Source organism: Brevibacillus sp. WF146 (assembly GCF_001673705.2).
Classification (GTDB): Bacteria; Bacillota; Bacilli; order Brevibacillales; family Brevibacillaceae; genus Brevibacillus; species Brevibacillus thermoruber.
Genome location: NZ_CP109943.1, coordinates 302672 through 360342, shown reverse-complemented (window position 1 = coordinate 360342; position 57671 = coordinate 302672). Strand labels below are relative to the sequence as shown.

Below are 57671 nucleotides of genomic sequence, written 5' to 3'. Positions count from 1 at the left end.
GCGATCAGGCCGATCCAATACCCGAACGCGGCCAGGGAGGTGTAGTTGGCCAAGAGATAGCCGAGCGGCAGGCCAATCACCCAGTAGGAGACAAGCGCGGCGACGAACGGGACCGTCACGTCCTTGTACCCGCGCAAAATGCCCTGGATCGGGGCAGCCACCGCGTCCGACAGGAGAAACAGAATCGAGTACATCAGGAACTGCTGCGTAAGCTGAAGCACGTCCGGGTCGGTCGTGTAAAAGCCGGCCACCTGTTCGCTAAACAGGAACAGCCCGACGGCGAACAAGCTCGCCATCACCAGGGCGATCCCGATTCCCAGGTAGCTGTACTGGCGCGCGTCCCGGAACCGTTCCGCCCCCACTTCAAACCCGACCACGATGGTGAGCGCCATGGAGATGCTCAGCGGCACCATGTAAATAAACGAAGCGAAATTCATCGCCGCCTGGTGAGCCGCGATCGTGACCGTGTTGAACTGGCTCATCAGCAGCGTGACGGCGGCAAAAATGCTCACCTCGAAAAAGATCGAGAAGCCGATCGGCACGCCCAGCCGGAGCAGCTCTTTCCACGCGGGCAAGGACACGCGGAACAGCCGCGAAAACATCCTGTATTCGGTAAACGGCTCGACGCGATGCACCACGTACAAGCTGATCAGGGCAATGCACCAATAGGTGATGGCCGATGCCACCCCCGCACCGACGCCCCCGAGCCGGGGAAACCCGAAATTCCCGAAAATGAGCACGTAGTTCAGCGCGACGTTGATCGGCAGGGAAATCAGCGTAATGACCATCGTCACCCGCGTCATGCCGAGCGCGTCGATAAAACAGCGCAGCACGGTGTAGACAAACATGGGCACGATGCCAAACGACAGCGCGATCAGGAATCGCCGGGCAATGTCGCGAACGTCCGTCTCCAGATTCATGCTGTTCAAAATCGGCTGGAGAACCAGCGCGCCGCACAGGATGACGGCGACGGCGATCACGACGGACAAATAGAGCGCCTGCATGACCGTAAACGGCACCTGATCCTTCCGCATGGCGCCGACCAGTTGGGCCACCATCGGCGTCACCGCCAGCAGGATACCGGTCAGCCCCGACTGAATCGGGACCCAGATGCTCGACCCGATCGCCACGCCCGCCAGATCGACGGGACTGGCGTGGCCCGACATGATGGTGTCAAAGAAGGTCATGGCAAACAGGGCCAACTGCGAGACCAGAATCGGCAGCAGAACGGACAGGAACTGACGCAGTTTTTCTTGGAGCGTGTGCGTTTGATGCATGGTTTGTTCATCCTCCGAAAACGGCAGACGCGGCGAAATCGATCCGCCCCGCTCTCATCCAAAAGATGGCTCCGCTCTATTCTACCATGCGATCCCGTCCGCGTCCGCATATGAATAACGCCGGGGGCACACAATATCACTGGCAACAACGACAAGGAGGGCAGGACGATGAATAAACAACGGGCAAAAGAAATTGCCGCTTCCCCCGTCATGGCAAACGTGACCTGCGACGGCACTCCCGTCTACATCCAGCATGTCGATGAACAGAACGAAACGGCCCGCATCTATCCCCTGGGTGAGCCGGAAAAGGAACAGACGGTGCCGTTGAATCGTTTGATTGAGCATTAAGATAGGCAAAGAACGAAGAAACCTCCGGATAAGGAGGTTTCTTCGTTGCAGATTGCAGACAAACTCCCTCGTTGCCATTGCAGTCGAGGGAGTTTTTGTCCTGTATGTATTCGAAAATGAAGCGAAAATGAAAGGCATTGTGCCTCCCTTTGCCTGACTTCCATAGCCAATTGGCCAGTTTTTTTAAATTCATACAAGCAAAGACAAGCATCGCCTGCATTGTCACTTTTTTCAGTCCTCGTAAAGTGGTCCAACGCAAACCATGCTTCTCCTTTAAATCCGCAAATACGCGCTCAATGGTTTCTTTTCTGCGTGCGTAAAGGCGTTTATTCACTTCGGTATGTCGCAGATGCTCCACTTCGTCTAGGTAATCCGCCCAAATATGACGACTGACTCGCTTCACAGCCTCCCGGCTCTCTGTACACTGGGGGCGGAATGCGCAATGGTTGCATTCGCCTGGGTCGGAACGGTACATACGGTAGCCGTCACGAGTGGTGGTTTCGTAGGTAAGAACCTGTCCGGCAGGACAGATGTAGCAATCAAAGTATTCATCATACACGTATTCATGCTTTCGAAATAACCCTTCCTTCGTGTGAGGACGGGTGTAAGGCATCACGGGGCGAATTCCTTCATCCAACAGGCACTTGCTAATGTAAGGCGTTTTATATCCGGCATCTACTGCCACGGCATCCGGTTTTCCTACGCGTTCCACGGCTTGTTCGAAAACATCCGAAAAGGCCTGACTGTCATGAACGTTAGCCGCCGTTACCACGGCACTAACGACAAAACCATGTTGGTCGCTTGCTGCATGAAACGAATACGCAAACGTCTGCTCTTTTTCGTTTTTGACAAACCAACCGCTGTCGGGGTCAGTACTGCTTTGTTTCACCTCCTTCCAGGCTGTTTCAGTCTTTTTTGGCAATGGCTTCTTTCCATGCTCCACGCGATCCTGGTTCAATTCTTCTTCAAGGAGTTCCTGATACTTCTTCCGCTCTTCTTGGACAAGTTGTTTGATGTATTTGTTCTTGTTCGCACTGGCTTTTACATGGGTGGAATCAATGTACAGGACCGAGGAATCTACAAATCCATGATGGCAAGCCTCCTCGAGAATACGAGTAAAAATCTTTTGAAACAGATCGGTTCCTTGAAATCGCCGTACGTAGTTTTTCCCGAACGTAGTGAAGTGGGGAATCGGTTGTGTAAAGTCGTAACCCAGAAACCACCGATAGGCGATGTTTGTTTCGATCTCTTTGATGGTTTGTCGCATGGAACGGATTCCAAACAGGTACTGGATGAGCACCATTTTGATGAGGACGACGGGGTCAATGCTGGGTCTTCCGTTGTCGAGAGAGTACCGGTCTTTCACCAAGTCGTAGATGAATGAAAAGTCAATGGCATTTTCGATTTTGCGAACGAGATGATCTTGTGGAACCAATTCATCTAACGAGACTACGGATATCTGATAACGACCTTCGGCCTGTTGTTTGTTCAGCATGCTTCCACCTCTACAAAGCGTTGAATGTCATGTTTATTCGACAAAAAAGCGTGTAGACCTTGTACCTTCGGTACTTTGTCTACACGCTGGAACGAAGAAACCTCCGGATAAGGAGGTTTCTTCGTTGTTCGCGGTGAAACGCCAACGGTCATTTGTCTCACCGATGGCAAACAAGTGATCGGCGTAGGGCGTGGGGAGATCACACGGATGCGGCACGATGGATATCAGTGATGATTGATGTATAATCAAAACAAGGATGCTGATGAACGGAACCCATGATGGAAGCGGAGGATCAGAGAAATGCGTGCTGATGAAACCGTGTACTATCGCGAAGTTCAGCGTTTTCGGCAGATATGGCTGTGGGTGATTGTGATTGCCATCGATATCTTGATGGTGTCCACCTTTTCGTACGATTTCTACCAGCGGATTTTTTTGGGAAGAACGGTTGATGAGCCAATGTCCGCGGCGGAAGCGTGGATCACCTGGATGTTGTTGGGTATTGTGCTTCCGTTCCTGATCACCGCGCTGTTCTTGTCCAAACTGGTGGTGGAGGTAACGGAACAGGGGGTGTCAATCCGCTATTTCCCCTTCGTCCGCCGCCGCATCCCCTACGCGGACATTGCGTCGCGTGACGTGTGCCAATTCAGCCCGTTCTGGGATTTTGGCGGATGGGGTATCAGATGGTTTCCCGGCGGATGGGCCTACATCGTCAGCGGAAATCGCGGGGTCAAACTGCGGTTGAACGACAACAAACTGCTGATTATCGGCTCCCACCATCCCGAAAAGCTGGCGGAAGCCATCGCCGAGGCGATGGGAGACAGGCGGGACGGGTGAAAACGGTTCCCGTCCGATCCGGCACGTCCTTCCCCCATGCGCGCGCATGAACGTGATCCCCTCTTGCTTGCAGGCAAACTCCCTCTGCCGGCTGCGGCTGCGAGGGAGTTTGTTCTTGCGCGGTTTACACCATGCCCGGAGACAGTGTCCCCGTCGTCTCGCTGAATGACACCCGCTCTCCCTGCTGAAGCTGATACATGTGATAATAGCGGCCGCCCAGCTTCATCAGCGTCTCGTGGTCTCCCCGCTCCACGATTTCGCCCCGGTCCAGGACGAGAATCAGATCGGCGTGTTTGATCGTCGACAGCCGATGCGCGATGATAAACGTCGTCCGCCCCTTTTTCACCACGTCCAACGCCTCTTGGATGATCGCTTCCGTTTCCGTGTCGATGTTGGAGGTGGCTTCGTCCAGGATCAGGATGGCGGGATCAAATGCAAGCGCGCGGGCAAACGAAATGAGCTGCCGCTGGCCCGCCGACAGGGTGCTGCCTTTTTCCACCACGGGCTCGTCGATGCCGTTGGGCAAATGCTTGAGCAGGCGATCCGCTCCAATCTCGCTCAGCACCTTTTCCACGCGCTCCCGGGAGATGGCAGGATCACCCAGCGACACGTTGGACGCGATCGTTCCCGTAAACAGGAACGGGTCCTGCAGCACGATGCCCATGTGCTCCCGCACGGTCTGCCGGGGCATCTCGCGAATGTCCCGATCGTCGATGGCAATGCGTCCGCGGCTTGCGTCATAAAAACGGAAGAGCAGATTCAGGATGGAGCTTTTCCCGGACCCCGTATGTCCGACCAGCGCCACCGTCTGTCCCGGCATCGCCTCAAACGAAATGCCTTTGAGCACATACTCGTCATCCTTGTAGGCGAACCATACGTCTTCGAAGGTCACTTTCCCCCGGTACCGCTCCATCTTCTGGTCCGAGACGTCTTCGCCCTCCTCGTCGAGCAGGACGAATACCCGCTCTGCGGAGACAAGCGCGGTCTCCAGGTTGGGCAGTTGATTCACAATACCGACAATCGGCTGGAACAGCCGGTTCAGATAATCGACAAACGCATACAGCACGCCGAGCGAGATCGCTCCCTCCGCTCCGGCGATGGAGACGCCGCCAAAATACCAGATCAGCGCCACAAAGGCGATCGTCCGAATTACCCCGACCAGATTGTGGCCGGTCAGGGCGTTCAAGCTGAGCAGCTTGCTCCGGTACGTGAAGTGGCGGGTATTGTACTCCTCGAACTCCCGCTCCGTTTGTTTCTCCCGGCGAAACGCCTTAATCACCGCAATCCCCTGGATCGATTCGTTGATCATGGCGTTGATTTCGCTGACGGTGGAGCGAATGACGCGGTTGTACCGCTTGGCGAACAGCCGGTAGGCGTACATCCACACCGCCAGCACGGGCACGATGAACAGGCAGATCGCCGCCAGCCGGACATCCAGCACGAAAAGCGCGGCAAACACCCCGATCATGTAAATCGAACCGGTAAAAAAGTTGGCCAACACCGATACGTACAGCTCTCGTATCGATTCCGTGTCGTTGGTGATCCGCGACACGACCTTTCCCGCCGGCAGGTTGTCAAAATAGCGGATCGGCAGCCGGTGAATGTGAGCGAACACGTCCGTCCGCATTTTTCGGATGATTCGGTTGGCCGTAGCCTGCAGCAGGTACCGCTGACCGAAACTGAACAGCGCCGAGATGACGAGCAGCCCGAAATAGACCCGGCAGAGGTCAAGCAGCCCGTTCATCTCCGGGCGGAAAAACATGAACATCTCCCCGGCAGTCAGCCTGCGCGCTTCATAGGTCTTCATCTGCTCCCCTTTTGTGATCATCAAGCGCCCGTTTTCCGTGATGGATCGATCGCCGTCAAAAGCAAGCGGGCTTTCGACAAAATAGTAATCCCGGTTCACCTGCAGCACCCTGACCTCCGCACCGCGCGGCTCGTCGGCGGCAAAGCGGTCGGCCCGTTTGTACAGCGTTTCGCCGTACGCGACCGCATACGGCCCTTCCGCCTTCGTCTCGTACCAGGGCTGCTCGATGCCGGAAATGTGCACATCGATCATCCGCTTGGCGATGAGCGGCCCGGCCAGGTCCGTGCCCACGGCGACGGCCAGCATGAGCAGCGCCAGGATCAGCGAGGTTTTGAAATGCAGCGCGTAACGCATCAGCCGCCTGCCTGTCTTGGCCAGGCTGCCGGCGGTCCGGTCCATCTCCAAATCGTACTGTTCCTTCTCCATACTCACGTTTTGTTTCACCCGCTCCCGGTCAGTTTTGCTTCCACTTGCTGGCGTTCAAACTGCTCCTTGTACCAGCCGCCTTGTTCCATAAGCTGATCGTGCGTGCCCCGCTCCACAATCCGTCCCTCGTCGAGCACCAGGATGAGATCGGCGTGTTGAACGGCGGAGAGCCGGTGCGCCGTGATGATCGTCGTTTTGCCGGCACGCGCCCGGCGGATGTTGGCGATGATCTCCGCTTCCGTCCGTGCGTCCACCGCCGACATCGCATCGTCCAGGATGAGAATGGGCGGATCGGCAATCAGCGCCCGCGCGATGGAGACCCGCTGTTTCTGTCCGCCCGAGAGCGCGACGCCTTTTTCCCCGACAAGCGTTTCCAACCCGTGCGGCAGGTAAGCCAAATCCTTTTGGAAGGCCGATGCCGCGATCGCGTCGTCCAACTGCTCCGCTGTCGCGCCGCCATTGCCAAATACAATATTGTTCCTCACCGTTCTTGAGAACAGAAACTGCTCCTGCGGCACATACCCGTACCACGATTTCAGCCGGTCCATGTCGATCCGGTCGATCGGGATGCCGGAGATGGTGACGGACCCTTCTCCCGGCGGATATTCCCGCAGCAATTGCTTGACGAGCGTCGTTTTGCCGCTGCCGGTGCGTCCCACCAGCCCCAGCGTCTGACCTTTTTCCAGGGTAAAGGTCACGTCCTCCAAATTGTTGACGGCAGACGTCGGATAGCGAAACGTCACGTGTTTGAATGCGATCCGTTCGGGACGTTCCACCGCGATCGTCTCCTCCGGTTCGGGAACGTCAGGCGGACAGCCGAGCGTTTCATTGACCCGGTCCAGAGAGGCATTGCCCCGCTGCATCACGTTGATCATCTCGCCGATCGCGAACATCGGCCAAATCAGCATGCCCAGGTACACGTTGAAGGACACCAGCCCGCCGATCGTCAATTCGTTGTGAAAGACCAGGGAGGCCCCGTACCCAAGCCCGATCAGGTAACTGGCCCCGACAAACATCTTGATCGTGGGCTCGAACAGGGAGTCGATCCTGGCGACGGCCAGATTTTTCTCCAGCACGTCCCGGGTCACGTCGGCAAAATGCTTCTCCGCCGCCCGCTCCTGCACGTAGGCCCGGATCACGCGAATGCCCGAGATCGTCTCCAGCACTCCGTCATTCATCTCCCCGAACGCGTCCTGCGCCGCCGTAAACCGCGCATGCATCCATTTCCCGTAAAAACGGATCAGGACCGCCATGATCGGCAGCGGCAAAATGGCCGCCAGCGTCAGCTTCCAGGAGACAAACGCAATCATCGTCACCAGGAGCGTCGCCATCCAAACCGTGGAGTCAATGAACGTCAAAATCCCAAAGCCGGCCGTTTGCGAAATCGCCTGCAGGTCGTTCGTCGCCCGCGCCATCAGGTCACCCGTGCGGTTCCGTTCAAAAAAGGGCGGGCTCATCCTGAGAAAATGGCGCATCAGCCGGGACCGCATCAGCCGCTCCACCACGAACGCCCCTCCAAACAACTGATACATCCACACGTAGGTGATGAGGTACACGACCACCGCGATGCCGACCAGCAAGAGCAGCGTCTGCGTCATCCCTGCCCACGTCAGCGTACCGTGCTGAATGGCGTCAATCGAGCGGCCCACCATCATCGGCGGCATCACCTCCAGGATGCCGACAAAAATGAGCAGCGACACGGCCAGCGTATACCGTTTCCACTCCTGCCTGAAAAACCATCCGAGCTTTCGTATGACCGACAGCATGTTGTTCCCCTCCTCATTCATTTCCAGACAAAAAAGCACACCACTCGGAAGCGGTGTGCTTTGTCACAGCGAGTCAACGATAGGAAAAGCGCATGCCACGAGGGTGCGTGACCTGCGCCTGCTTACGCTTACGCAGCGAAAAGGGCTCGTGTGCACCGTACTGCTCTTCGCGTCAGGAGGGAGGTCACGTCATGAGATATGGAGTTGCGACCGGCATCAAACGGAATCCAAATCCTGATCATGACAGACAGCCTCCTTTCCAGAAAATTTCATCCTTTGCGTATACTGGTACGGTATCACGAATGGATGAATCTGTAAATTGATTTTCCCGTGTTCCCGTGACCGGACATCGCCACTGTTCACTGCCCCGGCAGTTGAGGCGAATGCGAGAACCCCTATCATTTCTTGCTTGTTTCTTGGCATGAACCCCATTATAATGGATTAGTAATAATGATTTTCATTATCAGCGAAAGGTGGCGGCTGAATGGTGAAGCACGTGCGAGCGGAAGAACCAACTTCCATAGCCAAAATCATTCGTGAAAGACGAACGATACGTTCCTTTACGAATGAGCCTGTTACCAAGGAACTGATCATCGATCTTCTCAATGACGCCGTCTGGGCCCCCACTCACGGGTTGAGGCAGCCTTGGCGCTTTCTGTTCGTGTCCACAGACGAAAAGGAACGCTTCATCGAGTATCTTCTTCAGGCCTTTCCGAACGATCAGCAGGACAAGATGCGCACCTATTTTCACGCGCAGGCTTCCGCCTTTTTGATTGTCATCATGTCGGAAGACCCTCGACCGAAACAATGGGAAGAAGACTTTGCGGCATCAGCCGCCATGATCCAGAACTTTCAGCTGCTGGCATGGGAACGGAAACTTGGCGTCGTGTGGAAAACCAACAACCACAACTGGGACCCCAAGGTTCGCCAACTGCTGGGGGTAAAACCCGGAGAGAAAATCGTCGGGTTTCTGCATCTGGGATTTTTCGACAGCGAACAGATTCCGGAACCAAAACCGCGTACGCCCGCTGAAGAGAAACTCACCCTGTTTGAAAATCTGAAGCCATAACACGGAGGAACCTGATGTTGCTTTATTCACGTCAACCATGGATTGGCCTGCTTCTTTGCGCGCTTATCATTGCCCGACTTGATCGTGGCAAGCGATGCTTTTGCCAAAGTCTACGAACAGTTGTCCAAAATTGCGCCAACCGTCATCATCAAGCCCGCTGAAACCAAAGACGGCGTGAAGGATTGGCGGCAAACGTTCATCAAGACGGCTGAAATCGTAGGAAAAGAAGACGAGGCCAAACAAGTCATTGCAGCCTATGAGCAGAAAGCCAAAGACGCACGGGAAAAAATCGCCAAAGCGATCGGCAATGAAACCGTTATGTTCTTGCGTGTAACGGCCAAGGAACTTCGTTATTACGGCGCGAAAAACTTCGATGTGCTGTACAATGACCTGGGGTTACATAAACCTGCGCATTTCCCGGATAACAGCGCAACCTTTCAACCGCTGTTTGCATATTGTGCCTTGTGCCCTTCCACCGAACGCGTGGAAGGGTTTTTGCTGTGCCTCAACGCTTTCCCTGGCGAGGAACGCATGCCCTTTTCCTATAAGAAAAACACGGTACATCCAACCTTTTTCCGTCGAATGTACCGTGTTCGTTTAATGGCATCGGGGTCATGCCCCTTTTTCATGCGAATGCGCTCGTTCAACCGATGCATGGGCCAACCCATACGGCAGGCACAGCGGCACCCCCGTTCGGGGGTCGGCAACAATATCCGCTTCAATCCCGAATACTTCACGCAGTACGTCATGCGTCATCACCTGATCGGGAGCGCCTTCGCAAACGACCTTGCCCTTTTTGATCGCGATCATGTGCTGGGCGTAACGCGCCGCATGGTTCAGGTCATGAACCACCATGACAATCGTGCGCTGTTCCTCTTGATTCAGCTTGTGCAGCAGTTCGAGAACTTCCAGTTGGTGAGCCATATCCAGGAACGTCGTGGGCTCATCGAGAAACAAGAAATCGGTTTGCTGGGCCAGCGCCATGGCGATCCATGCCCGCTGCCGCTGCCCACCGGACAGTTGTTCAACCGGGCGGTCACGAAATTCCACGATGCCTGTGACCTCAATCGCCCACTGAATGATTCGCTTGTCTTCCTGCGTCAACGAACCGAATCCTCTCTGGTGAGGAAACCGCCCGTAGCCGACCAGCTCGGAGACGGTAAGACCGTCGGGGGCCGTTGGATTTTGCGGCAAAATGGCAAGCTGCTTCGCCACTTCCTTGGTCGACTGGCTGTGAATGGCCTTCCCGTCCAGGAAAACGGCCCCGTCTTTCGGCTTCATAATCCGCGCCAGCGTCTTGAGAATCGTAGACTTCCCGGAACCGTTGGCACCGACAAGAGCCGTGATTTTCCCCGTAGGAATGGTCAGATTCAACTGTTCCACAATGATGCGATCACCATAGGCGATATCTACCTGCTTTGCGTACAGACGTCCCATAAGTACTTACGCCTCCATTCATCAGGTCTTCATCAGCAAATAGATGAAGTACGGTGCGCCAATAATGGCCACGACAATGCCGACGGGAATCTCCGAAGGCTGCAGAATCCAGCGGGCCAGTGTGTCCGCAACGAGCAGGAGCAGCCCTCCCGCCAGTGCGGAAGCGGGGATCAGATACTGGTGATGGGGACCGACCAGCCGCCTCGCCAGATGAGGCCCAATGAGACCGACAAAGCCGATGCCACCTCCGACCGCCACACTTGCGCCCGCTAAACCAACCGCTGCGGCAAGCAGTCTGATCCGTTCCCGTTCCGTGGAAGTTCCGAGGCCGATCGCGAGCGGTTCTCCCAAGCGAAGAATATCCAAAACCCGTGCCTTCACCATGACATAGGGAAGCAGGATCATGAGCCAGGGCAGCAAAGCCATGACAAAGTGCCAGTTGGCTCCCCAGATGCTGCCGGACAGCCAAACGGAAACAAATTGGAATTTTTCGGGATTGAGTTTGATCGTAAGCACGATCATGGCGGCGCTAATGCCCGCGGAAACCGCAATCCCCACCAGAATGAGCCGTGTCGGCGCAACGCCCTGTCCTTTTCGGAAGGCCAGGGAGTAAATGACGGCGGCGGTCAGGGAAGCGCCTGCAAACGCACATAACGGCAGCAGGTAAACAGGAGCGCCTTCCGTCATCGGATAAAAGGAAATAAACAGGATCACCGCGAGGCCTGCCCCTGCGCTGATTCCCAACAAGCCCGGATCAGCCAGTGCATTCCGGGAAACGCCTTGCAATATCGCCCCGGAGACAGCCAACCCCGCTCCCACCAGGACGGAAAGAACGATACGAGGAAGCCGAAAGTCAAACAAGACAAGCTCCTGTTTCTCGGTGCCTGCGCCCACCAGCGTCTTCATGACATCCCAAGGCGAAAGTTTGATAAAACCCGTATTCATGCTGATGAGAAACGCCGCGAGAATCAATGCGCCCAGCACAGCCATGACCTGGGCTGCGCGGATTTTTCGCCGGTGTTCCATGGTTCCTGCCTGCATGGATTTCATCCCAATTCCCTCCTTTCCCTACGGGCAAGGTAGAGGAAAAAGGGCACGCCGATCAGGGAAATCAGGGCGCCTACCGGCGTTTCGTAAGGCGGATTGATCATTCTCGCTCCGATATCGGCAAACACCATGAGCAAACTGCCCAGCACCGCGGAGCACGGAATGATCCACCGGTAGTCTACGCCTACCAAAAAACGTGCCACATGAGGGATGACCAATCCGATAAAGCCGATCATGCCGACAGTTGACACCGCCGCCCCCGCCAGGATCAGAACGATCACGGCACCGGCGAGCTTGACACGACCCGTTCGCTGTCCCAAACCGGCGGCCATTTCTTCTCCCAGACTAAGCACCGTGATGGAACGGGAAAGCATCAGTGCCGCGATCAACCCAGCCACAATCCACGGGAACATGATCCTGATGTGAAGCCACGTGGTTCCCGCAACGCCACCTGCGTACCAGAAGGCCAGCTCCTGCCCCACCTGGTAGTAGATCGCCACGCCCTCGCTAAGTGCCACGAGCAGGGCGCTAACGGCTGCGCCAGCCAATGCCAGCCTGACCGGAGTCAATCCTCCTTTGGCCAATGAACCGATTCCATACACCAGCCCTGCCCCCAGCCCGGCGCCGAGGAAGGAGAACAGGATGACGTACGGAAAAGGCAGGCCGGGCCACAACGCAAAACAAAGCGCCAACGCAAAGCCCGAACCGGCATTCACACCGAGAAGGCCGGGGTCTGCCAACGGGTTGCGGGTCATCCCCTGCATGATCGCTCCCGCCACGGCAAAACCGGCGCCAACCATCGCTCCGCACAGCGCCCGAGGCAATCGCAATTCTTGAATGATTTGGTGCTGTGTCAAATCCGGCTGAAAATGAAAGACCGCTTCCCATACCGTCAGCAGGTGAATGTCGGCTGCACCGACTGAAATCGAAAGGGTCAAACCAAGCGCAAGCAGTATCAACCCGCCGAGGAGAATGAACAAAGCCAGGACGGGCCGGGTTTGCATGTGAGTTTTTGGTTTGGACGCTGCTGACATTTGTGCAACCCACTTCCATTCATTCCGTAATCATGATTGTCACTGCTACGTTAGACAGGTTAATGATAATGGTTTTCATTTGCACCTGTCAATAATCTAGCCGTTTCTTGCTAGAACCTTTCTCCTGCAAACAAAACGGCGAGACCCCTTGAGGGGATCTCGCACGTGTGCAGTCAACGTACTGCTGGGGGGATTTCGCTTTTTGCCATACGCGGACGTTGCGATCCGCACAAATGGCAAATCCATCCGCCATCGTCTCACGATTCCGTTATTCGTGAGGGAATCAGTTCCCAGGTGAACCCTCCATCCGACGTTTTGTATACATAGGTACCTTCATCCGTTCGAAACAGGGCAAACCCGATCTCGGCTGTCACATTATGATATGATCGTAAAATGAATGACGGCCTTGTTTTGCAGTCGCATTCCCTGGTACCCCCTCTGAGTAATAAAGGAAGAGCTGCGCATTCGGTTTCAATGGCAAGGAGTTGTCGGGAAACGAAGCAGTTTGTCTATTCGTTTTCAACGGGGTATTTTTGTAACAGGCTCTCTACATTCGATTCCAGTTCTTTTCGATCAATCGGGACATTCACGTTGAGTTCAATGGGGTGGAGGTAGTCGACAACTTCCCCCTTTGCATTGTATAGTTCAAACTGCACAAGAATCCCGGAATCTTTATCAACCCAGAAACGAAACGTGCTTGCACCTTGTTTTCTGGATGCAGCCTCATTCAGAAGTCCTTTCAATACGATGGTATTATGGTCCAGCAGTTGTTCATCTTGTTTTTCAATTTCCCATTTGTCCAAATCCCTTGTAAAGTTGGATGCAATTTCATAAGGAAACAACGAAGTCTGCGCAGCACCGATTGGTGGACGTTCACGGTAACGGGTCACGTTGTTTCCCAGCGAATCCTTGCCAAAAGCCTGCTGCGGCTCAAGTGTTCCCGCATGACGATCGGCATTGTACCTCATCCGTCGGGTTGCTTTCCTTTCCTCATCCACAAGCCAAACGTTGCCGTCCCGATAGTAGATATGTTGAATGCGCGATTTCCCGGAATTTTTATCAACATGCGTACTTTTACTGTAGCCGCTTGTCGGCGCAATCTTATATTCAACCAGCGTGGTATATCCGTTTCGCAGGAGTTCAAACTTCCCCACTGCCGTATCAAAGTTGTCCACGGTATTCAGGAGTTTCGTGAGCACTTCTTTTTGTGTCAGATGATCGTAATTTTCCTGTTTCTTCGGAGGTTCATAGACTGCGGTTTGTTCTTTCGTTTCCTTTGCGTGATCAATTTGGTGTGAATTTGATGTATTTGATTGTATAGCGGTTTCTCTCGTATGGTTTTGGGCAATTCTATTTGTACAGCCGTAACAGATTATCATCAGCATGACCCAAAAATAGATTGTTTTTTTCATACGTAACCTAACCTCCTCTATATTCAAAATAATTAATTTTGAAAGTAATTTTTACCTTTCTTAAAATTATGAATACATAAATTTTTAATTTCGACAAATAACCACATTTTTCGAAATATATTCATGTTATATTATTCCTAAAACAAACTATTTTTAGGGTATATTAGAAAAATTTATATTAGGAGGAAATGGTATGTTTAAGAAAAAACGTACTATTGTAGCTTCAACCTTGACTACTGTGCTTCTTTTTAATTTAGTAACTCCTGTATTAGCTAAGGGAGAAGAAACTTCTACAGTAGAACGCCGGATAGCTTTAGAATCGTTGTCTAAATTAAATAAGAGTTTTCAGTCAGTTAATAGTCTGACGGATGAAGAAATTGCAAAGAAAATATTTGAAAATCTTTCTCCAGAGGCTCAACAAAAATTCATAGAATTTATGATTAAGCAAAGTGAAGCTGGAGATACAAGTTTAATAGAATTTCATGAAAAAGCGGTAGGAAAAGTTCAGAAGAAGGTAGGGAAAAAATCTACAAGTATTTCACAAAAATCTGTTGCTAAAGCAGCGAGTGAACCATTAGATATCCTCTCTTATCGATTAGGTAAGTTAAATTTACCTAGACCTGTCTACTATTCCATGATGGCTGTGGGAGGAGGAATTGCGGCAGCAGCAGTTGACGGTCCATTACCTATTGGTGATATTATTGGTGTAATTACTGCTGTAGGCGCAGGAGTAGTTGTTGGCATATATTGGGATGAAGTGGAAGCCAAGTTTGACGGTATTGTTGGTGCGTTTAAAGCTGCATTTAGCAGTATGGCATCCAAAATTGAAACGGCATTTAATACTCTGTATGCTGAAGCTATTATTTACTTTTACGATATTCCAAAAAAGTTGTTAAACGACGATGGTGATGGAGTTGATTTAGGGAAGTTTACTCAACCTGTTAAAGGCAGGAAAGCATATAGAGATCCTAAAACAGGCTGGGAGATAGACGCTGATAAAGCAGGTGAAAAAAGCCATGGAGGAAGTGCATGGAAACTAAAAAACCCAAAAGGAAAACGAGTTGCAACTCTTGATAAAAAAGGAAAAATTTTGCGTGACTAAATATAGAATAGGGTGTTTGTATGAACGACTTTGACAGTGTTGTAGTGTCAATGTTTCCAGGGAAATGGAACATAAAAGAAGATCCAAATAGAGATTCCGAAGCAAGTACGATATTGTTAGAACATAGCGACTTAATTTTTTCGCGGTTTCCAGAACAATCTTTTCTACTTGATAGATTTCCTAAAAGAATTGCGGATAACACAAAGTTTGCTTCCCTTAATTTATCATTTAGCGAAGTTGAGGACAACCCTGTGTTGAAAAGCAGTTACACCAACGAAGAGCAAAAGTTTATTCGTGTTTTTCAGTTACTTTGGGCTTATGATAATGCTTGGGTTGAGACATCTCTACGATATGAGAATACTGAGCGGATCAAAGAAGTCTTACAGAATGAGAAAAAGGAAAATAGAATAATTACCGTTCTAGAAAAACTTAATAAAAATGACAGTGATAATCTAAAAATTGAAGAGCTTGCTGACCTAGAAGTCCTCCTGGAGCTTGGTTTACGGGAAACTGTTTCTTCTGTATTTGTTTTTGAAAAAATGCAAGTGTGTATTTGGTCAAATTTTGATTTAAACATGCCCATGTTCATTGGAAATTCAGAGAGCTTGGAAATTCTTAGAACAATTATAACAACAGAAGGTTTGTACTTACGCCGTTAGATAGATAATCGCTCTGGACTTTCATCAATCCTCTTTACACGGAGTTAAGACTAAGGATAACTTTGGGTAAAGGGGTTGTTTTTCTATGGTGCGTAAAAAGTATGACAAAGCCTTCAAGATAGCTGCCGTGATGCAGATCATGGATGAAGGAAAGAAGGTCTCCCATGTTGCGAAGGCTTTAGGCATTCTTCCTACGATGCTGAGCCGATGGGTGTATGAATATCAAACACACGGTGATGAAGCATTTACAGGTAACGGGAAACCAATCGCCAACAAGGATCTCGAAATCAGACGGCTACAAAAGCGCTTGGAAGAACTCGAAAGGGAGAATGAGATTTTAAAAAAGTTTCAGGCATTCTTGAAGGAGCCCGAGTAGCCAAGTATCGGTTTATTCAAAGCCACGTAAAAATCTAATCCGTCCGGCTCATGTGTAAAGTGCTTGGAATCAGCCCCCAAGGGTATTATGACTGGAAGAAACGCAGAAAAAGTCAACGAACCATCGACCAGGAAATTCTCGAGGAAGCCATTCTGCAAGTGTACAAAGAATTCAAGGGTCGATATGGCAGTCCCCGGATCGCTTTAGAGTTGTGCAAACGCGGCTTGTTTACCAGCAAGAACCGTGTCGCTCGCCTTATGCAGCGGATGGGACTGGCTGCCGTTTCTTATCGAAAACGAAGTCGGATCGGACGGAAACCAAAAGGATCGGGAATCATGGACAATTTAGTGAAACGTGCGTTTGAAGCCCAAACGAAAAACACGCTCTGGGTTGGAGATATCACTTACCTTCCCCTTCAGCATGGATTTCTCTATCTGGCCACTTATCTTGATGTATTTTCAAGGAAAGTTGTCGGTTGGGCAATGAACACCCGAATGACCGAACAGTTGGTGATAGACGCCTTTTTGTAAGCCGTTGGAAGGGAACGCCCGTCAGCAGGACTGATTGTACATACGGATCGAGGTTCGCAATATACAAGCCGACGTTACCAAAGCACCTTGGCAGCACATGGAGCCATCCTCAGCATGTCCCGCTTGGGAGATCCATATGAAATGCCGTGATGGAGAGCTTTTACAAAACGTTAATACGCGAACTGATGCCGGAAACAAGAAAGTTCACCAATGAAAAGGAAGCACGAAATGCAGTCTTCGAGTACATCGAAATGTTTTATAATACGAAAAGAATGCATTCCGCATTGGGTTATATGAGCCCAGTGGAATATGAAAAACAACATTCATAACAGATTGGTCTTAACTTCGTGTCAAGTAAATTAGGGAAAGTCCACTCCCCTCCTTCAACATTTCTCCGGTCACAACAAAACGACCAGCTAGAAGCATGGCGGAATAACCCTTCATGCGACCAACTGGTCGATTCTTGTTAGCCGAATACGTTCGGCAGACTGGCAGGATTGCCTGAAAAGATACTGCGAATACAAATGCTATGTTCAAATTTTACTATTTTTTCTTTTTCTTGTCATATCATAAAAAGCAGTATTTTTTACTCAACTGGAGCCATACCAAATGAAATATCTTCAAAATCATCTCTTCCTATAGCGTAAAAGACCCTTGTTCCATGTTCATCTTTGTTTGCGAATGCTACACGGTGGTTAAATCCTTCCCATTCTACATCTTGCGCACCATCTTCAGCAAACTCTTTTGCTGAAATTTCATCATCCCATAAAGTAATAGTAGTAACAGAAGGATTATCTCTGATAACTTGATTAACAATACGTAAAGCTGTCAATTTTCTCTCAAGATCCATCTCCCTAGATGGAAAGTTCGCAAAAACAACAACCTCGTTAGACTTGGTACCTTTTGTCATCGTTTTTATTGAAATATCTATAGAGGAGATTAAGTTTAGTACAGACTCTTGAATACTTGAACTTAATGTATTTTGCTCAGTTTTATCTCCTGTTCCGTTAACAGTTCCTTTGCTGCATGCAGTTATCATACAAATAGATAATAGTAACATGCCACAAATGAATTTCCTCATATTTTCCCCCTTATATCCGCTATTATTAGACTACCTGATTCTATATTCAAAATTTGTATGATTCATTAATAAAAGTCTTTTTTTAGTTACATCCTCCAACTCTTGTAGACTTATTCCACAGTTAGCTCCATGATCGGTCCAGTAGATCTTGTCTGATTCTTGTTTTTGATTAAAGCAATGGTAAAGCGATTCATGAGACTGATGGGACTCATGAGACTTAAGCTCCTCATCAATGCATCCACAATAGCACGGGACTTTCTTTAATAGTTCTTGATATGACCTTACAGCTGTAGGTGTTGCTGTAATATTGTATTTTCAGCCATCTTTGAATTCAAGTAAATTGTACTGCTTCATATCAATTTACATTTCATTATTTATTTTACCAATAACAGGTGTTGTCCTTTTACAATGACCACAAGTTGGGGAAAAAAAATAAACGAATATCCTTTTTTACTCTCTATTTCGTTTTCAAGTTCTTCAGGTAAAACGATCAAGTCCATATTCGTGTGTAAATTCCCCTCGATTTGAAAAAAATTAGCCAATGCGCGTCACTTTAGACACCGCTTTTGTTGCCTGCGTTTCTCGCTATTCCAAGTACTCTGCCATGTCGAGATACTTTTTGCCGCTTGCCCATTTTTCGTCTATCTCCATAAGCAAAGCTCCGATCAATAACCGGGCCGTCTCAAGATCAGGGGCTTCCAAAATCGCACGAACACGGGGATACAACTCCTTCTGCAACTGCTTGGGGGTGGCGTCGAGGATATTTCGCATAAATGAGTCTGACACCGTTGCCACGTTACCCCTTGAAAATGGGTACGAATAGCTCGTACGAGCCCACCATGTTGATCGGACACAATCAGTTCTACGCCTCGTAAGCCTCGCTCTTTCAGCCAGCTAAAAAACTCGCTCCAACTGATCTCTGTTTCACTATCTCCATACTTCAGTCCAAGGACTTCTCGGTAGCCTTCCTTATTCACCCCGTAGGCCAGCATCACGCCGCGAGAGCGAACACGCCCCTCTTAGCGGGCAAACATTTCTGTCGAGAACTTTCCGTTTCGAATTCGTGGCACCCGAAGGGTATCGTTCCCACCCGCATTGTCAGTTGGATATGTACCGTTTCGATATCCTTGACGTTCATCTGTACGTTCGTACGGTTCCGCAGACAGCTGTTCCGTAGCCTGGGCCTGCAATACCTGATTCAATACCGATTCCAACAGCTGGCCACCTCCGAATCCTGCGAATTTCCGAGAAAAAGTTGCTGCAAAAGTTGTGAATCTACAGTAATCTGGTGTTGAGCCATAACAAAAACTCCTCTCTTAGAATGGTGTCCGCAAACTTCATTCTAACCGAGGGTTTTTGAAATGGCTCTCTTATTTTAAAGAGACTCCGTTTTTACACAATTATATGGGCTCAACTTTATTCCAACCCGTTCAATCACATGAACTGATCCGACATATGAATCTCGAACATACATTGATAAATTCCGAGTAATTAGGTATGATAAATTCGATTAGTAGTTTTTAAAATTGTGAAAATACATGAAAACTGAGCGCTTGGAATCTTCCCCATCTCAACAAGCAAGATGGTGTGTGGACCCTCCCAAGAGCGAAAGACGGGCATGCAAGTACAGCCAGAAAGGGGGAACGATCATGAGCCAAACGCAGCCCTACAAAACCGTCATGTTGAACCCGCACGACCACGTCGCGGTTGCCCTTGAGCCCATTCCGGCAGGCTCCGTCGTGAGCGTCACCTGTCAGGGGCAGACGTTTTCCGTTACGCTGAACGACCCCATTGATTTTGGCCATAAGTTTGCGGTCGTTCCCATCGCCAAGGACAGCGACGTTCGCAAATACGGAGAAGTGATTGGCATTGCCACACGCGATATTTCGCCAGGCGAACATGTACATGTCCACAATATCGAAGGCAAAAGAGCCAGGGGGGATTTACGTGGCATCAAGTAATCCGGATCACTTTTGGGGGTATCGCCGTTCAGACGGACGGGTTGGCATACGCAATCACGTATTGATTCTTCCGACCATTACGTGTGCGACGCAGGCCGCAAAGCGCATTACCGATCTCGTCAGGGGAACGGTTACGTTCATCCATCAGCATGGCTGTGCACAGTTGGGTGCCGACTACGAGCAAACCTTTCGGACCTATGTGGGCATGGGGGCAAACCCCAATGTGTATGGCGTCGTCGTGTTGGGACTCGGATGCGAGACGCATCAGGCACGCAGCGTCGCCGAGGAGATTGCGAAGACCGGCAAACCTGTTGAAGTGGTGTCCATTCAGGATCACGGCGGCACCTTGATGGCAATCGCACAAGGTGCGAAGATCGCTGCGCAGATGGTGCAGGATGCATCGGCGCAGCTTCGGGAACCCTGTCCGATGAGCGAATTGATCGTGGGGACAGAGTGCGGCGGCTCGGATGCCTGCTCGGGGCTTTCCGCCAATCCCGCCGTTGGCTATGTCAGCGATCGGATCGTCGATTTGGGCGGAACGGCCATCATCGCCGAAACGACAGAGTTGATCGGGGCGGAGCACCTGCTCGCCGAACGGGCAGTGAATGATCAGGTAGCCAAACGCGTATATGAAGTGATAAACGCAATGGAAAACCGGGCGATCAAAATGGGAGTGGATATTCGCAAGGGAAATCCGAGCCCCGGCAATATCAAAGGCGGTCTCAGCACCTTGGAAGAAAAGTCGCTCGGCGCTGCGAGCAAGGCTGGAAGCCGACCGCTGCAGGAGCTGGTCAATTACGCGGAGACTCCGACCCGCAAAGGTCTCGTGTGGATGGATACGCCCGGTCAGGACATTGAGCAGCTCACAGGCATGGTCGCCGGCGGAGCACAGATTGTCCTCTTTACGAGCGGGCGCGGAACACCGACAGGGTCGCCGATTGCGCCGGTTATTAAAATTTCGACCAATACCCGCCTGTATGAAACCATGCGGGATAACGTGGACCTCAACGCGGGAACCATTATCGAAGGCCTGGAGTCAATCGAACAGGTCGGCGAGCGCATTATGCAAGAGATCTATCAGGTCGCCTCAGGCAAGATGACCAAGGCGGAAATTCTCGGGCAGGACGACTTTGGCATTTGGCGTATCGGTTCAACCTTCTAAATGCCGGTTATCGCTGCAGAGACATGTTTCGTAGTTTACTCGCACATTTTCTGAACAGCACCAACAAATACGGTAGGGAAGTTGATGACCATGCCCATTTTGGAAGGCGGATTGGATTTTGACAGTCCGATTATGGTGAAAGTGCATCAGCATTTTGATTCGACCCGGATCGATCAGACAGAGATCAGACAAATTCTCCGGGATCGCATCTGCGATCCGGCCATCAAACGCATGATCAGACCGGATATGAACATCGCTCTGGCGGTTGGCAGCAGAGGGATCCGCCACCTGGATTTCATCGTGCGCACGGTCGTCGACATTCTGCGTGAATTGGGAGCGAAACCGTTTATCGTTCCCTCCATGGGCAGTCACGGCGGCGCGACACCGGAGGGGCAAAAAGGTGTCCTCCGTCATTACGGGATTACGGAGGAGACCATGGGCATTCCCATTGAAGCCTCCATGGAAACGCTGGAATTGGGGGGTGTCGATGACGTTCCTGTTTATATAAGCAGGCCGGCCTATGAGAGCGATCTGATCATCCCCATTTGTCGGGTGAAGCCGCATACCGATTTTAAGGGACGTGTCGAAAGCGGCATTTATAAAATGCTGGCGATTGGTCTGGGTAAGCATAAAGGGGCGGCCACGATCCATAAGGCGGGCTTTCCGGCGTTTGCCACGCTCATTCCGAAAATCGGGCAGTTTATCGCAGACCATGCCCCTGTGGGCTTCGCGGTATCCATCATTGAAAACAGCTACGATGAAGTGGAAAGTGTTCACATTGTCCCCAAGGAACGGATTGCCACCGAAGAACCCAAACTTCTCATGCGCGCCAAACAACTGCTGGCAAAGATCAATATTGACCCGATCGACCTGTTGATCGTGGATCAGATCGGAAAAGACATCAGCGGAGAAGGGATGGATCCCAATGTCACCGGTCGCTCACCGGCGGGTGTGGCGTTTGAGGACGTCCCGCAGATCAAACGGATTGCGGTTCTTGATTTGACCAAGGAGACGCATGGCAACGCATCAGGCATTGGCATGGCGGATGTAACGACCAGGCGATGCTTTGAAAAAATCGATTTGCAGGTGACCTACGCCAACGTCATTACAGCCGGGGTGTTTGACAGCTGCAAAATCCCCATGATTCTCGAGAATGACAAGGAACTGCTGGCGGTAGGGTTAAAGGCAGCGACGTTAACCCCACCGGACCAGGCGCGTGTGGTGCGGATTCAGGACACGCTTCATCTCTCAGAATTTTGGGTCTCGGCAAACATAGCCGAATCGTTGAAGCATGATCCCCGTTTCACGATCACCAACGAACGGCGCCCGTTTACCTTTGATGAAAACGGGAATCTCACCTGGTAATCATTCATTTCCATAGAAATCATGAAGGAGAGTGGATCGAACATGGACCATTTTAAACGACCGGGAGCCCCTGTTTTTACATCGGTGGAAGAAGAACGCCGCTATCGGAAAGAGCGGCTTGCGGGAGCGTTTCGCGTATTTGCCCAGATGGGCTATGACTATGGCGTATCCGGGCACATTACCGCCCGTGACCCGGAATATCCGGATCATTTCTGGGTAAACCCCATGGGACTGCACTTCAACTCGATAAAAGTGTCGGATTTGCTCCTCGTGAATCACAAAGGGGAGATCATCGAAGGGAAAGGCGTTCTGAACCAGGCGGCGTTTGCCATCCATTCGGCCGTTCATGCCGCCAGACCGGATGTCGTTGCCGCTGCTCACGCCCACACGATTTACGGCGAAGCGTGGTCGACACTAGGGCGGCTGCTCGATCCGATTACGCAAGATTCCTGCTATTTTTACAACGATCACGCCATCTTTAACAGCTATACCGGAGAAGTGCTGGAAAAAAGCGATGGAGAAAAAATTGCGGAAGCCCTGGGCAACAAGAAAGCGATTATCCTGCAAAATCACGGCCTGCTGACCGTCGGGAAAACGGTGGATTCCGCCGCGTGGTGGTTTATCACGATGGATCGTTCGTGCAAGGTTCAATTGTTGGCCGAGGCGGCAGGCAAACCCGTTCTCATTCCCAGCCACATCGCACAGCTTACGCGAAATCAAATCGGCAGTGAAGATATCGGCTGGTTCAGCTTTCAACCGTACTGGAACAGCATCGTGAAAGAACAACCGGATTTGCTGGAATAACCTGTTCGTTGATCGATAAAGAGAGGAAACAGAAAGGCGATCGGATCGGAGAGGAGAGGGAGAGATGAAGAAAAAGGTGTCGGGCATTATCCTGGCTGCCGTTCTGCTGGCCTCGCTTGTGGGCTGCGGCGGAAAGCAGGAAGCATCGCAGGGACAAGAGACGACCATCAAGGTGGGCGTAACCGCAGGGCCGCATGAAGAAATCATCAACAAAGTAAAAGAGTTGGCCGCCAAACAGGGAATCCATGTGGAGACGGTTGTCTTTAATGACTATATCACGCCAAACCGGGCGCTTACGTCGGGACAGCTCGACGTCAACAGCTATCAGACGATTCCGTTTATGGACCAGTACAACAAGGATCATAACACGAAGATTGTCCCGATTGGAAAAACGGTCACCTTCCTGATGGGCATTTACTCGAAAAAATACAAAAAGCTCGAAGATCTTCCCGAAGGAGCCACGCTCGGTCTGCAAAACGACCCGGTAAACATGTCGCGCGCCCTTCATGTGTACGAGCAGGCCGGTCTGATCAAATTAAAACCGGGTGTGGATGTGGACAAGGCGACGCCGGCGGATATCGCGGAAAATCCCAAAAACTTCAAGTTCAAGCTGCTGGATGCGGCGCTGCTGGCGCGTACACTGAACAGCCTTGACGCGTCGACCGTTAACTCCAATTTCGCCTTGAAGGAAGGGTACAAACCGAAACGGGATGCCATCTTCATGGAGAATTCGTCCCGATACGTCAACTATATTGCGACGAATGAGAAGGACAAGGACAATCCGCTCTATCACAAGCTGGTGGAATTGTACCGTTCCGACGAAGTGAAGAAGTTCATCGAGGAAACCTATGACGGCGTGATTATCACTTCCTGGTAACACGCAGGGTGTGACAGAGCTGTACCCGGAAACAGGCGCAATGAGACCCCTTCCAACCATACGTTGCTTCCATACGGTTGGAAGGGGTGCACGTAATCCTATTAGTTAAACAGGGCCACTACTTTCCCCAGAAGAATCCCGACAATCCCGAAGTCCGCATCACCAAACGTGGTTCCTTCAAACCCGAGAGAGCCCAGCACCGGCAGCAGCATCGCCGGCAAAAAGCTGATTAAGAGGCCGTTGACGAATGCCCCGGCAATGGCGCCGCGGCGTCCGCCTGTCGCATTTCCAAACACGCCGGCTGCAGCCCCTGTAAAGAAGTGCGGGACAAGACCTGGGACAATGACTTTCAATCCGAAAAGGGGCAGAAGGAACATGGAGACAAGCCCCGCTGCAAAGCTTGCGAAAAATCCGATGACAACCGCATTGGATGCGAACGGAAAGACCGTCGGGCAATCCAGTGCCGGGATGGCATTTGGCACCACTTTATCCGCGATCCCTTTAAATGCAGGCACAATTTCCGCGAGCAAAATCCGTACCCCTGCCAGGACAATGTACACACCTGCTGCAAACGTAATCGCTTGCAATACTGCATACACCAGATAATGTTGACCTGCGCTCAATTTCTCTTCTACAAAGCCCGGTCCCGCCACGAGGGCCACGATGACAAACAAGATCGTCATGGTTAACGAGACGGAAACCGACGTATCCCGTAAAAAACCGAGCGATTTTGGCACTTTGATATCTTCTGTCGATTTTTCCGGGTTCCCCACGACTTTTCCGATATAGCCTGCTACCAGGTAACCGATGGAGCCAAAGTGCCCCATCGCAATGTCATTGGTGCCCGTGACTTTCCTCATAAAAGGCTGCAGCATGGCAGGAGACAGGACCATCAAGGCTCCAAGAATCAGCGATCCAATGACAACCATCGGGAAGCCTTTGACACCGCCAGTGGATAAAATGACGGCAATCAGGCACGCCATAAACATGGTATGATGACCGGTTAAGAAAATGTATTTAAAGGGAGTAAATCTGGCCAGCAAGATGTTGACGATCATCCCAAACAGCATGATCAACGCCGTTTCCGCGCCAAATGTTTGCTGCGCGAGCGCTACAATGGCTTCATTGTTTGGAATGACCCCTTGGATTTGAAATGCTTTGTCGAACATGCTCCCGAAAGATCCCAATGCGCCGACCAAGATCCCTGCACCTGCTCCCAGGATCAAAAAGCCCATGATGGTTTTCAAGGTTCCCGATACGACGTCTGCCACGCCTTTTCTTTGCAGCAGCAAACCGACCAGGGCAAACAATCCTACCAATATTGACGGTGTGCCCAGGATGTCTTTCATGATTACGTTGAGCATTGGTCATCATTCCTTCGTGAAATATTGTTGTAATGCTTCCTTGATCTCTGTCTGGTTTAAAATGTTTTGCAAGCCAATCACGTAGCGTTTGCCATCTTCCAATTGACCGACAATATCTTTTGAGCCCAGATACACATCAGCCTGCTCGGTTTTGCTGGTGGCCAGATCGGTATGGGATACATCGGCCTGAATACCCATTTCCCCCAGGATTTTCTTTACGTTCATCTCCACGATAAAGCTGCTGCCCAATCCATTTCCGCATACAACCAAAATCTTTTTCATGCTTCATTCCCCCTGTTATTGGAATACATTGAGATATAGTGAAGAATGGTTTCCTTGTCATGAGCGCCAATGATCCTGTCGATATTGTCTTCTTCCGACAGCATCATCGACAGTTGGGCCAATGCTTGTAGATGGGTTTCATTATCGACAGCGGCCAGTACGATGATGAGCTGTGCTTCACGCACCTGCGTTTCCGAAAATGAAACCGGCTGTTTCAACCGAAGCAAACTCATTCCGATTCGATTTACCCCTTGCTCCGGTCTCGCATGCGGCAGCGCCACCTTGGGCGCGATCACGATATAGGGACCATTTTCTTCTACATTGGCAATCATCGCTTGCACATACGCCTCTGTGATGGACTGACTTTTCAGGAGCGGCTCGGCTGCCAAACGAATCGCTTCCTTCCAATCGCTCACAGAGTCCTTTAGCTGAATACATTCTTCTTGCAACAACTCGTCAAGCATGGGTTTTCTCTCCCTCTTTATCTGTTTCTGCTGGTGCAGCACCTGCCTGATTTCCTCTGCCAACTGATCTTCCTTTTCCACGACCGCATATTTTTTCACGATATCTACGATCGTTTGCGCCGTTATATGGGAGGGCGCACTATGGGAAACCGCTTCCATTTCATTAAGTAACTGAACCTTGTCTCGATCTGTTAAAATCGGGTTCACCAAAATGATCCGATGACGCGGGTTCGCGATTTTTGTTGTAGAAACAACCAGATCCACATCTTCTTGAAAGTGCTCATATTGCCTAAGGGTGATCGGCCCAAGCAGATCGATGTTGGAGAATAAACCATCCAGTTGCTGAACCAGTATGCGCGACGTGCCAACCCCGTTTGCGCATACCAGCAATACCCGCCTCAGGGTGGTTGCGGTGATTCCTTGCCGGCGCATCCATCCCCCAAAATGAACCGTTATATAGGCAATCTCGTCATCGCTAATCGATTTGCCGACCAACTGCTCCAAGGGGGAAATGCTTTTTTTCGTGAGTTCATAGATATCACGGTATTGGCGTTGAATCACCTCTTTCAACGGGTTGGTCACGTCCATGTCGTAAAGGAACCGATAATAGGCTGGCTGCAGATGAATATACAAATTTCGTTCCAACTGAACGCGCTGATCAAATACAACACAGGCTCGCATTTCAAACAGATCAACCATATCCGCAATCGCCTGTTTTAAAGCGGGAATTTCATTCGTTTCCGCTGATTGCCCGAATTCATTCACTTTTGCACTTAACAACAATGTGGCCAGATAACATTTTTCATCCTGCGGGAGCTGTAGCGGCAAGACACGTTCCAGTGTTTGGATGACTTGATAATGCCTGGTCTCCACAATGCGCTTGATCTGTCTTTGCGGAAACGCAATCGCATTCCCGCCCATTATCCGCTTTACATAATACGTAAAGAGATAGCTTAATGACTTCGTCGTATCCTCGGCAAATTGAACCTGCAAATGCTTTTCGCAATCGTTCAACCATTGCAGGATGATGTCGGGAATCGGGACGTCTGTATCATCCTCATGGAGATCTTGCAAAAGCAGCTCCTGACCATCATGCAGCAGGGAATGGACATAATGACTCAACACATTGCGGATCGTCAATTCATCGCCGGTAATTTCATACCCGTTCGCATAGGAGTACGAGAGGCTCAAGCCGTGCTTTTCCACTTCCTCTTTGACCTTCTTGAGATCGTTTAGAATCGTATTGCGGCTGACGCCTGTTTTCTCCATGCACTCGTGAGTGGTAATGCGTTTGTTCGCCAGAAGTACATACAGCAGCAAATAAACTTGCCTTTCTCCTGAACGCAGGGCATAGCCATTCGGCTTCTTTTCCCCGATGATCCGGGCCGCTGCCTGTCTGCTGCTTTCGTCCAGATAATAGCCTTTCGCATAGATGTACTGGACTTGCGGCAGACCTGCTTCTTTCAGCCAATCATTGATTTTATGGATATCGTAGTACAACGTTCTTCGTGAAATCGAGAAATGCTCCATCAGTTCTTTGACGGACAGGTAATGATGAGACTGCACAAGAAGCTGCAACATTTGCATTGTTCTTTTGTCTAACATGGCGGCCACCTTTTAGCACAAAATCATGCACAAATTGCTGCACAGGAGATTGACTGGCATCGTCTCTATGGCTTTACTTTACATCAAATCTGCCTGCACAGTTAGACCGAATTTACCCCATGAGATTGTGCAAAAATTGTACTCAAAAACAAAAAAGCCCGCCTGTCGCTGCGGACGATATGGACATGAACCGGGAACTCTCTCTGATCGACTGATTCCTGGCTTGCCGGATGTACGGCTCGCCGCAGCCTCTCCAAAAAAAAGAACCTTTAATCCGCAGGCAGATTAAAAGTTCGGTGTTACATTTCCAATATATGCAATGTCTTACGTTTTTTCAATCAGTTAACTTTTAGCTATAGACAAGTTCTTTTTCGGTCAGACCCAGCGTCTGCGCGGTTGACGTCTGAATTTCTTGCAAAAGATCCGGGTTTTTCACGAGCGACACACCATAAGACGGAATCATTTCTTTAATTTTCCGTTTCCACTCTGTCATCTGCTGCGGGAAGCACTTCTCCAATACCTCCAGCATCACATGAACGACCGTAGAAGCACCTGGAGAAGCGCCAAGCAGCGCGGCTACCGAGCCGTCAGCGGCAGTAACCACTTCCGTACCGAATTGAAGGGTTCCTTTGCCGCCTTCCTTTGTATCTTTGATTACCTGCACACGTTGGCCCGCTACCACGATATCCCAATCTTCACTTTTGGCGGTCGGAATAAACTCGCGCAGTTCTTCCATGCGCTGTTCATTCGACAACAGAACTTGCTGGATCAGATACTTGGTCAATTTCATCTCTTTTACGCCTGCCGCCAGCATCGTCAAGACGTTATCCGGTTTTACGGAACGGATCAAGTCAAAATAGGAACCCGTTTTCAAGAATTTTGGTGAGAAGCCGGCAAACGGTCCAAACAGCAATGTTTTTTGATTATCAATATACCTGGTATCCAGATGCGGAACAGACATGGGTGGAGCGCCAACCTTGGCTTTACCGTATACTTTTGCATGGTGCTTGGCGATCACTTCCGGATTTTTACATACCATGAACAGTCCGCTTACCGGGAATCCGCCAATCCGTTTCGACTCCGGAATCCCCGTTTTTTGCAGCAGCGGCAGACTTCCGCCCCCAGCGCCGATAAACACGAATTTTGCCGTATGGGTTTCGATGTTACCGCTGTCGAGATCATGCACTTTTACTTTCCACGAGCCGTCGCTCGCACGTGTAATATCCTTAACCTGATGCTTGTAGCGGATCTCGACGTTTTGATTCTTCAAGTGGTCAAACAACATGCGTGTCAACGCACCAAAGTTGACATCCGTTCCCGAATCGATTTTTGTGGCCGCGATCGGTTCATTCACGGTACGGCCTTCCATGATCAGCGGAAACCATTCCTTCAATGTGACAGGGTCATCGGAAAACTCCATCCCTTTAAACAGCGGGATGTTCGACAGCGCTTCAAAACGTTTTTTCAAAAACGCCACATTCTTTTCCCCTTGTACGAAACTCATATGAGGAATGGGCATGATAAAGTCTTTCGGATTCCGAATCAGATTTCGGTTCACCAGATAAGACCAAAACTGTTTGGAAAGCTGAAATTGTTCATTGATTCTTATCGCTTTGCTAATATCGACAGACCCGTCAGATTTTTCGGGTGTATAGTTAAGCTCGCATAGAGCAGCATGGCCCGTACCTGCATTATTCCATTCGTTAGAGCTCTCTTCACCTGCGACTGGGAGTTTCTCAAACACTTTGATTTCCCATTCCGGTGCTAACTCTTTCAGCAATGTTCCCAAAGTCGCGCTCATGATTCCGGCACCAATCAAGATAACGTCTGTTTTCTTCTGGATATTGCTCATGATACCCCTTCCTTTTAAAAGAGTAGGCGCTCCTGCTTAGACATACAAAAGGAAGGCCCCCGCCTCGGAACACACCTTCTGTCTCAATTAAACCATCATACTCTATTATGATACCTATGGTTACAAATATCTACTATAAACTGATGGGGATAATCCATTTAGGTGCTGGTAATGATGGGGAGTCCGTCTGCGAGGGCCTGAGAACACGCAAAATTAAAGCAAGGGGTAAAACTACTCTACTAACCTTACGGGATTCCTGACACAACTCTTAGTTATCATGAGCGTAGTGTCAATGAGCTCCCGGTTCCCGATCTGTTTGTTTGCGTATTAAGAAACGGTAAACAATCGTCAACATGCGATGGGCCCACAGCGGTTAACGATATCCACCAGCATCAGCGGGTTTACCCGCATTCTGGACTTCGACGAGATAGCGCCAGCAATCCGGCTGTGACCCATCAAGATCAGTAAAGCCATATTCTTGTGCGAGTTGTCCGCTGGAAAGAGAGCAGCCGTTCCAACGGGAAACGTAAGGATCTCTGGCTAAAGCGACAACAGCACGTCCTACGAAACGCGGCGTTTCTGAGATGACGAAGTGCGGTTCCTTTCCAACTGCATCACGCCAATTGTCTTCACTGACCCCATAGTGATCCAGCATGATCTCCGAACGCATCCAGCCGGGAGTCAAACTAACGGCTGTACATTGATAGGGGCGAAGCTCATGAGCGAGTGCCCAAGCCATCCGAATGACAGAAGTCTTGGCCAAGTCATAAAACAGCGACAACCGATAGTTTTTTGCATTGTATTCGGCAGTGCCGTCCGTCATTTCGACAAGGAGTCCGTTCTTGTTCTTAATCAGTAAAGGCAAGGCAAAGTGGCTGGTGATGATATGTGTATCAATGGCCAAACGCAACATGCGCAGTCCCCTTTCCAAGGAATGCTCCCACACTGGTACGTTCCATTCTGCTAAATATTCTGCGCCCCATATATTATTAACGAGAATATCCAGGCGGTTCTGCTCCTGTTCAATGCGTGCCACCAGTGCTTGAACCTGGCTGGGGTCCAAATGATCGGTTGGCACAGCAATCCCTTCTCCACCAGCTTGGTTGACAAGATCTGCCGTTTCTTCAATCGTTTCAGGACGGTTGTACTCCGAACGCTGCGTGCGTGTCGTGCGCCCCGTCACATATACCGTTGCTCCGGCTGCTCCCAGTTCGACAGCGATGCCACGTCCGGCTCCTCTCGTCCCACCTGCAACCAAAGCGACTTTTCCACGTAAAGGTTTCATCTCATAAATGGCTCCTTTCTTTTCTTTCTTGATTGTTCATTGTAAACTGTAATGACGTCATCTATTGTCATATATGAAAGGAACCCTGCTTCATTTTTTACTTCCTCGAAAAAAGGTGAGGGTCATGAGAGCGGACAGACTCGTCAAAATCATGCTTTTGCTTCAAAACCATGTCAAAATGACAACCAGGGAACTGGCCGATGCATTGGAAGTTTCCCCCCGAACCATCTTGCGGGACATGGATGCGTTAAGTACTTCAGGTATTCCGGTTGTGGCTGAGAGGGGAAAAACAGGTGGATGGAGATTCATGGATCATTTTCACAACCAGTTAAGCGGAATGACACTGTCTGATATGAAATCGCTGTTCATCCTTCCTTCCGAAAAGATTTTGGCAGACCTGGGGATTGAGACAGAAGGAATTGATTTACGTCAAAAATTACTGGCATCGATGCCGGGACACACCAGGAACGAAGCTCGATCCTACCTGGAAAAAATCCATATCGATACAGACACCTGGAAACCTGCCAAAAAGAAGCTGGAAGCTTTTCAAACGGTGCAGCAAGCTTTATGGGAAGATCGAAAACTGAACATAGTGTATGAAAAAGCGAATGGTACGCGTACACAAAGGCTCGTTTCACCTCTGGGGCTGGTGGCGAAGGGGGGGACATGGTATCTTGTGGCAATGTGTGACGAGGGTGACTACCGCAGTTTCAGGATTTCACGTATACGGCAAGCAAATATGGAACCGTATACATTCGTAAGGCCAAAAAATTTTTCACTGGCAGCTTACTGGAAACAGAGCAAAGCGGAATTCGTGCGGACGCTTCCTGCTTATGAGGTGCAGGTTCTGGCGCATTCATCGATCATAAGCCGCATGACGTTTACAGACAAGTTTGTTCAACAGGTGCATACGGAAAAGACAACGGATCAGAACACAACTGAACATGAATGGACTCCTGTGACATTATGCTTTCCTAATGAACAAGAAGCCGTTTCGTACATCCTTGGCTTTGGAGATAGCATCAAGTTATTACATCCGGAACATCTCATTGAAACCATCGTTCAACAAGCCAAGGCTGTCATTACGCTCTATTCACGTTCTGCAAACGACTCCTCCGGATAACGGAAGACAAAAAAGAAGGGAATCGTGAGCAAGGTGGCTCACTTGTGATACGGATTGCCGCAGCCTCTCTACCTGCGAATCTTGAAAAAAGGTTTGTTTTCACTGCGATTTGCGGGAAGCATTTTTCCAATACCTCAAGCATCACATGAACGGCAGTAGAAGCACCTGAAGAAGCGCCGAGCAATGCAGTGATCGAACCGTCAGCGGCACAAATCACTTCCGCACCAAATTAAAGGGTTCCTTTACAGCCGGACTCCGTATCTTTTATCACTTGCACACGCTGGCCCGCGTTTCGTCTGAATCTGATGGGCTTACGAAATCAGGTTTAATTGTGTGTACCATCACTTGTGATACGGTTCTCCGAGTTTTAAAAATCTGTTAAAAAAAACCCCGCCGCAGCGAGGGTCTTGTAGAGTCCTGATAAGCATTTATTATGGACAAAACCGTATTTTTGTCCATATCGACTCACAGGGCATCATTTTTAAACGCAATTTGACCTTAACCAAAGATTGTAATTTCCCTATTATTAATATCTAACACTTCAATCTTCACAATACCACCAAGATTCTGTGACACTAAATCAGACAATTCTTTAAGTGCCATATGAAACTCATCATTTCTTGTTTCATCTATTAATTCGATACAGAGGAATGCATTTTTTGTATTTTCTGTTAACATTGTCCTCTTAGCTTCACGCCAATTCCAGCATCTGCATATTGCACCGGCATCATCTTTATAAACAATTTCACCTTCATATGGTGAAGCATTTTCATCACTTCCCAATGGGATAAACGGTTCGTTACCATTTGCCCGGGTTAGCCGAATATCTCCTACAAAAGTGTCGATATCTTCTCCACCACACGGAAGCCCATAACGTAATGAAATTGAATTATAGATGTCAACAAGCGGGTTTATTGTTCCGATATGATTGCCATTTTTCACTCTTTTTAATAAAGCCTCAATGGAACACCTTGCCCCTTTCTTTGTCTTAAATTTTTGAAAAGCTTCTCGCCAAACGAATATGACTGGATTACTACTGAATTCCTCCAGACTGAGAAATTTATGTGCTTCTTTCTCTGCTTCCTGCAGCAGCTTCTCGTAGATTTCAACGTCCCTTATTGAATTATCAATCCCCTGGCAAATAACGGTGCCTATTTTTGCATGAGGGAATAACGACCAAAAATCATCTTCAATGATAAATCTAGGCATAAAATATCTCTCCATTTCATTTTACTTATTGTCTTGGTAGAATCGCTATTTGTTGTGTCACAACACGACCACACGATAAATTTTCATCATAACACTCTTATGTCTTGGAGGGGCTCGCAAAGGCGGAGAATACCCCTAGAACAATATATAAATAACCAGTTATCCGATTCTGTAACTTTGAACTCACTTTAATCCGCTTTCTAATACTTGCTGCAAGAACTGCATACAGACCATCACTAATAAGAGCTAGGAGAATAAATATAGTTCCTAAAAGTAAAAATTGTACTGTGACTGAACCAGCAGAAGGTGATATGAATTGCGGAAAGAAGGCTAAAAAAAAGAGTGCAGTCTTAGGATTCATTACTTCTACGAGCGCTGATTCGTAAAAAATCTTTAATAATTTTTGGCGAGGGGCTTTTGGAATTTCTGAAGTCGTACTATCAGATGTAGAAAATAAAGTCTTACACCCCAGATAGATAAGATAAGCAGCACCCAGGTATTTAACGATATTAAAGGCTGTTGCTGATGTCATAAGGATCGCAGAAACTCCAATTGCTCCAGCTAAAACGTGAACAGAACCACCAAGAGATACACCAAGAACTGATACCAGTCCCGCTTTCTTCCCTTGATCTATACTTCTTGCCATAATATAGAACACAGCTGGTCCAGGTATTATTAACAATGTAGCAGCAGCAATTACAAATAGCCAAATAGTTGAAAACTCCATAATATGCAACTCCTTGTTGTATTTTTGCACATGATGGGCTCCTCCTTGATTGGTGAAAGCAAGGTTACACTTTATTTTTAAGGTTCGCTTTCATCAGGGAGGCAATTTGTTGCTCGTTTGGAAATAGAATCTGTTCCAACTGTTTTATTACGAGCTCTTGTCTGTGTTTGGAATGGTTTTGACTTAGCTTTGCTTTCCCTTCAATCCTATCGATTTTAATTTTGAATCCTTGCACCCCTTTGTTCATAGCTGAGAGAAATTCAGCATCTACATCCTGCAATCTGTAAGAACTGTCAGGAGCTTCATACTTCAATACCATATCATTCAAGGAACTCATTAGCTCGTGTTCATCCTCGATTAGCTCAACTTGTCCGTAAACATGAACGGTCACATAATTCCACGTTGGTACTGCTTGATTGGTCTCATACCAAGAGGGAGAGATATAACAATGAGGACCATGGAAAACGGCTAAGACTGTCTGATTTTGAATATCCTGCCACTGCGGGTTTGGACGGGCAAAATGACCGTACAAATAGGTTTGCTCCTTATTTAACATCAGAGGTAAATGTGTAGCGAAGGGCATTCCTTTATGAATGGAAAACAAAGTTGCAAAACTGTTCTCCTGTATGACATGGTAGGCAACAGTAACATCTTCCATCGTAAAATGCTCTGGGATATACATGTGAAACCTCCTCAATCCTGTTTTTTACATACAACACATATCCTTTACACGGTATGATATAATTCAAGCTGACATTTAAAAAGGTACAATACTGAGAAAATGCACATGTCAGTGAGATTTCCGAAAGAGAATAGTATTATACAAACTGACATAAAAAAAATATACAATAACAAACAAATATACATGTCAGGGGGGATGCAAATGAAAAATACCATTTTTACCTTCGAAGATAACTCTCCTAAATACAAACAAATCTACGAGAAATTTAAATCATTTATTGAACAAGGCGACTTAAAGGCGAATGAGCTCTTGCCCTCCATTCGTCAACTTGCAGATTCCTTACATGTAAGCCGTAATACAACATTAATGGCATATGAACAACTTGTTGCTGAAGGGTATATTCGTGGAGAGAGCCGAAAAGGTTATTTTGTAAATGAGTTAGAACCCCTTTTATTTCAAGAAGCTCACAGCTCTTCTCATCACAAGCAAACAGAGCCGGTACCACCTGTTCGCATTGATTTCCGCGCAGACGTGGTCGATCAATCGCATTTCCCTTTAAAAACGTGGAGGAGGATCTCGAATCAGGTATTAACAGTAAAGGACAGCTTTCGATACGGGGAACCTTTTGGCGAATTGTGCCTACGCGAACAAATCGCAGCATATTTACTCCAGTCTCGTGGGGTGAGAACAGATCCAAATGCAATCATTATCGGAAGTAGTACCCAACAAATGCTCGTATACCTTGGGCATATACTGAAGGATGAGTTCCAGAGTATTATAGTTGAAGACCCTGGTTACGACGGTGCTAGGGAAGCTTTTCAATTCCATCGTTTTATGTTTGAAACTTTGCCGGTTTATGAAACAGGTGCTGATCTTTCACAATTAGAACAAATGAAATCACGATTAATCTATGTAACCCCTTCCCATCACAGTCCATTGGGGGTAAGCATGTCCATTCAACAACGTCAAATGCTTATTCATTGGGCTAACAAGATGGAAGGATATATTATCGAAGACGATTATGATAGTGAATTTCGCTATACACAACAACCATTTCCAGCTCTCGCTTCCATAGATTCAGCAAGAGTCATTTATCTAGGGAATTTCTCAAAGTCCTTTCTTCCAGGAATTCGCTTAAGCTATATGGTGTTGCCACAGCCACTTTTAAACCGTTATAAAAATCAATTTCTTCGTTTCGAAAGTACCACTTCAATTCTTAGCCAACTCACAATGGCTAAATTTATGGAAGATGGAGAGTGGAATCGCCATATTAAGCGTATGCGTCTTGTTTATAAACGAAAAATGCAGCACTTAGTATCAGAATTAAGAAAGCAATTCGAGCAAAATATATCCATTATTGGCGAGCAGTCTGGTTTGTACTTATTAGCCAAAGTACACTTGAAGCGTTCAGAAGAATGGCTAATTCAACAAGCTTCTCTTCATGGTGTTAAAGTTTACCCTACCTCACTCTACTTCATTAAGAATCATACCGATAAACCAATTATTAAACTTGGTTTTAGTAATCTTTCTTGTGATGAAATCCAGCTTGGTGTGAAGCTCTTAAAAAAGGCATGGTTATAAAATACATCACACGTTTGCCACTTAAGAACGCCTTCCTATTGGTAGATCGGCTTCAAAAACTGCGCGGGATCAGTCTAAATCTTTATTTTCGCAGAACATAATCTACTTTTGCAGAAGCCACTCATCATATTGAACTAACGAAGATCGTTAGTTCAACAAAAAAAGCGGCGAACAAAGGCTTTATTTTATAGTCTTTGCTCCGGAGTACCATCACTTATGATACGGCTCACCGTACCTGTTGATAGGGTAAATATAGCCTAAATTTAATAAATCAGTTCTAACCGCCCCATTCCTGAATAAAGTTAATAATACGTATTTGGGAATGGGGTGTAAAAGAATGAGACGGTTTACATTAGGACAAGTTGTTCGGATAAAAAACCCAAGCGATTTAGGGATTATTTTAGCTGAATGCAAAGAACCAGAAGGCCATTGGTGTGTGGCGTTACGAACTAAAGAAGATAATTCTATTGTTGCTGTTTATGTTAAGGAAACAGAAATTGAATCATACAAAAGACACTGTTGGAATATTGGCTGTCATTCCAATGTTGACAGTGAGATTCATAAAACATGTAGTTCCTGTGGTTGGGTTATCTGCCCAAATTGTGGTGTGTGTAAAGAAGGTGGATGCGAACCATTCGGGTTAACTATACGTAAAACTAAACCAATCGGAAAATTAAAGGCAAAAATAATAAAAGCGAAGCCAAAAAACATAGTCAATTCTGGCGAGGATTTAGACGACTTTTTGTCCAATTCTTTCGACGAGTATGGGTTAGATAAAAGATTCTGGGATAGTATCGATAATATGTTAGAGAAATGAACCAAATGCTGAACCTTTTTACTTAAGAAGGGACAAACAAACCCTTCTTAAGTAAAATCCTTAAGGAATCAATTTTCATACCTTTTGGTCTTAGATTCAAAAGTTATTCTCCGCTCAGCTTTTCAACTCTGTATTATCAACTGGCTTAATATGCTCAAGTATTTGCAATAAGCGGAATGCAGGCTCGTCTGTTGAATGTGTTCTTTTCCTTGCCTCATTCTTGAGTTGTTCAATCTTATACGAATATTCCTCATTAAGTACAATGACTAGGTTAATTCCTTTATTCCGAAAATAAAGCTCCTCTTCTTTTAATTTCTTTGCTAATCCCGAAGGAACAAAGTTGAGTCCATATAATTGTGTAAAAACGGAGTCTCTTTAAAATAAGAGAGCCATTTCAAAAAACCCTCGGTTAGAATGAAGTTGTCCAGACAACATTCCAGGAGAGGGGATTTTGAAAATGGCTCATTACCAGATTACTGTAGATTCGCAGCTTTTGCAGCAACTATTTCTCGGAAATTCGCAGGATTCGGGGGTGGCCAAGCTGCTGGAATCGGTATTGAATCAGGTATTGCAGGCCCAGGCTACGGAACAGCTTTCTGCGGAACCGTACGAACGTACAGATGAACGTCAAGGTTATCGAAACGGTACATATCCTCATCAATTGACCACGCGTGTGGGAACGGTCACCCTTCGGGTGCCACGAATTCGAAACGGAAAGTTCTCGACAGAAATGTTTGCCCGCTATCAGCGAAGTGAACAAGCCTTGGTTTTAGCTCTCATGGAAATGGTGGTGAATGGGGTATCAACTCGAAAAGTTGCCCAAATCACGGAGGAACTGTGTGGAACCGAATTCTCTAAGTCTACTGTTTCCGACCTGTGTAAACGCCTGGATCCGATTGTAACGGCTTGGAACAACCGAAATCTACGAGAGAGCTTCTATCCATTTCTCATTGTAGATGCCCTCGTTTTAAAGGTGCGTGAAGAGGGGCGTGTACGCTCTCGTGGCGTGATGTTGGCCTACGGGGTGAATAAGGAAGGCTACCGAGAAGTCCTTGGACTGATGCTTGGAGATAGTGAATCAGAGGCCAGTTGGAGTGAGTTTTTTAGCTGGCTGAAAGATCGAGGCTTGCGAGGCGTAGAACTGATTGTGTCCGATCAACATGGTGGGCTCGTACGAGCCATTCGTACTCATTTTCAAGGGGTGACGTGGCAACGGTGTCAGACTCATTTTATGCGAAATATTCTTGACGCCACCCCCAAGCAGCTGCAGGAGGAGTTGTATCCCCGTGTTCGTGCGATTTTGGATGCCCCTGATCTTGAAACGGCACGGTTGTTGTTGCAACAAACGGTGGAAATATACGAGGCCAAAGCTACAAAGGCGATTTCGGTTTTGGAGAATGGTTTTGATGATGCCACAGCCATTCTTCTGCTGCCCGAAAAGTACCGTAAACGACTTCGGACAACAAATGGCATGGAGCGACTCAACGAAGAAATTCGACGACGAGAACGTGTCATTCGCATTTTTCCTAACCGTGAATCGGTTATTCGCCTAATCGGAGCTTTGCTTATGGAGATAGACGAAAAATGGGCAAGTGGCAAAAAGTATCTCGATATGGCAGAGTATTTGGAATGGCGAGAAACTCAGGCAACAAAAGCGGTGTCTAAAGTGACTCGCATTGGCTAATTTATTTCTCTACCGAGGGGAATTTACACACAAATACGGACTTGATCAGGAACAACCGGAGTCCAGACTTGAAACTCGTATGTACGGCCAGAAAACTCCTGTTCAGCGAATCTAACTGCTCGTTCAATCTTGTTTCTAATTCGCTTTATTGTTTCATCATAACCCTTTCCATAAAGAGTTCCTCGAATATGAGTGATGACTTCACACAAATACACCTTTTGCCCTTGTTCTCCGAATGCAACTACATCAATTTCACCTTGTTCATTATCATAATGAACATTGTAAACGACAATTTTACAACCCATCACGTATTTAAAGTATGACCCAATTAAACTTTCACCAATGTCTACCATAACTCCCTCCAATATTAGAAATATTTCATGAAAAAGCAGAGGTAACTTGAAGCTACCTCTGTTTATGCTAGAATCTTGTTAATCATTTTGCCAATGTACGTTGCTTTATCCTCTACTTGGAACAATACATTGAACTTCTCTAGCTCTTCTTTGCTTAGTTTTGTTCCTGTATTCAAGAGATTTACATATTCTGTATTTGAGATGATAAACGAGTTTAGCACAATGGAGCTATTCCCAAGTGTAGCTTCTTTCTCCTTGACTGTCTGGTAAAACTGGATTTTCTTATCATACACAGACATGTTTCTTATGCCTTTAGGGTCAACAAATGTGATGTATTGCTTACCCTGATAGAGAATCCATACGATAAAATCTGGATGGAAATTTCCCGCTTCGAAGAATCCAATTCCTTTACCTCGTGATTGGTTTCGTAGCAAATATAACTCTTTGTCTTGGAAGAAGCTCTTATTTTGCTCGTAGTAAGCCCGTAAATCGTCGACAAATTGGTATTCACCTTTGTTTAAAGGTGGAGGGGAAACCGATGCCACATTGCCCTCTAGATGAATAAGGGGTTTATAAAGATGTTGCTCAAAATCAAATATCTCCATTGTACCGTGTTGAACTGGCCTCATGTTGTTTGATTCAAGCATCTTCTGTAGCTGCTCTAGCTTTGTTTTCAGTGTAGTTTCAGATGTATCGTAGGTGACACGATACTCACGAATAAAGTTCTTATCCCCTTCGTTTAAATCCCTATATTCCGTAAAATATTCTTCCCACTCTTTTTTACGATACCAATAATATTGCTCACAATACTTCTTCAATAGGGCAACCGCAATCTCTTCCCATCTCTTGACCTTCTGAAAAGAATCAAAAACCATTTCCGCTTTCGGAATATAAAGGATATACCAATCCTGTCGGTTGAGTAGTTCTTTAATATTTTCTTTTGAAAGCTTGAGATTGTACCAAGCACGTTCATTTTTAAACTTTTGAAGTTCAAAATATATCCGCTCTAAATCCATGAATGCCAAGTGTATAGGCTCTAACTTACACTCATCCATTACATCTGGAAGAACCGCCACTTGTGAAGAAGACTGTTTTCGGCTTTCCGTTCTCTGAATTCTAGGATACCAATTCAGTATTACTTTTAAATTCATTTCTTCGGTGGCTGGTTCAAGAGCTGGTTTAGGCCCATTTTTCTTAAATGAGTTGATATCGATATCTTTTAGGTCAAGGGTTTTTAGGTTTATATTTCTTCGTGCGTAATCAGGAATAACTTTTAAGCGTATAGTTTCTTTATCGTTATCCGTTTTAATTCCTTCATCCTCAAGGTATTCTCTAAACTGCTGCATATAGTCAGCACGAACACCAAAAATATTGAGTGTTTCTAAGACCTTAATGTGAGGCGGAATTTCCGTATTTTCTAGTCTCAAAGCTTCACTTCGCTTCAAACTCATTCCATAACCTTTGAGACGGACACCTCGCCCAAAAAGCTGTATAATTTCAGAACCTTCGCCACGTCCCATGTTCATTAATCCCATAGTGCTTACTCGCCAGCTACTCCAACCCTCTGTAAACTTTTTAGAACCTATCAGGACATGAATTTTAGATTCACGCTCATTTAACCGATGGAACAAAGAATCCCTAAACTGTTCTTCAGTAACATGCAAATCAGAATACGTTTCACATAATTTGCATAATGCTGCAGCATCCCCCACATTGATAACTCCAAATGGCTCATTATCTCCCAGACGCAAAGCTATTTCGCTATCTACACCTTTCAGGTTCACAACATGTAACACTGCTCCAGAATGACTTGCATGGAAAACTGTCGACAATATATCAGCATACAAAGCTTCTGGGGTCATATCCAACGTTGCTAGATAGGTAAATGCATTACGGAATATTTCCCTGCCTTTTTCATCCCGTAAACCAGCATTACCATTCATCAATCGCTCTATATATGATATACTTCGCTTTTCCTCTTTTGCGAATTGTGCAATGAACAGAAGAACATCTGTTACGTCAGAAACCTTTTTCCCTCTTTCTGTTCTAATGGCGTTTACACTGCTTCCTACAAACACTAATAAAGGTTTCTCAATTAAAAAAGGTCGTATAGAATGTTCACGGTCTCTATATAGCTTAAGCTGTTGATAGAATGTAACCAAACAAGCTGTTAAGTAGAGACGACGGATATCCTCATTTGAATCATCAGCCAAATTCAGGATTTGAAAATCCTTTCCGAATCCATCCTTATAGAAATAACGGTAGGAGTAATCAAATAGGATACACTTTGCGTATTCTTGTTGTAAGTCCTTATTACCTGAAACTGCTTGACCAAATGTTGCCGAATATTCGAATGCAAATCCTTGTTCACTTAAACGGTCTCGCATTCTCTTCCACTCTTGTCCACTTGAACCTCGATGTCCCTCATCCACAAGAACCAAATTGTTACCCTCGAATGTATCAACGGCAACCGTCTTTTCCCCGGATTCCTCTCTGATTCTTTGGATATTAATAATGGTCACACTTTGCTGACGGAACAGGCTGCCCTGGTCTTTATCAAATAACTCTGCATCAATGCCTGAAAGCTCAAATTCACGTAAATGCTGTATGGATAAGTCTTCCTTTGGAGTGAGAAGGATAATTTGGTTCAGCTCGTTTTCTTTACGATACTTTGAAAAGTAATGCAAATATTGCAGGATGTTTACATGCATTAACAACGTTTTGCCTGAACCTGTTGCGTTCCAAAAGGCCAATTTCTTTAAATCCTCCAAGGTGTACCTATCAATTTGGGCATTCTCTCTTTCATTAAAAGAAACCAAAAAGTTGTTTAGCTCATTCAACAAAGCTTCCGAATCGGTAAAATAACGGTCCAGATATATTTCTGTAAACAAGAGGGATAAATATTGGAAGTACTTCCACTTAATCGGCTCTTTTCTCTTCAAATTGATACGCATGGTGTGACGTACAATGTTTTCATCATACTGGCGTAACATCTCATTACTTAACTTTGGACGGTCAAAAAGTCGATTGGAAAGGAAGTGGTAGAAGTGGGATATGTTATCACTATCCCACCCCTCTAATTCGGGCTCTTTCATCCCCATTACCAAATCATCAAAATTATCCGCTTCAAATAAATGAAGCATAAAACGGTTCAAAACAAGGCGTTTGTTAAAGGGAATAGTAGTTGCTCTGTTTGAATTTCTCGGCATCTCGATTCCCCCCCTTTACACATCTTGCACATCAAACATGAGACGCTTAAATTCTTCTTCAATCAGTTTTACTTTCCACGTGTTCTCTTGTAATTTGATGTTTTCTAAGTGATTGTCACCATTGACATAGATATAGTCAAACTCGTTATCGCGGGTATTATACTTGCTCTTCGCGAAAAACTTTTCTAAGTCCTCATTTGATTTTTCTTTAACATTTCTCCAGATAATAAGTGCTCTCTCTCCAGTAGGCAATTCACCCTTAATAACCTTAAATCCTTGAACTACTTCTATTTGCCGAACCGTAAGTCCCAAAAGATAATTGAAAGTCTCCACTACATCAACGGTTTTGACTGTCGTTTCCGTACCATTGGAAATTTTTAATTTGTAATTAAATGGGTTTTCGAATATTTCAAGGTTTAGAAGAGAAGCACTTCCTTCTGTTTCAATATCAAGCATGTAAGAAAGAAGATACTCCTCGCGAGTTTCTGTTGGCATCAGCTCCAGTGCCAATTGTTGTTCGTCTGTACGGTTGATATCAAGATTGTTTAATGTATCTTCATATGACTCAAGGCGAATATACTTAAACATGTGACTAGAGCCTTGACGAGAGACTGGTTTACCGTCTTTCCAATCTTTAGAGTAAATAACCTTTTGAATACGCGGTTTCAGTACGGTATCAAAGTAGGTGCCCATTTCTACTAAAATGTATTTTCGGTTGCCCCCATCTTCTCGATTAAGATTTATAACAGCATGGGCGGTGGTACCAGAGCCAGCAAAGAAATCAAGGATATTGGCATTAACGCCGCCACCTGAAACTTTAATGCAATCTTGTACTGCAAAAACTGATTTTGGAAATGGGAATTTATGTCCAATCCCGAACATATCAGTTAATAAATTCGTCCCATATTCACCAGCAGAGTATTTTGCCTTGTCCCACCAGGTGCCGGGCAACGCACCTTCAGTATTTAAATAGTTTCTCCTAAAAACTTGCAGTTCCCCATTATCACCTTTGTCAACTTTTAAATGGTGTGGATTACTATTTACTCTTTCATGTCCCCATTTCCATACTTTCTCAACACCAATAGCGTTAATCGGCCAAAAAACTTGTTCATCCGCTTTCGGTTGCTCAAGTATTATCCATTCCTTACGTGTTGCGTCCCATTCCATATTTGGTACCCTGATACCTTGATTGGAGTAGTAGATTGGATAATACTGTTTGGGTCGGTCGGCCCTATTTGAATCCGTTCCGGTTTTTCTAAAGTTTTCCCATAGATATTGTCGGCCTTCCTCATCAATCTCACCATATCTTGCATTTTGTTGCTCTGAACGTTCTAAACGACCTACACTATCCACACCTTCCCCAGCAGCAAAAAACAATGCATATTCATGATTGACGGCGAAACCTTTTACTGTGGAACGACCTTGTGGATTATTCCTGATGGGAACGGTTCCCAGATGATTTTCCATCTTAAAAATATTTGCCAAAACGAACCACAAATTACGAAACTCATAATCGTCAATTGTCGTACATATAATTCCGTCTCGAGTCAAAAAATCTCTAGCAATAGCTAATCGGTTTTCGACAAGGCTTAACCATGACGAGTGCTTAAAGGAATTCTTATAAAGGATTTCCGATGCGCTCGTATTATAGGGGGGGTCTATATATATACTCTTAACCCGCTCCTTATAACTTTCCCGTAATAGGTGAAGAGCTTGAAAATTTTCACTGTGTACCAATACCCCATCAAGTTTTTCGTTTATATCATCAAGACTCATTAAAAGCTTGTCAATAAATGATTGGTCAAAAAACTTGGTATCTAGTACCAAGTAAGGATTAGCTTTGAGAAACTCTACCTTCAGAGATTCACTGTAACCTGGTTTGTTCGTATCTTCTTTAATTTCATCAATGGCAAAAAGATTTTTCCATTCTTCTATCTGTTCGTGGTTTTGAACAATCTGTGGGTATAGTTCTTCTGGTACACGGTCAAGCGTGACACAATAATTTGTCTCCACAACAAACTTCTTTTTTAACCAAAGTTTTTTCTGGAACTTCTCAATCTGCTCTAAGAATTTAATAATTTTATGTCCAATGCTCTTTACTACCTTTATTTTTGATAAATATTGCTCAATACGAGCTTCGTTTTCCGTATCCAAGTCATCCAAGTGCATGATTTCGTTCTTGATATAAAAGTCCAATTCTCGGCGTAAAAAGCCACCAAGGTCTTTATGAATAAAATAATCAAAAGTATTTTTTGAAGTATAGTCGTTTAAATGTTTCTCAAGTATGGTTCGATTCTTGTTTTTCTCTGTCGGTGCTAAAGTACGTAATTCTTGAATCCAATCTGTATAACTTTCAAGATTTAATATACTCTCAACAGCTTGTTGATTTAATGTTGTCTGCTTTTCTTTATTTTCTCTGTATACAAATCGAATGAAAAGTTCTCCCTGCTCTTCATACAATGGTGATTCTTCACACAGGATAAATCTACGTTCTTTCCCTTCTTGCTCTTTGTTGTTGTTCTGTTCTGTAGATGCCTCTGTTAAGACAAAGTGAACCTTTTTCCCAGAAGGCAGCTTAAAAGAATAGTCCCGGAAATACTCGGAAGTCTTTACATAGTATTGGTCAGCATTAGCCCAATATAGCTTAACCTCTTCTCCCTCATATGGAATTGCGTATACATCTTTCTTATACTTACGTTTAGATATAAAATCACCATTATCATAATAACGACTAAAGAAGGTGACTAAATGTGAATACACCTCATTCTCTAACGCATTTAGGTCAATAGTCTGAGCCAATTGTTCCTGTAATGCTTTATATTTTGGCGATGTTTCCGGTTCCACTCCCGCGTCCTGCAAATTTTTCCTTAGCTGCTCCAATTCTTTACGAATGTTCACTTGGTCTATAGTTTGATATTTTTCAAATGCCTGTTTTACTTGCGGTAGTAAATCTTGGTGAAGAAAATTTCTTATTTCTCCACGTTTTTGGTTCATAATGCGATAAATACCAAAATCTAAATCCTCATTATCAAACTGGAACATCTCTTCAAGCAAACTAACGAGCTGTTCATATTTCGTCTTCATAGTGACCTCCAACTTGAATGTTACAGATTTGTATTTCACACACAAGATTAAACCACTTTCCAGCGAATCATAAACAATGTTTCTTGTTCGGTTTTTTGTTTCATTCTCTTTTCCAACTCATCAATCAACTGGTCTCGTTTTTCCATGATTTCATCTTCTACATCAAAGATTTGCTGACGTTGTCTCCGCTGTTTTTTCTCTAATTCTTTAATTTTAAGCTGTATTTCATGTTGTTCAGCCAATGTAGTGGCATGCCTTTCCTGGCGTTTCAATTCCTTGATTTTTGCCTTGGTATCTGCCAAATCTCTTTCAGCGGATAAAATCAAATCATCGGCCCATTTCTCTAATCGTTCACGTTCCTCTTGGAAGTGACGGTTATTCTTTTCAAGTGACTTGGCAATGGTTGCTGCAACGTGACGTTCTGCCTCACTAATCAATCGTTTTTCGACCGACTTCGGCCAGTCTTTGTCTTTAAGAGGATAAACTTTAGCTTGGCAATTAAACAGTTTCTCACATACTTCTTGGTCAATCGGTTCTCCGTCATCCGTGAAAGCATTAAAAAGCAGGTACTCTTCTGTTTCGTAGGATTCAATAGTTAGCTTGTTCAAAATTAGGTAGCCACTCATTCCTTTTAATGCTTCCACGACACTGATTTTCACCGGGTGATTCGTAATATCAAACACGAGCTCGGCGGGTGGAGTAGGTACAGCCTTACCGACTTCAATTACATACTCCCCTAGAGGATGGGAGAGACGGTAAAGTGTTGCCTTTTCTGGCTCTTTCCTTCCCTTCGTAATCAATTGGTAATCACCTGTTTCGACACTCCGAACAGGTGAATCTGTAAGCCTGAATGAAAGCTCTTGTTCATTAAACACAGCTTTGTCTCTGAGTACAAAACGGGTTAATCCCCAAAACATCTTGCTGAAACGGTCCAACTGATATTTGGCATCATCTAGATTGATTTTCAACCGAGCATGAACATCTTCATCAAAATTCTCTAAAAGCGCCCGATGTGTTTCAGCCATTCTACTGGCAATAGTTTGTTCAAGCTCTTCTTGTAAAGCTTGAAACCCCTGTTTAATTTCCTCAGGTGTCCGGCACTGTTGATAGATAGCCAAGATACGCTTCTCAAAGTCAACTCCTGATTCAATCGTACCAAGAACTTCATCTGAGGCCCCAAGAACACCGGTGAACAAATTAAATTTTTGCTCGAGTAATTCATAAACACGTTGGTCTGCTTCGTTTCGCTGATTGAGGAAGTTTATTACTACAACATCATGCTTTTGCCCGTAACGATGACAGCGTCCTATACGCTGTTCGATTCTTTGTGGATTCCAGGGCAAGTCATAGTTAACCACTAAAGAACAAAATTGTAAATTCACACCCTCCGCTGCAGATTCCGTTGCAATCATAATCTCCGCTTTATCACGAAAATGCTCCACCAATGCGGCACGCATATCTGCAGTTCGAGAGCCACTTATTGTTCCATCCCCACTCTTCCCGTGTCTTTCCAACCATCTCTCATATATCACCTTTGATTCCGCGTCTGTATTGGTTCCATTAAACAATACAATCTTGCCGGCATAACCATTGGCTTCAAGGAAGTTTTTCAAATATTCTTGTGTTCTTCTGGATTCCGTGAAAATAAGTGCTTTACGGTTAGCCTGCATCTCTTGCATTTTTTCAAAGCCTAATTCCAATGCTTTAAGTAATGCACGCGACTTACTATCAATCTGAATCGAACGTGCCCAAAGAATATAACGCTCTAATTCAGTAATTTCAGCTTCAAGCTTTTCCTTGTTAACATTGATTTGTTCGGCAGTTGCCGCTACCTCTTCCCTATCGACACCATCTGTCTCCAATTCCATTCCCTCATCGGACAAGTCAGAACCCATTTCATCTTCTTCAATAATGTTCTCAATCCAATCTTCCTCCTCTTGTTGTAAAAGACCATCTCGTAATTTCTCAAGACGGTCCTTCATCGTTGCAAGTGTCCCTGCAACCGCTTGGGAAGATGAAGCAAGTAATTTTCTTATAATCAATGTGGTTAAGGTACGCTGCCTTTGCGGTATGGCATAAGTATCTTCTCGCATTAAGAATTCGGAAATTGCTTGATATAACGCTTGCTCATCATCACTCGGGTGAAATGGAAAAGTAATTGGCCTTCTCTCCGTATACTGTATGTATTCTAAAACCTGCCTCCTTAATGTACGATGGGAGAATCCTTTGAGACGCTCTTTTAGAGCCTGTAAATCCCCTTTACTGTTCATGTACTGTGCCCGAAAAGCTGTAATATCTCCAAACAAATGTTCGTCAATCAAAAGTGACAACCCGTACAATTCCAACAAAGAATTCTGTAATGGTGTAGCCGTTAAGAGGATTTTCTTTCTGTTTTCAAGTGCCCATTTAATCCCTTGGCCCATTTTATTGCTGTTTCGATAAACATTGCGTAGTTTATGCGCTTCATCTATGACAACCAGGTCCCATGGTACTAAACGAATCTCATTCCTCATTTTATTTGAAAACTGGTACGACGTGATGATTATCGAGTTCTGTAGGAAAGGATTTGAGCGCCCCTGTTTTATTGCTTCACGATATGTTTTTGCTTCTAAAATAAGGCTTGGTAAATTGAACTTCTCTTGTAACTCCATACTCCATTGTTTACGGAGTGAAGCAGGACAAATAATTAAGAGTTTTCGTTTTCTCTCGGCCCAAAATTGGCAAAGAATTAAACCGGCTTCAATTGTTTTCCCTAATCCTACTTCATCAGCCAGTAAGACTCCCTTGGATAATGGTGAACGAAATGCAAATAACGCTGCTTCTATTTGATGAGGATTTAAATCAACGGTAGCATCAAATAGGGACCGGGATAACTTCTCGACACCATCTACACTCGAGCGCCTTGTGATTTCATATGCATAATATCGTGAATGATATGGTGTAGTCATATTCGTTATTCGTCCCTCCAAAAAATTCTTAAAGCAATTACTTATGAATCTCCATGTATGAAAAGCATTGTGAAATGCTTATGTTTTACAAATCGCACTAAGAGCTTTCATACTACTTATATTAAATTCTTGATTATATAACGAAATCCTTCAATTAGTAAAGCAGTTGCTTCGGTTTGACCATCGAATCCTACCCTATACCCGCGCTTCGCGCATATCGTGGTTATCAGTGGTACTAATCATTCACGAGAATCCAGAAAGCAGTTGGGCCTATATGCCTTAAAATTTGAAAAAAAATTTCCGGGGTACTAGGCGTAATGTTAAAGTATTTTTTACGCCGTTCGGTGCCCCACCCCTCTTCAAATCAAGTGGTACAGATTATCTCTTTATCATTCAAACCTAGTTAGTTCCTTAATTGGAAGCTATCTAGGTTTTTCTTTTTACAGCGAGGACTTCTGAACGGTGAGAGGCGTTCAATTAGATTGGAGGTGAGAAATCGATGAAACAATTGAAACGGCTAATTGAGCAAAGATGCCGACTTTTAGCGCTTAAAGAGAAGCTAAACAGCAAAGCAACCTTGAATTCCAACGAAGGCATGATGTATATCAAGCTTCTTGTCAAACTTGTCTTGCTGGAAATGGAAATTGAGTCACTTACACAAAAAAAGGTGCGCTGCTAGGAGCACACCAAACAACAACACACAACTATTTTAAATGAATCAATCAACGAAAAACAAGGAGGGGCAATGAGCCTCTCCTGTTTCATTTTTAGGAGGGTTTTGGTCATGAATCATGTATACAATATTGCAGCCTTCAAAACATTGTTAGCGAACACCTTGCGTGAAAAAACCGATGGTTACTTGGTCAATGAACTCTTCAGCCGTTTTTCATCGATTCAAGAACTATTGGATGTAACAGAAGAAGAGCTGATGGCTATCAAAGGTATCGGTCCAGTCAAAGCACAACAAATCATTGCTGCTCTGAAATTGGCCAGTGTCAAGATCAAAAGAAAGCTCCTCAAAAAAATCAATCGAAAATTCCCCAGTAAGAGTTATTTTATACGCCCCTTAGGGGGCGGAAACAAGGACTACTCCTTTGGGTGTTCTTCATGCCCTTCTGGTCGGAAGAAACCCGCCTTTTTCTTTTCTTTGATGCGGTAACTTTCCCCCTTGATATTGATTGTGGTGGAATGATGCAGCAAACGATCCAGGATGGCTGTGGCCAGTATAGAGTCTCCAAAGATTTCTCCCCATGAACCATACGACTTGTTGGAAGTCAGGATGATAGAGCCGGTCTCGTATCGTTCGGAGATGATTTGGAAGAAGAAATGGGCTGCCGGTTCGTCCATCTTGCGATAGCCGATCTCATCGATGATCAACAGACGCGGCTTGGTGTACATGCGAATTTTTTGTTTGATCGTATGGTTCTGATCGGCCTGCTGAAGCGTTTGCACGAGATCATGGGCGGTTGTAAAATACACCGTATACCGCTGCTTAATCGCCTCCAAAGCCAGTGCAACGGCCAAATGTGTTTTCCCCACACCGGGCGGGCCGAGGAAAATGAGATTCTCCTGGTGCTCGATAAACCGAAGGGTCGCCAGATCCCGGATTCGCCGTTCATCGATGGATGGTTGGAAACGAAAGTCGAATTGATCCAGGGTCTTGTGAAAGGGCAAGTTGGCTAGACGTGTCCGGGTCCGGATATACCGATCCCATTTTGCCGCCAACTCCTCCTGCAGCAGCTTGTCCAGAAATTCCAGATACGATATATTGTGTTTGGAAGCTTCTTCGGCGTGGTGGTGAAGCACCTCGGGAATGCGAGTCCATCCGAATTGGTGGAAGGCATCCTCAAGACGTTCTTGCAGCCCAATCATTGGAGCCTCACCGCCTCGTCGAGGAATTGTTCATACACGGATAAGTTTCGTTCCAGCACTTCAGGGGCTGGTCGGTCAACAAGTTTGGGCATTGGGGCAGGAACTCGATGTTGACCGGTTGGGCGCAGTCCTTCGAAGTGCTTTTTGTTGATGACCAGCTGCCCTTTTTGGACGGCCTTGGGATATTCAGCGATGAGTGTGTCTCCACTGTAAATCCGGATGCGTCCGTTCTTGTCGTCCTGGACATGCACGATTTGCCCCATAAAACGGAAGGGAACGGAGTAACGGTTGGCCTCAAACGATACCAGGCAGTCGGCTGATACCTTCCGAGCATGACGGTCGACGACCGCAAACGGCGTTGGGTTCATGGGTTTCAGCTTTTCCTCATGCCAGCGGTCAACCGGCCTGACGTGCGTGGTTCCATGAATCCTCACGTTAGCTACTTGATTCAACCACTCGCGTGCTTGGCGATTCAGATCGTCCAATCCGGTAAATGCCCGAACGCGCGGCCAAAAGTTCTTGCGAACATAGCCAATTCCGTTTTCGACCTTTCCTTTAGTGCGAGCGCGATAGGGCCGGCAGCTCGTAAGAAGGAAGCCGTGGTGGCTGGCAAATCGGGAAAAACGCTCATTCCAGACGGGATGGCCCTGTTCATCTCTGTCTTTCACAACGGTCTTCATGTTGTCGTACAGCATCACCTCCGTACCCCCTCCAAAATACTCAAAAGCCCGATGGTGACAACTGATGAGCGTATCCAACTTCTCATCTTCAGTGAACTCCAGATACATCATGCGAGAATAGCTGAGGACCATGACAAACGCATAGAGCCGTTTTGGTTTGCCGTGCCAGTCCACCGTAAACCGTCCCCAATCGACTTGGGCTTGGTATCCGGGATCTGTTTCAAATCGGACGGTGGTTTTGCTGATGACGGTGGGCCGGAACGGTTTCATGAAGACTCGCAGAGTGGTAATCCCACCGGTATACCCTTTTGCCTTGATTTCTTCCAGGATAACTCTCGCATTCAGGCAACCTTCCTCCATTCGGCGGCGAACGTAATCCTTGAACGGATCCAGCTTGCCGAGACGAGTGACCTTTCGCTGATAGGATTCAGGTTCCTTCTTGTTTAGCCACTTACGAATGGTTTTTCGATCCCTCCCTATTTCCTGCGCGATCCGAGTAATACTCATGCCACGTTTCCTCATCTCGTGAATCATGTAAAACTCCCCATTCTTTACCATAATTTCTCTCTCCTCCAAGGAGAGAGTCTGCGATGAAAATGGGGAATTTTCAACCGATTCTATTGGGGATTTTATCGCTGATCTTCACACCAGAATGCTGCCTGTTCCCTCCAAAGACACTTATACCATTCGGTCGCCACGTGATGTTTTTGAGTATGTCAAGGACATGCAGTTTTTAACGCAAGAACATTTCGTCGTCATAGGACTGAATACGAAGAATCAGGTTGTATTTAAGGAGACCGTCTTCATCGGCTCGCTTAATAGCTCAATTGTGCATCCTCGTGAAGTCTTCAAACCATTAATTCGGAAAAGCTGCGCATCTGCTGTTGTAGTTCATAATCACCCAAGCGGCCAACCGGAACCGAGTCGAGAAGATATTATTGTCACGGAACGTCTGCAAAAGGCCGGTGAAATTATCGGTATCGACATTCTCGACCATGTAATCGTTGGCTTCGAATGCTTCTATTCACTTAAAGAACAGGGGAGGATTTAAGATGATTGATTTTGGTTGTTAAGATGGCACTTTGCACTCCCTCTTAAGAACATCCCAGTCGTATCGCGGTTTTAGATGTACTAAGCGGGTAGAATATACAAACTGGTTTGTACCACTTATTGAATCTCTTATATATACCATTGAAATAAGAGTTTTGTAACATATACCGTATGGATACATGACAATAAGTGAACACGCAGCCCCCTTCCGTCCCCCAAAGGGGGAAACGCAGGGATTACCACCCCTGCACCCCGTCACTCGGCGTGAGCCAGCCCAGCAATGACTTGCTGGGAAAACAAAAGTGTCGGAGATATGAATCGCCTGTCAAGGCAAAGAACGTACCTTGACAGGCTTACTTTTTCCTTGATTACTACATCGTTGTCGTCCGAAGAAATCTATGAACCTCTGTAGAATCTCAACAATTCCTTCTTGTATTCACGTCTCTTCTTGGTAGCGGTTCTCTCTTGTTCTAAATCTTTACGGTTAGCCTCCGTGTCCAAAAAATCCCGTTTTCGATTCCTTGCTTCATATTTTGCTACAACAGCATCAAGGATTTTCTCTCTTAAATTGACATCACTGATTTCAATACAAGGGGTTTTCCTACCCTCTGGGATAGGAAAGATAATCCTGTACTCACCTGTGTTAAGGTTACGAAGCAATTGAATTCCCTTTATGGTTCCAAAGCCGTCTATTTTCACTTGTGCTGTTGCCAGAACATTATATTTAGGATTTAACTCTGTAATTTTGGCTATTACACTCATTTATGCATAGCCTCTCTTCCGTGATGATATGCTTCTCATTTGGTTTTCATGGTTTAACCACTTATTAAGTTGGTCTTGATATACCAGCGCAATGTTATTGTTTCGATAATCACTTTCGATTACTTTTACAAGCGCCCTTCTTTGGTAAGGACTCAAGCTTTTAAGTGTCTTAATAACACTATTTTCAATGAGGGACTTTCCGAACTTCTTAAGACAAAATTGGAAATCGGGACTATTCACATTTACCAGATACGCGCCCTCGAAGGGATTGTATGTAATCATGGTCGAACAGAAGTCATTAAATGTTAATCGTTGACCTTTTTTGAACCGTTCACGAACTTCAATCCTGGTTAAAACAAAGGGCAATTTTGATTCCTTCGTTTTGTTGTACACTACTCTTTGCCGCTTTCCTCGTCTACTCCCCATGTATAGCGTCTCACCTGTATACCTTGAATCATCAAATTTTCTAAAGCCAGAACACCAGAAGCTGTTAATGCATTCACTTGTGTCGCAGCCTAGCAAGTCTACTTTGTAATCCACCCTATAAACCATTGCATTTTGTTCATCTCCGCAAATTAATCGTAACCAATGACTTATTTGTTCTAGGGTAAGACCCGCATTTGATGGGTTAATCTTTATCATAACTTGTGGTATTTTTGAAAATCTTGGTCCTTGGAAGACGCGTACCGGGCCCAGTGAAAAAACATGGTCATACATTGACTTTTTGTCACAGTATTTATGGTGGATTCCAAACTCATTTAGCAGAGCGAAAAACTCAGGCGTTACGGGCCCTTCAAAGAACAGCATAATACCGTCAATTGGACTTTCTCTTAACTCGGTCTTTTGTTCAAATAGTGTCCTGTACTTAATGCAGCCTTGAGGATGTTGTTGCACCTTCTTGTTCCAATAGGATGATACTTTCACATGAAATTACTCCTTCTGGGAGCATTGATTTACCTTCATCGGTAATCTCCCCCTAAGGTGCAACAAGTACGGGGAAGTGGATTACTATTTTCCATCCTCTGTTAATTTTAATGTTTAGTGCTTATAGTTATGGGGAATGGGCACAATCAAATTCCTCACTTCCTATTTAACACTTGTTTAGCCTTCAGACTACATTTCTCTACATCGGTCTAGGATACTAGTTGATTGTAACATGCATTTCGAACTTTCTTCTATTTAAACATACCAAACATGATATTAATTTGTAAAGTTAATTTCGAACATGTTATAATGATGTTGAGGTGATTATATTGAAATTGAGTCAGGAGTTACGAAACCGTAGAAATGAACTTAATCTTACCCTTCGGCAACTCGCAGAAAAAACAGGTGTTTCTCACACTCACATTTCGGAGATTGAAAACGGGAAATGTGCACCATCATTTGATACAACCATGAAATTGGCTAAAGCAATGGATATGAATCCTAATTTAATTATTGTTGAAACTTACCAAAGTCACCTAAGACACATACTCCTGGAATTTATTAAGGTATGCCATGAAAACAATGTCAGGATTCCTTATGAGGAATGGGTAAAAACAAACCTTCCTCTTCAACCGCTGTCATTAGACGAAAATACTGTCTTTGATGCGTCCCTAGAAATTGCCACTAAGCTTTACCAACAGGCCGATAAATCCACAGCAGATGCTAAGCTCGCTTTGATAAAACAGCTTATAGAAACGAATGCAGATGCTTCTGTAATACAACTGCTTATTAATTTGCTTGAACCTTTAAATCAGGCAGTACTTCTGCTCGGCAAAATTACAGTCAACAGGGAAACAAACAAGTTTATTGAGGAATTGAACCGGCTTCAGCAGAATGCAGTTAATAACTAGGGGTAAAGGATTGATAAAATGGACCATTTTTATTTCTCAAAAGTACCCTACCACGGGAAAGTTAATCTTCCATCGAAAAGTAAGCAAAGTGAAAAACATAAGGAACAGTTTGTTAACGAACTTGCTAGTTTAGTCAATAAATTAGGTCAACTAACACTAAACAGAGAGGAGAAGTTTACTTGAAAACAGAGCTTAGAGCAGCACTTTACGTTCGTGTAAGTACAGAAGAGCAAGCAAACGAAGGGTTTAGCATACAAGCACAGCTTGCTGACTTACATCGTTATGCTGAAATTCACAATATGGAGATTGTAGAACAGTATGTAGATGAAGGTTATAGCGGTAAAAGCATTGAGGGGCGACCTAACATGCAACGTCTCCTTAGAGACAGCAGACAGGGCAAATTCAATGTCGTTCTGGTGTACAGAATTGACCGTTTAGCGCGAAAGCTTAAAGATGCTCTTGAAATCAATGATGAGTTTGAGCGAAACGGTGTCCAGCTGATCAAGTCCGTATTTGTGTGTAAATTCCCCTCGGTAGAGAAATAAATTAGCCAATGCGAGTCACTTTAGACACCGCTTTTGTTGCCTGAGTTTCTCGCCATTCCAAATACTCTGCCATATCGAGATACTTTTTGCCACTTGCCCATTTTTCGTCTATCTCCATAAGCAAAGCTCCGATTAGGCGAATAACCGATTCACGGTTAGGAAAAATGCGAATGACACGTTCTCGTCGTCGAATTTCTTCGTTGAGTCGCTCCATGCCATTTGTTGTCCGAAGTCGTTTACGGTACTTTTCGGGCAGCAGAAGAATGGCTGTGGCATCATCAAAACCATTCTCCAAAACCGAAATCGCCTTTGTAGCTTTGGCCTCGTATATTTCCACCGTTTGTTGCAACAACAACCGTGCCGTTTCAAGATCAGGGGCATCCAAAATCGCACGAACACGGGGATACAACTCCTCCTGCAGCTGCTTGGGGGTGGCGTCAAGAATATTTCGCATAAAATGAGTCTGACACCGTTGCCACGTCACCCCTTGAAAATGAGTACGAATGGCTCGTACGAGCCCACCATGTTGATCGGACACAATCAGTTCTACGCCTCGCAAGCCTCGATCTTTCAGCCAGCTAAAAAACTCACTCCAACTGGCCTCTGATTCACTATCTCCAAGCATCAGTCCAAGGACTTCTCGGTAGCCTTCCTTATTCACCCCGTAGGCCAACATCACGCCACGAGAGCGTACACGCCCCTCTTCACGCACCTTTAAAACGAGGGCATCTACAATGAGAAATGGATAGAAGCTCTCTCGTAGATTTCGGTTGTTCCAAGCCGTTACAATCGGATCCAGGCGTTTACACAGGTCGGAAACAGTAGACTTAGAGAATTCGGTTCCACACAGTTCCTCCGTGATTTGGGCAACTTTTCGAGTTGATACCCCATTCACCACCATTTCCATGAGAGCTAAAACCAAGGCTTGTTCACTTCGCTGATAGCGGGCAAACATTTCTGTCGAGAACTTTCCGTTTCGAATTCGTGGCACCCGAAGGGTGACCGTTCCCACACGCGTGGTCAATTGATGAGGATATGTACCGTTTCGATAACCTTGACGTTCATCTGTACGTTCGTACGGTTCCGCAGAAAGCTGTTCCGTAGCCTGGGCCTGCAATACCTGATTCAATACCGATTCCAGCAGCTTGGCCACCCCCGAATCCTGCGAATTTCCGAGAAATAGTTGCTGCAAAAGCTGCGAATCTACAGTAATCTGGTAATGAGCCATTTTCAAAATCCCCTCTCCTGGAATGTTGTCTGGACAACTTCATTCTAACCGAGGGTTTTTTGAAATGGCTCTCTTATTTTAAAGAGACTCCGTTTTTACACAATTATATGGACTCAACTGTCCAGCTTGTGAGTATTAATGAAAATATAGATACAACGACACCAATGGGAAAAATGGTCTTTCAAATGGTTGGTTCCATTGCGGAGATGGAGCGTAATACCATTGTGGGCCGGGTAAAGATGGGAATGACCGAGCGTGCGAAACAGGGGAAATTTAACGGCGGAATATGCTTGGGTTATGACTCCGTAAATAAAACTCTGGTCGTGAATGAGGAAGAAGCTGCAATCGTTCGTGAAATCTTCAATCTTGCTGAACAAGGCCTCGGTTATAAGGCAATTGTTGGACATCTTAACAGTAAAGGTTATAAAACCAAAAAAGGGAACGCTTTTTCTGTGAATGGTGTCAAAGACATCTTAAGCAATCCGATTTATATCGGGAAAGTCCGCTTCAACCAGAAGGAGAACTGGTCAGAAAAACGGCGCAAAGGCCAAAACAAAGAATACATAGTAGTTGATGGAGAACATGAAGCCATTATTTCTGAAGAGCAATGGGAACGTGTCCAAAACTTACGCAAAAAACGCTCCTACAAACCATCACGCTCAGAAAAGCCATTTATCCTTAGTGGTCTTCTCAAATGTCCAATGTGTGGTTATGGAATGGTTCCAGGCTATTCTCAAGGTTCAGAAGGTACTAGGTATCGGTATTATGTTTGCGGACAACACCACAACAAAGGAAAAACCGTCTGCAAGGCCAACTCTATCCGAGCCGACATTGCAGAGCAAGAAGTATTGTCCCGCTTGTCATTGCTAGTAACTGACCCCTTTGCATTAAAAATGATTATTAACCAAGTAAATGCACAAAGAGCCAGTGCAGAAAAGCCATTCTACGAAGAGAAGAGATTAGCTGAATCCAAGCTGAAGCAAATAGAAAAAAATACGAACAAGCTGCTCGAAGCGCTGCTTGATGAATCCATGCCAAAGAGCATCATTAGCAAGAAGCTGAATGAGCTTGAAGAGGAGAAAACGCAACTGGAATCTCGTCTTCGACAACTTCAAACCGAGCTTTCTGAAGCCGACACCAAACCAATTGATTATGATGCTCTTCGGATTCTACTGTCCGATTTTCAAAAGGTTTTATCCCAAGTGGAACCAGAACAGCAAAAAGCGCTCCTTCGCCTCGTAATCAAAGATATTACCGTCAGCAAAGAAGCGCCTCGTGGGATTGGTCGCCGAATCGAGAAAATCAATCTTCACTTTGACTTCACGATTGATGCAATGGAAAACACCTGTGAGTTGCTGAAACAACTCTATCCTGATATTGAAGAACAGCTCCAACCTTGGAAAAAACGTAAGTCGAGCTACAACTTTAATGCGGGGGAATTATTCAATTCCCTCCCCATTTTACCTTTAACGATGATACGGTTCCCCCCTGCTAATCCGAAACGCCCGATACACCTGCTCCAGCAGGATCAACCGCACCAACTGATGCGGAAACGTCATCT

The 57671-nt window shown here is 46.1% G+C and carries 49 protein-coding genes and 6 pseudogenes (2 of these 55 running past the window's edge); 24 read left to right on the top strand and 31 right to left on the bottom strand.

From position 1 onward, the window contains the following. Positions 1 to 1277, bottom strand: partial view of an MATE family efflux transporter gene (locus A6764_RS01950; protein WP_029100509.1) — the 5' portion only. It extends 76 nt beyond the left edge of the window; only the first 1277 of its 1353 coding nucleotides appear in the window; the start codon lies at positions 1275 to 1277; the stop codon falls past the left edge of the window. A gap of 168 nt (positions 1278 to 1445) precedes the next feature. Between A6764_RS01950 and A6764_RS01945 the strand changes: the two genes are divergently transcribed. Next, on the top strand, positions 1446 to 1625 hold the full coding sequence (locus tag A6764_RS01945) for a small acid-soluble spore protein H (protein ID WP_029100510.1): 180 nt from the start codon (positions 1446 to 1448) through the stop codon (positions 1623 to 1625). Between the two features lie 157 nt (positions 1626 to 1782). Here A6764_RS01945 and A6764_RS01940 read toward each other — a convergent pair. Continuing rightward, positions 1783 to 3120, bottom strand: a pseudogene (locus A6764_RS01940) (IS1182 family transposase); the annotation flags it as partial. Between the two features lie 300 nt (positions 3121 to 3420). Here A6764_RS01940 and A6764_RS01935 point away from each other — a divergent pair. Continuing rightward, entirely contained in the window at positions 3421 to 3954 is a 534-nt protein-coding gene (locus tag A6764_RS01935; RefSeq protein WP_065067517.1) for a hypothetical protein, read from the top strand. Positions 3955 to 4078: 124 nt separating this feature from the next. Here the strand turns inward: A6764_RS01935 and A6764_RS01930 are convergent, their stop codons facing one another. Together A6764_RS01930 and A6764_RS01925 are read right to left on the bottom strand one after the other, a co-directional pair. Continuing rightward, a complete protein-coding gene (locus A6764_RS01930) occupies positions 4079 to 6187 on the bottom strand; it encodes an ABC transporter ATP-binding protein (RefSeq protein ID WP_065067522.1) in 2109 nt (702 codons plus the stop codon). Positions 6188 to 6201: 14 nt separating this feature from the next. Next, positions 6202 to 7953 carry an ABC transporter ATP-binding protein gene (locus A6764_RS01925; protein ID WP_065067518.1) on the bottom strand — a complete coding sequence of 584 codons (1752 nt, stop codon included), beginning with the start codon at positions 7951 to 7953 and terminating at the stop codon, positions 6202 to 6204. Positions 7954 to 8437: 484 nt separating this feature from the next. Between A6764_RS01925 and A6764_RS01920 the strand changes: the two genes are divergently transcribed. Then, complete coding sequence (locus A6764_RS01920) at positions 8438 to 9022, top strand: nitroreductase family protein (RefSeq protein ID WP_035290211.1); 585 nt, start codon at positions 8438 to 8440, stop codon at positions 9020 to 9022. 84 nt (positions 9023 to 9106) lie between these two features. Then, positions 9107 to 9361: pseudogene (locus tag A6764_RS22325) on the top strand (ABC transporter substrate-binding protein); the annotation flags it as partial. 273 nt (positions 9362 to 9634) lie between these two features. Here A6764_RS22325 and A6764_RS01915 read toward each other — a convergent pair. The 4 genes from A6764_RS01915 to A6764_RS01900 form a co-directional block, all read right to left on the bottom strand. Then, a complete protein-coding gene (locus A6764_RS01915; protein ID WP_044897668.1) occupies positions 9635 to 10459 on the bottom strand; it encodes an ABC transporter ATP-binding protein in 825 nt (274 codons plus the stop codon). A gap of 21 nt (positions 10460 to 10480) precedes the next feature. Further along, positions 10481 to 11500: a FecCD family ABC transporter permease gene (locus A6764_RS01910; RefSeq protein ID WP_413541979.1), complete on the bottom strand. Its 1020-nt coding sequence runs from the start codon at positions 11498 to 11500 to the stop codon at positions 10481 to 10483. A gap of 5 nt (positions 11501 to 11505) precedes the next feature. Beyond that, complete coding sequence (locus tag A6764_RS01905) at positions 11506 to 12540, bottom strand: FecCD family ABC transporter permease (RefSeq protein ID WP_029100517.1); 1035 nt, start codon at positions 12538 to 12540, stop codon at positions 11506 to 11508. A gap of 509 nt (positions 12541 to 13049) precedes the next feature. Next, positions 13050 to 13952, bottom strand: coding sequence for a sigma-E factor regulatory protein RseB domain-containing protein (locus A6764_RS01900; protein ID WP_065067520.1), 903 nt, complete (start codon positions 13950 to 13952; stop codon positions 13050 to 13052). 193 nt (positions 13953 to 14145) lie between these two features. On the opposite strand from A6764_RS01900, the gene A6764_RS01895 reads away from it, so the two are divergent. The 5 genes and pseudogenes from A6764_RS01895 to A6764_RS22320 all read left to right on the top strand — a co-directional run bounded on the left by A6764_RS01895 (position 14146) and on the right by A6764_RS22320 (position 16948). Continuing rightward, the gene (locus tag A6764_RS01895) at positions 14146 to 15054 is read left to right on the top strand and encodes a hypothetical protein (RefSeq protein WP_255309719.1); all 909 of its coding nucleotides are present in this window, start codon (positions 14146 to 14148) and stop codon (positions 15052 to 15054) included. 20 nt (positions 15055 to 15074) lie between these two features. Continuing rightward, the gene (locus A6764_RS01890) at positions 15075 to 15713 is read left to right on the top strand and encodes a hypothetical protein (RefSeq protein WP_065067521.1); all 639 of its coding nucleotides are present in this window, start codon (positions 15075 to 15077) and stop codon (positions 15711 to 15713) included. Positions 15714 to 15798: 85 nt separating this feature from the next. Further along, positions 15799 to 16089, top strand: a complete 291-nt coding sequence (locus A6764_RS01885) for a transposase (RefSeq protein WP_035300391.1) — start codon at positions 15799 to 15801, stop codon at positions 16087 to 16089. Between the two features lie 50 nt (positions 16090 to 16139). After that, positions 16140 to 16769 (top strand): annotated as a pseudogene (locus tag A6764_RS01880) (IS3 family transposase). Then, the gene (locus A6764_RS22320) at positions 16769 to 16948 is read left to right on the top strand and encodes an IS3 family transposase (protein ID WP_035300954.1); all 180 of its coding nucleotides are present in this window, start codon (positions 16769 to 16771) and stop codon (positions 16946 to 16948) included. The pseudogene A6764_RS01880 and the gene A6764_RS22320 overlap by 1 nt, the downstream one beginning before the upstream one ends. A 257-nt stretch (positions 16949 to 17205) precedes the next feature. Here A6764_RS22320 and A6764_RS01875 read toward each other — a convergent pair whose 3' ends face one another. The 4 genes and pseudogenes from A6764_RS01875 to A6764_RS01870 form a co-directional block, all read right to left on the bottom strand. Beyond that, positions 17206 to 17700, bottom strand: a complete 495-nt coding sequence (locus A6764_RS01875) for a hypothetical protein (protein ID WP_141669720.1) — start codon at positions 17698 to 17700, stop codon at positions 17206 to 17208. 30 nt (positions 17701 to 17730) lie between these two features. Continuing rightward, a complete protein-coding gene (locus tag A6764_RS22315; RefSeq protein WP_083989853.1) occupies positions 17731 to 18006 on the bottom strand; it encodes a PCYCGC motif-containing (lipo)protein in 276 nt (91 codons plus the stop codon). 54 nt (positions 18007 to 18060) lie between these two features. Beyond that, the gene (locus tag A6764_RS22310) at positions 18061 to 18144 is read right to left on the bottom strand and encodes a thioredoxin domain-containing protein (protein WP_083989854.1); all 84 of its coding nucleotides are present in this window, start codon (positions 18142 to 18144) and stop codon (positions 18061 to 18063) included. A gap of 141 nt (positions 18145 to 18285) precedes the next feature. Next, positions 18286 to 19000, bottom strand: a pseudogene (locus A6764_RS01870) (transposase). Positions 19001 to 19349: 349 nt separating this feature from the next. Between A6764_RS01870 and A6764_RS01865 the strand changes: the two are divergent. The 5 genes from A6764_RS01865 to A6764_RS01845 all read left to right on the top strand — a co-directional run bounded on the left by A6764_RS01865 (position 19350) and on the right by A6764_RS01845 (position 23869). Further along, positions 19350 to 19661 (top strand): UxaA family hydrolase, encoded by a 312-nt coding sequence (locus tag A6764_RS01865; RefSeq protein ID WP_029100518.1) that lies wholly within the window; start codon positions 19350 to 19352, stop codon positions 19659 to 19661. Beyond that, positions 19648 to 20823 (top strand): UxaA family hydrolase, encoded by a 1176-nt coding sequence (locus A6764_RS01860; RefSeq protein WP_035296413.1) that lies wholly within the window; start codon positions 19648 to 19650, stop codon positions 20821 to 20823. The genes A6764_RS01865 and A6764_RS01860 overlap by 14 nt, the downstream gene beginning before the upstream one ends. Before the next feature lie 90 nt (positions 20824 to 20913). After that, positions 20914 to 22188, top strand: a complete 1275-nt coding sequence (locus tag A6764_RS01855) for a nickel pincer cofactor-dependent isomerase, group 22 (RefSeq protein ID WP_065067524.1) — start codon at positions 20914 to 20916, stop codon at positions 22186 to 22188. A 42-nt stretch (positions 22189 to 22230) separates the two neighbouring features. After that, complete coding sequence (locus A6764_RS01850; protein ID WP_029100521.1) at positions 22231 to 22992, top strand: class II aldolase/adducin family protein; 762 nt, start codon at positions 22231 to 22233, stop codon at positions 22990 to 22992. Between the two features lie 64 nt (positions 22993 to 23056). Further along, positions 23057 to 23869 (top strand): MetQ/NlpA family ABC transporter substrate-binding protein, encoded by an 813-nt coding sequence (locus tag A6764_RS01845; protein ID WP_035296421.1) that lies wholly within the window; start codon positions 23057 to 23059, stop codon positions 23867 to 23869. 101 nt (positions 23870 to 23970) lie between these two features. Here A6764_RS01845 and A6764_RS01840 read toward each other — a convergent pair whose 3' ends face one another. From A6764_RS01840 to A6764_RS01820, 5 genes are all read right to left on the bottom strand, one after another. After that, positions 23971 to 25233: a PTS ascorbate transporter subunit IIC gene (locus A6764_RS01840; RefSeq protein WP_029100523.1), complete on the bottom strand. Its 1263-nt coding sequence runs from the start codon at positions 25231 to 25233 to the stop codon at positions 23971 to 23973. 6 nt (positions 25234 to 25239) lie between these two features. Further along, complete coding sequence (locus A6764_RS01835; protein WP_029100524.1) at positions 25240 to 25515, bottom strand: PTS sugar transporter subunit IIB; 276 nt, start codon at positions 25513 to 25515, stop codon at positions 25240 to 25242. Beyond that, positions 25512 to 27584 (bottom strand): BglG family transcription antiterminator, encoded by a 2073-nt coding sequence (locus A6764_RS01830; protein WP_065067525.1) that lies wholly within the window; start codon positions 27582 to 27584, stop codon positions 25512 to 25514. Before A6764_RS01830 ends, A6764_RS01835 begins: the two co-directional genes overlap by 4 nt. 349 nt (positions 27585 to 27933) lie before the next feature. Next, positions 27934 to 29436, bottom strand: a complete 1503-nt coding sequence (locus tag A6764_RS01825; protein ID WP_065067526.1) for a malate:quinone oxidoreductase — start codon at positions 29434 to 29436, stop codon at positions 27934 to 27936. Positions 29437 to 29809: 373 nt separating this feature from the next. Beyond that, entirely contained in the window at positions 29810 to 30721 is a 912-nt protein-coding gene (locus tag A6764_RS01820; protein WP_065067527.1) for an SDR family oxidoreductase, read from the bottom strand. A 124-nt stretch (positions 30722 to 30845) separates the two neighbouring features. Between A6764_RS01820 and A6764_RS01815 the strand changes: the two genes are divergently transcribed. Next, complete coding sequence (locus A6764_RS01815) at positions 30846 to 31844, top strand: helix-turn-helix transcriptional regulator (protein ID WP_065067528.1); 999 nt, start codon at positions 30846 to 30848, stop codon at positions 31842 to 31844. Positions 31845 to 31953: 109 nt separating this feature from the next. On the opposite strand, the pseudogene A6764_RS01810 reads toward A6764_RS01815, so the two are convergent. From A6764_RS01810 to A6764_RS01795, 4 genes and pseudogenes are all read right to left on the bottom strand, one after another. Beyond that, positions 31954 to 32133: pseudogene (locus tag A6764_RS01810) on the bottom strand (malate:quinone oxidoreductase); the annotation flags it as partial. A gap of 209 nt (positions 32134 to 32342) precedes the next feature. Continuing rightward, positions 32343 to 33053, bottom strand: a complete 711-nt coding sequence (locus A6764_RS01805) for a B3/B4 domain-containing protein (protein ID WP_065067529.1) — start codon at positions 33051 to 33053, stop codon at positions 32343 to 32345. Between the two features lie 97 nt (positions 33054 to 33150). Beyond that, on the bottom strand, positions 33151 to 33780 hold the full coding sequence (locus A6764_RS01800) for a LysE family translocator (RefSeq protein WP_083989855.1): 630 nt from the start codon (positions 33778 to 33780) through the stop codon (positions 33151 to 33153). A gap of 64 nt (positions 33781 to 33844) precedes the next feature. Further along, positions 33845 to 34462 carry an FMN-binding negative transcriptional regulator gene (locus A6764_RS01795; protein WP_065067530.1) on the bottom strand — a complete coding sequence of 206 codons (618 nt, stop codon included), beginning with the start codon at positions 34460 to 34462 and terminating at the stop codon, positions 33845 to 33847. A 201-nt stretch (positions 34463 to 34663) separates the two neighbouring features. Here A6764_RS01795 and A6764_RS01790 point away from each other — a divergent pair, with 201 nt between their 5' ends. The 3 genes from A6764_RS01790 (at position 34664) to A6764_RS01780 (ending at position 38544) form a co-directional block, all read left to right on the top strand. Then, positions 34664 to 36043 carry a MocR-like pyridoxine biosynthesis transcription factor PdxR gene (locus A6764_RS01790; protein WP_065067531.1) on the top strand — a complete coding sequence of 460 codons (1380 nt, stop codon included), beginning with the start codon at positions 34664 to 34666 and terminating at the stop codon, positions 36041 to 36043. A gap of 337 nt (positions 36044 to 36380) precedes the next feature. Further along, positions 36381 to 36860: a hypothetical protein gene (locus A6764_RS01785; RefSeq protein ID WP_141669721.1), complete on the top strand. Its 480-nt coding sequence runs from the start codon at positions 36381 to 36383 to the stop codon at positions 36858 to 36860. 457 nt (positions 36861 to 37317) lie between these two features. Further along, positions 37318 to 38544, top strand: a complete 1227-nt coding sequence (locus A6764_RS01780; protein ID WP_065068428.1) for an IS256 family transposase — start codon at positions 37318 to 37320, stop codon at positions 38542 to 38544. A 23-nt stretch (positions 38545 to 38567) separates the two neighbouring features. Here the strand turns inward: A6764_RS01780 and A6764_RS01775 are convergent, their stop codons facing one another. The 4 genes from A6764_RS01775 to A6764_RS01760 all read right to left on the bottom strand — a co-directional run bounded on the left by A6764_RS01775 (position 38568) and on the right by A6764_RS01760 (position 48138). Next, positions 38568 to 38897, bottom strand: coding sequence for a hypothetical protein (locus A6764_RS01775; protein ID WP_264622371.1), 330 nt, complete (start codon positions 38895 to 38897; stop codon positions 38568 to 38570). 62 nt (positions 38898 to 38959) lie between these two features. Then, entirely contained in the window at positions 38960 to 42106 is a 3147-nt protein-coding gene (locus A6764_RS01770) for a DEAD/DEAH box helicase family protein (RefSeq protein WP_065067533.1), read from the bottom strand. 15 nt (positions 42107 to 42121) lie between these two features. Beyond that, complete coding sequence (locus A6764_RS01765; RefSeq protein ID WP_065067534.1) at positions 42122 to 45190, bottom strand: site-specific DNA-methyltransferase; 3069 nt, start codon at positions 45188 to 45190, stop codon at positions 42122 to 42124. A 47-nt stretch (positions 45191 to 45237) separates the two neighbouring features. After that, positions 45238 to 48138 carry an SNF2-related protein gene (locus A6764_RS01760; protein ID WP_065067535.1) on the bottom strand — a complete coding sequence of 967 codons (2901 nt, stop codon included), beginning with the start codon at positions 48136 to 48138 and terminating at the stop codon, positions 45238 to 45240. Between the two features lie 499 nt (positions 48139 to 48637). On the opposite strand from A6764_RS01760, the gene A6764_RS01755 reads away from it, so the two are divergent. Further along, positions 48638 to 48817, top strand: coding sequence for a hypothetical protein (locus tag A6764_RS01755; RefSeq protein WP_065067536.1), 180 nt, complete (start codon positions 48638 to 48640; stop codon positions 48815 to 48817). 105 nt (positions 48818 to 48922) lie between these two features. Next, positions 48923 to 49297, top strand: a complete 375-nt coding sequence (locus tag A6764_RS01750) for a helix-hairpin-helix domain-containing protein (protein WP_264622370.1) — start codon at positions 48923 to 48925, stop codon at positions 49295 to 49297. Here A6764_RS01750 and istB read toward each other — a convergent pair. Together istB and istA are read right to left on the bottom strand one after the other, a co-directional pair. Further along, on the bottom strand, positions 49225 to 50010 hold the full coding sequence (gene istB / locus A6764_RS01745) for an IS21-like element helper ATPase IstB (protein ID WP_029099487.1): 786 nt from the start codon (positions 50008 to 50010) through the stop codon (positions 49225 to 49227). The genes A6764_RS01750 and istB overlap by 73 nt on opposite strands. Continuing rightward, entirely contained in the window at positions 50007 to 51224 is a 1218-nt protein-coding gene (istA, locus tag A6764_RS01740; RefSeq protein ID WP_255309823.1) for an IS21 family transposase, read from the bottom strand. Before istA ends, istB begins: the two co-directional genes overlap by 4 nt. Positions 51225 to 51246: 22 nt before the next feature. On the opposite strand from istA, the gene radC reads away from it, so the two are divergent. Next, positions 51247 to 51741, top strand: coding sequence for a RadC family protein (radC, locus tag A6764_RS01735; RefSeq protein WP_413541978.1), 495 nt, complete (start codon positions 51247 to 51249; stop codon positions 51739 to 51741). 395 nt (positions 51742 to 52136) lie between these two features. On the opposite strand, the gene A6764_RS01730 is transcribed toward radC, so the two are convergent. Then, on the bottom strand, positions 52137 to 52502 hold the full coding sequence (locus A6764_RS01730; RefSeq protein ID WP_065067537.1) for a hypothetical protein: 366 nt from the start codon (positions 52500 to 52502) through the stop codon (positions 52137 to 52139). Further along, the gene (locus A6764_RS01725; RefSeq protein ID WP_065067538.1) at positions 52503 to 53426 is read right to left on the bottom strand and encodes a hypothetical protein; all 924 of its coding nucleotides are present in this window, start codon (positions 53424 to 53426) and stop codon (positions 52503 to 52505) included. Between the two features lie 329 nt (positions 53427 to 53755). On the opposite strand from A6764_RS01725, the gene A6764_RS01720 reads away from it, so the two are divergent. Beyond that, entirely contained in the window at positions 53756 to 54337 is a 582-nt protein-coding gene (locus A6764_RS01720) for a helix-turn-helix domain-containing protein (protein WP_176703317.1), read from the top strand. Between the two features lie 179 nt (positions 54338 to 54516). Then, positions 54517 to 54882: a recombinase family protein gene (locus tag A6764_RS01715; protein WP_264622369.1), complete on the top strand. Its 366-nt coding sequence runs from the start codon at positions 54517 to 54519 to the stop codon at positions 54880 to 54882. A gap of 1 nt (position 54883) precedes the next feature. Here the strand turns inward: A6764_RS01715 and A6764_RS01710 are convergent, their stop codons facing one another. Further along, positions 54884 to 56110 (bottom strand): IS256 family transposase, encoded by a 1227-nt coding sequence (locus tag A6764_RS01710; protein WP_065068428.1) that lies wholly within the window; start codon positions 56108 to 56110, stop codon positions 54884 to 54886. A 107-nt stretch (positions 56111 to 56217) separates the two neighbouring features. On the opposite strand from A6764_RS01710, the pseudogene A6764_RS01705 reads away from it, so the two are divergent. Continuing rightward, positions 56218 to 56958, top strand: a pseudogene (locus A6764_RS01705) (recombinase family protein); the annotation flags it as partial. 618 nt (positions 56959 to 57576) lie between these two features. Here A6764_RS01705 and rlmH read toward each other — a convergent pair. Continuing rightward, positions 57577 to 57671: the 3' portion of a 23S rRNA (pseudouridine(1915)-N(3))-methyltransferase RlmH gene (rlmH, locus tag A6764_RS01700; protein ID WP_065067540.1), read on the bottom strand. Its footprint extends 385 nt past the window's final position; 95 of the gene's 480 nt are visible here — the last part of the coding sequence; its start codon lies beyond the right edge, outside the window — the gene reads right to left on this strand; its stop codon occupies positions 57577 to 57579.

Excerpts from the sequence above, each read along its gene's own strand:
- A6764_RS01945 (WP_029100510.1), top strand. The coding sequence starts at position 1,446 with ATGAATAAACAACGGGCAAAAGAAATTGCCGCTTCCCCCGTCATGGCA.
- A6764_RS01935 (WP_065067517.1), top strand. The coding sequence starts at position 3,421 with ATGCGTGCTGATGAAACCGTGTACTATCGCGAAGTTCAGCGTTTTCGG.
- A6764_RS01930 (WP_065067522.1), bottom strand. The coding sequence starts at position 6,187 with ATGGAGAAGGAACAGTACGATTTGGAGATGGACCGGACCGCCGGCAGC.
- A6764_RS01925 (WP_065067518.1), bottom strand. The coding sequence starts at position 7,953 with ATGCTGTCGGTCATACGAAAGCTCGGATGGTTTTTCAGGCAGGAGTGG.
- A6764_RS01920 (WP_035290211.1), top strand. The coding sequence starts at position 8,438 with ATGGTGAAGCACGTGCGAGCGGAAGAACCAACTTCCATAGCCAAAATC.
- A6764_RS01915 (WP_044897668.1), bottom strand. The coding sequence starts at position 10,459 with ATGGGACGTCTGTACGCAAAGCAGGTAGATATCGCCTATGGTGATCGC.
- A6764_RS01910 (WP_413541979.1), bottom strand. The coding sequence starts at position 11,500 with ATGCAGGCAGGAACCATGGAACACCGGCGAAAAATCCGCGCAGCCCAG.
- A6764_RS01905 (WP_029100517.1), bottom strand. The coding sequence starts at position 12,540 with ATGTCAGCAGCGTCCAAACCAAAAACTCACATGCAAACCCGGCCCGTC.
- A6764_RS01900 (WP_065067520.1), bottom strand. The coding sequence starts at position 13,952 with ATGAAAAAAACAATCTATTTTTGGGTCATGCTGATGATAATCTGTTAC.
- A6764_RS01895 (WP_255309719.1), top strand. The coding sequence starts at position 14,146 with ATGTTTAAGAAAAAACGTACTATTGTAGCTTCAACCTTGACTACTGTG.
- A6764_RS01890 (WP_065067521.1), top strand. The coding sequence starts at position 15,075 with ATGAACGACTTTGACAGTGTTGTAGTGTCAATGTTTCCAGGGAAATGG.
- A6764_RS01885 (WP_035300391.1), top strand. The coding sequence starts at position 15,799 with ATGGTGCGTAAAAAGTATGACAAAGCCTTCAAGATAGCTGCCGTGATG.
- A6764_RS22320 (WP_035300954.1), top strand. The coding sequence starts at position 16,769 with ATGGAGAGCTTTTACAAAACGTTAATACGCGAACTGATGCCGGAAACA.
- A6764_RS01875 (WP_141669720.1), bottom strand. The coding sequence starts at position 17,700 with ATGAGGAAATTCATTTGTGGCATGTTACTATTATCTATTTGTATGATA.
- A6764_RS01865 (WP_029100518.1), top strand. The coding sequence starts at position 19,350 with ATGAGCCAAACGCAGCCCTACAAAACCGTCATGTTGAACCCGCACGAC.
- A6764_RS01855 (WP_065067524.1), top strand. The coding sequence starts at position 20,914 with ATGCCCATTTTGGAAGGCGGATTGGATTTTGACAGTCCGATTATGGTG.
- A6764_RS01850 (WP_029100521.1), top strand. The coding sequence starts at position 22,231 with ATGGACCATTTTAAACGACCGGGAGCCCCTGTTTTTACATCGGTGGAA.
- A6764_RS01845 (WP_035296421.1), top strand. The coding sequence starts at position 23,057 with ATGAAGAAAAAGGTGTCGGGCATTATCCTGGCTGCCGTTCTGCTGGCC.
- A6764_RS01840 (WP_029100523.1), bottom strand. The coding sequence starts at position 25,233 with ATGCTCAACGTAATCATGAAAGACATCCTGGGCACACCGTCAATATTG.
- A6764_RS01835 (WP_029100524.1), bottom strand. The coding sequence starts at position 25,515 with ATGAAAAAGATTTTGGTTGTATGCGGAAATGGATTGGGCAGCAGCTTT.
- A6764_RS01830 (WP_065067525.1), bottom strand. The coding sequence starts at position 27,584 with ATGTTAGACAAAAGAACAATGCAAATGTTGCAGCTTCTTGTGCAGTCT.
- A6764_RS01825 (WP_065067526.1), bottom strand. The coding sequence starts at position 29,436 with ATGAGCAATATCCAGAAGAAAACAGACGTTATCTTGATTGGTGCCGGA.
- A6764_RS01820 (WP_065067527.1), bottom strand. The coding sequence starts at position 30,721 with ATGAAACCTTTACGTGGAAAAGTCGCTTTGGTTGCAGGTGGGACGAGA.
- A6764_RS01815 (WP_065067528.1), top strand. The coding sequence starts at position 30,846 with ATGAGAGCGGACAGACTCGTCAAAATCATGCTTTTGCTTCAAAACCAT.
- A6764_RS01805 (WP_065067529.1), bottom strand. The coding sequence starts at position 33,053 with ATGCCTAGATTTATCATTGAAGATGATTTTTGGTCGTTATTCCCTCAT.
- A6764_RS01800 (WP_083989855.1), bottom strand. The coding sequence starts at position 33,780 with ATGGAGTTTTCAACTATTTGGCTATTTGTAATTGCTGCTGCTACATTG.
- A6764_RS01795 (WP_065067530.1), bottom strand. The coding sequence starts at position 34,462 with ATGTATATCCCAGAGCATTTTACGATGGAAGATGTTACTGTTGCCTAC.
- A6764_RS01790 (WP_065067531.1), top strand. The coding sequence starts at position 34,664 with ATGAAAAATACCATTTTTACCTTCGAAGATAACTCTCCTAAATACAAA.
- A6764_RS01785 (WP_141669721.1), top strand. The coding sequence starts at position 36,381 with ATGAGACGGTTTACATTAGGACAAGTTGTTCGGATAAAAAACCCAAGC.
- A6764_RS01780 (WP_065068428.1), top strand. The coding sequence starts at position 37,318 with ATGGCTCATTACCAGATTACTGTAGATTCGCAGCTTTTGCAGCAACTA.
- A6764_RS01775 (WP_264622371.1), bottom strand. The coding sequence starts at position 38,897 with ATGGTAGACATTGGTGAAAGTTTAATTGGGTCATACTTTAAATACGTG.
- A6764_RS01770 (WP_065067533.1), bottom strand. The coding sequence starts at position 42,106 with ATGCCGAGAAATTCAAACAGAGCAACTACTATTCCCTTTAACAAACGC.
- A6764_RS01765 (WP_065067534.1), bottom strand. The coding sequence starts at position 45,190 with ATGAAGACGAAATATGAACAGCTCGTTAGTTTGCTTGAAGAGATGTTC.
- A6764_RS01760 (WP_065067535.1), bottom strand. The coding sequence starts at position 48,138 with ATGACTACACCATATCATTCACGATATTATGCATATGAAATCACAAGG.
- A6764_RS01755 (WP_065067536.1), top strand. The coding sequence starts at position 48,638 with ATGAAACAATTGAAACGGCTAATTGAGCAAAGATGCCGACTTTTAGCG.
- A6764_RS01750 (WP_264622370.1), top strand. The coding sequence starts at position 48,923 with ATGAATCATGTATACAATATTGCAGCCTTCAAAACATTGTTAGCGAAC.
- istB (WP_029099487.1), bottom strand. The coding sequence starts at position 50,010 with ATGATTGGGCTGCAAGAACGTCTTGAGGATGCCTTCCACCAATTCGGA.
- istA (WP_255309823.1), bottom strand. The coding sequence starts at position 51,224 with ATGATTCACGAGATGAGGAAACGTGGCATGAGTATTACTCGGATCGCG.
- A6764_RS01730 (WP_065067537.1), bottom strand. The coding sequence starts at position 52,502 with ATGAGTGTAATAGCCAAAATTACAGAGTTAAATCCTAAATATAATGTT.
- A6764_RS01710 (WP_065068428.1), bottom strand. The coding sequence starts at position 56,110 with ATGGCTCATTACCAGATTACTGTAGATTCGCAGCTTTTGCAGCAACTA.